Consider the following 57,006-nt stretch of genomic DNA (forward strand, 5'->3'; position numbering starts at 1 on the left):
ACGCGATATTGCGAAGCGAGTAGGGAGCTTGCGCAAGATGCAGATGTACTTGTCCATGAAGCGACTTTCGCAGCAGAAGATGAGCAACAAGCGTATGATTATTTTCATTCTACATCTAAGCAAGCTGCGAGCATTGCACTTCAGGCAAATGCGAAGCGACTAATATTAACTCACATTAGTTCTCGCTATCAAGGAGATACATATAAGGAATTATTGAAAGAGGCTAGAGAGTTGTTTTCTAATACAGAAATAGCGACGGATTTGAAATCATTCCCAGTAGAAAAATGATAATTTTATAAAAAATGGTAACGGCGGGTTACCATTTTTTTTTGTCTAAAAAAATTTAAAAATAAAACTGTTATTATTTTATACTTATACTTGGATGATACAGAAAATTAGGATGGTTTGAATATATAGGATAAAAATACGAAATAATGATTATTTAGAAAAACTGTTATATAAGTCAGATGACATACAAGTGATACAAATAGCAGAAATGGACTTTTATTCAGAACTTTTAAAATTCAACAAAAGTAAGCGTTTTATAAAAAACAAGCTATAATGAGGGCAGATTATAATTTATGATAAGTCACATGTATTTTAGTCATTATCGTAACAAGTGAAGTTGACTAAATCATGAGAGAGTAACATGAGAATTATAATAGGAAAGATATTACTATTATTTGTCATAAGTCTTTTTCACTTTTTAGCTAAACGATATGATTAGCGAGTGTATCTATTGCAAGTTCCTTAGTTGAAGCTTTTTATTAATAAGGTGGTGGAGATTTAATTGGTATACCACTCTTTAAAAGAGTTCAGAACATCAGCAGGTAGTCTAGGTGGAATAGCGGGTGCAAATTTAGTTGCATTAGCAATGGTTATATCACTTGTTTATGCTATGCTTGCAATGGCTTCTGTGTTAAACTTTGGATTGCTACCAGACTTTATTGTGGATTATCTTGTATCATTTTTAAATGAAAATAATGCTAAGATTCTTATGTATTATGATAACTGGTATTATTTCAGGTTATATTGGATTACTTTTATTCAAAAACTATCCAATTCGTATAGCAGAACAAATTCGTGGTACAACTGGAAAAGCGACAGATGTAGCAGCTTAATAGAATAGTAGAATAAATTTTTTTCATAGAGGTTTAGGGGGAGTTATGATGAAGTATCGCTCAGTATTTGATATTATCGGTCCAGTTATGATTGGACCATCAAGTTCACATACAGCAGGCGCGGCAAGAATGGGGCAAGTTGCTCGCCAGCTGTTTCGTCATGAACCAGAAAGAGTAAGCATTTCGTTATATGGATCATTTGCAAAGACGTATCGAGGGCATGGTACGGATGTAGCACTAATCGGTGGAATATTAGGATTTGAAACAGATGACTTACGTATTCCAGAGGCGCTAGAAATAGCAAAAGAGCGCGAAATTGAAGTGGAATTCATTGAAGAAGATGCCAATGCACCTCATCCAAATACAGCGAGAATTCGTTTGTATAAAGGTGAAGATGAAATTGAAGTTGTTGCTTGCTCAATTGGTGGCGGTAAAATTGAAGTTGTAGAATTAAACGGATTCGATCTTCAATTATCAGGCACGAGCCCAGCACTACTTATTGTAAATAACGATCGCTTTGGTGCTATTGCAGCGGTAGCTTCAATCCTTGCGAAACATGAGATTAACATTAGTACGATGAGTGTATCTCGTAAAGAAAAAGGAAGAAGAGCGCTTATGGTCATCGAAACAGATGAATTATTAGCAGATGAAGTAATTGAAGAAATAAAAGCGCAACAAAATATTTGTCAAGTAACTATTATGGAATAATTGCAGGGGGGACACACCATGTTTCGGAACGCAGCGGAACTAGTGGCGCAAGCTAAAGAACAAAATGTAAAAATCGCAGAAATTATGATTCAATGTGAAATGGAAACAAGAAGTATTTCACGTGAAGAAGTAATTGCTGGTATGGAAAAGAACTTAGTAGTGATGGAGCAAGCAGTAGAACGTGGTATTCGCGGCGTGAAATCACCAACTGGTTTAACTGGTGGAGATGCTGTAAAAGTTCAAGCGTATATGAAGAGTGGAAAAGGCTTATCTGGAGATACGATTTTGGATGCAGTAAGCAAAGCTGTTGCAACAAATGAAGTAAACGCAGCGATGGGAATTATTTGTGCAACACCAACAGCAGGGTCTGCTGGAACAGTGCCAGGTGTACTATTTGCACTAAGAGAAAAATTGCAGCCTACACGTGAAGAAATGATTGAATTCTTATTTACAGCAGGAGCTTTCGGTATGGTTGTTGCGAATAACGCTTGTATTTCTGGTGCGGCAGGAGGATGCCAAGCTGAAGTTGGTTCAGCAAGTGGAATGGCGGCTGCAGCTGCAGTTGAGATGGCTGGTGGAACACAAGATCAAGCAGCTACAGCGATGGCAATTTCATTAAAGAACATGCTTGGTTTAGTGTGTGATCCTGTTGCAGGACTTGTAGAAGTACCTTGTGTAAAACGTAATGCAGCAGGAGCTGCAAATGCGATGATCTCAGCAGATTTAGCATTAGCTGGTGTAACGAGTACAATTCCATGTGATGAAGTAATTGAGGCAATGTTTAGAATCGGACAAACGATGCCAGTAGCACTTCGTGAAACAGCAGAAGGTGGACTTGCAGCAACGCCGACTGGTCGTCGCCTGCAAGAAGAGATTTTTGGGAAGAACAATAACTAAGTGTAATTATAGAAAAAGGAGCTCAAATAAACTTGAGCTCCTTTTTCTATTTTTCTTTTGTTAGTTGTTCTAATGTTTTTCCAAGATTATGTGATCGTTTCGTTGCCTGTGTAATACAAGAAACAAGTGCTTGTTGAAATTTATGTTCTTGTAATACTTCAATACCTGCCTCAGTAGTTCCACCAGGAGAAGTAATTTCCTTTCGCAAAATAGAAGGGTGTTTGTCACTTGCTTTTAACATTTCAGCAGCACCAATCATCGTTTGAAGAATAAGTGATTTTGCAATATCTTCTTTTAAACCAATTTTTGTTGCAGCTTCTTCCATAGCTTCCACTACGTAATAAATATAAGCAGGTCCACTTCCGGATAATGCAGTGACAGCATGCATATCTTCTTCCTCTACAACAGAGACGAGACCAATCGTTTCAAATAAAGATGTTGCAGTGTGAATATGTTCCGCTGTTGCATGTTTTGAAGGGGAGATAGCGGTAGCTGATTTTAAAATGGCTGCGGATGTATTTGGCATTGCACGAATAATTGGAACGTCTTTTTGAAGTAGTTTTCTAATTGAGTGAGTAGAAACACCTGCTAGTAATGAAATAATAAGCACGTTATTATTTATGTATTCTTTAAAAGGGGTAAGCGCCTCTGCAACATCCTTTGGTTTCATTGCTAGAAAAAGAATATTTGCATCAGTAAGTAATTCTTTTTTATTATGAGTACCTTTGACACCGTATTTTTTATGTAGCTCTTGTAATCTTGTCTCGTTAGAACGATTACTTACAGTAATTTGTTCACCTTTAACGACATTTGCATGTAACAAGCCACCAATAATAGCTTCGGCAATAGAGCCTGCACCGAGAAAGGAAATGTTTTGAATAGACATGATGTTCCTCCTTTAATTTTGGTTAGAAATTCTTATAAATGTACATACATTCGTTTTTTTATAGGAAACACCTCTTTTTATCTGAAAATAATGACAAATATATATAGAAGTTGTAAACTGAAGAAGTATTCATTTTTGAACCGGAAAGAGACAGGGGGGCTAAGCATGACGGCGATTCACCGAATGGAGATTCCTGTACCATTTGCAGTGGAAACTGTGAATGTGTTTTTAGTTGAGGGGGAGACATTAACATTAATTGATACAGGGACGAATACAGAAGAGGCAAGGAATGCGTTAGAAAGTCAATTAGGTGCATTAGGACATACGATAGAAGATATTGAAACAGTAGTCATTACGCATCATCATGCAGATCATTGTGGACTTTTAAATATATTTTCTGAGAAGACGAATATTATTGGACATCCTTGGAATGAGCCTTGGATCACACAAAATCCAGAATTTTTAAAGCGGTATCATGAATTTTTTAGAGAGACGGCCTTACAGTTTGGTGTGCCAGCGGCATTTTTGAAAGACGAGTCGTTATTGACGACGAGGACACTTAAATATTCTTGTAATAGATCGTTAACGCATACTGTGAGAGAAGGAGATCGTATTGATTCTTTGCCTGGATTTATAGTACTTGAAACACCAGGTCATGCTTCTACTCATATTTCTTTATATAGAGAATCTGATGGAATATTAATTGGTGGAGATGCTCTCATCAGTCATATTTCTTCGAATCCAATACTAGAACCACCATATGAAGGGCAAACAGAACGGGCACGCCCATTACTACAATATAATCAAACATTACAGCGTTTAAGCGAAATGAATATTTCACGCATTTTATCAGGGCATGGGGAAGATGTTCTAAATGTGAAACAACTTATTGAAACGAGATTACAAAAGCAAGAAACACGTGCTTTTAAAGTGCTTGAGTTATTAAAGGAAAAACCAATGACAGCATTTGAAGTATGTGTAAAACTATTTCCGGTATTATATAAAGAACAATTACCACTTACTATTTCAGAAACGGTTGGACAATTGGACTATTTAGCATATAATCAACAAGTGATGATTGATGAATCATCGCAACAATTGATTTATTATGCAAAGTAGGTGACAGCAATGACAGGACGTTTACAAAATAAAGTAATCGTCATTACAGGTGCTTCTAGTGGGATTGGTGAGCAAGTTGCAATGCAAGTTGCAGCACAGGGAGCGACTCCCGTATTAATGGCTCGAACAGAAGAGAAACTACAAGCGTTAGTAGACAAAATTAAAGAAACTTATAATACGCCTTGCTATTATTATGTATTAGATGTAAGTGAAGAGATGGAAGTACAGTCTGTTTTTTCAAAGGTATTACAAGAAGTGGGACGTATTGATATATTAGTAAACAATGCGGGATTTGGTATTTTTAAAACGTTTGAAGATGCGTCAATGGATGAAGTGAAAGATATGTTCCAAGTAAATGTATTTGGATTAGTAGCATGTACGAAAGCGGTACTACCTTATATGGTAAACAAGAACGAAGGACATATTATTAATATTGCTTCCCTTGCCGGAAAAATTGCAACTCCGAAATCAAGTGCGTATGCAGCAACGAAACATGCTGTATTAGGATTTACGAATAGTTTACGCATGGAATTAGCGAATACAGATATTTATGTTACAGCAATTAATCCAGGTCCGATAGATACAAACTTTTTTGAAATAGCGGATCAATCTGGTACCTATGTAAAGAATATGGGACGTTACATGTTAAAACCAACATACGTAGCAGAACAAATCGTAAAGTCGATGCACACGAAAAAACGTGAAGTAAACTTACCGAAGTGGATGGGAATTGGCCCGAAACTTTATGCTTTATTTCCAGGTTTATTTGAACGTGTAGCAGGTAAATCATTAAGTAAAAAATAGGAGATTTCCACATGGAAATCTCCTATTTTTTATTGTTTTCCAGTCACATAATCATAAACAATATCCTCAATCTCCTCGTATAAATCAATTTCAATATTTGAATGAGTCACCGTTTGAATATGTTTCACTAGCATTTCCTGATCTTCTTTTGATATTGGACTGCATTGATATTGCTGAAAACTTTTTATAATCATTTTCTCAATTAATTTTTCGTTCATATTTTTTCCCGCCTGTATGTACGTATGTATTGTTTTATTGTACTTGAAGTGAAATAAAAAAACTGCCATGCACTATTTTTGTATAAAAATCCGGTTGTGTATATTGTTTTTCTAGTAAAATTAAGTTTTTTAAGTTTGTTAAATTTATAAATATTTAATTGACTCTATAAATATACAATATTATAATCATACTTAATTTAAAGAATCGATTTGAGGAGGAACTTATGAAAGTCGCAATTATTGGAGCCACTGGATATGGGGGCATTGAGTTAATTCGTTTATTAGAACAACATCCATATTTTTCTATAGCATCTCTTCATTCTTTTTCACAAGTTGGTGAATGTATAACAAATGTATATCCGCATCTTCGAAATGTCCTCGTTCATACGTTACAAGAAATTGATGTGGAGACAATAGGGAAAGAAGCAGAAATCGTATTTCTAGCAACACCAGCAGGAGTATCGGCGGAGTTAACTCCCAAGTTATTAGCAGAAGGTTTAAAAGTAATTGACCTATCTGGAGACTTTCGTATGATAGATCCTTCGTCATATGAACTGTGGTATAAAAGGCCAGCAGCGAAAGAAGAAATTCTTAGAAAAGCAGTGTATGGGTTAAGTGAATGGAAAAGGACTGAGATTCAAAAGGCAAATTTAATTGCAAACCCAGGATGTTTTGCTACAGCCACATTGCTAGCGATAGCACCGTTAGTACGTAGTAGCAGGATTGAAGAAGATTCGATTATTATTGACGCGAAATCAGGGGTATCAGGAGCAGGTAAAACACCAACAACAATGACTCATTTTCCTGAGCTATACGATAACTTACACATCTATAAAGTAAACCAGCATCAGCACGTTCCAGAGATTGAGCAAATGCTTACAGAATGGAATAGTGAATTACAGCCAATTACATTTAGCACACATTTAATACCGATATCACGAGGAATCATGATTACACTTTATGCAAAAGTAAAACAAAAGATGGAAATAAAGCAACTTCAAAAATTGTATGAAGAAACGTATGAACAATCGCCTTTCATCCGAATTTGTACGCAAGGGAAATTTCCAAGTCCAAAAGAAGTGAGAGGCTCAAATTATTGTGATATTGGCATAGCTTACGATGAAAGAACAGAAAGAGTTACGGTCGTTTCTGTTATAGACAATATGATGAAAGGCGCGGCTGGGCAAGCGATTCAAAATGCAAACATAATAGCGGGACTAGAAGAGACAACAGGTTTACAACATATGCCGCTTTATCTATAAGGGGGACATGATGATTAAAGTAGCGTCTATTACAAAATTAGAAAATGGTTCAATTGTAACGCCGAAAGGCTTTTCGGCAATTGGTACTGCAAATGGTCTGAAAAAGGAGAAAAAGGATTTAGGGGCAATCGTTTGTGACGTACCAGCATCATGTGCCGCTGTGTATACAACGAATCAAATACAAGCAGCCCCTTTGCAAGTAACGAAGGATAGTATAACGGCAGAAGGGAAGTTACAAGCAATTATCGTTAATAGTGGAAATGCAAATGCTTGTACTGGAATGAAAGGATTACAAGACGCATACGAGATGCGCACATTAGGGGCGGAACATTTTGGATTGAAAGAAAATTACGTTGCAGTAGCTTCAACAGGTGTAATTGGTGTTCCGCTGCCGATGGATATAATCCGAAAGGGAGTTGCAACTCTTATACCGACGAAGGAAGAAAGTGAAGCATATTCTTTTTCTGAAGCAATTTTAACGACGGATCTCATAACGAAAGAAACTTGCTATGAAATGATTATTGATGGGAAGAAAGTGACGATTGCGGGTGTTGCAAAAGGTTCAGGGATGATTCATCCGAATATGGCAACGATGCTTAGTTTTATTACGACAGATGCTCATATAGAGCATGACGTATTGCAAACGGCATTATCCCAAATTACGAATCATACATTTAATCAAATTACGGTAGATGGAGATACTTCTACGAATGATATGGTCATCGTTATGGCAAGTGGATTATCAGAAACAAGGCCGATAAATATGGAACATACAGATTGGGAAACTTTCGTATGTGCTTTACAGAAGGTATGTGAAGATTTAGCAAAAAAAATTGCGCAAGATGGTGAAGGCGCTACGAAGTTAATAGAAGTAAATGTGCTAGGAGCTCAAACGAATGAAGAGGCAAAAAAAATTGCAAAGCAAATAGTCGGTTCGAGTCTTGTGAAAACAGCAATACATGGTGAAGACCCAAACTGGGGACGAATTATTAGCGGTATTGGACAAAGTGAAGTAGCTATTAATCCGAATACAATTGACATTACTCTTCAATCTATATTGGTATTAAAAAATAGTGAGCCTCAAACATTTTCTGAAGAAGAAATGAAAGAGAGATTACAAGAAGATGAAATAGTCATTAATGTGTACTTACACTTAGGAGAAGAGACAGGATCAGCTTGGGGCTGTGACTTAAGCTATGAATATGTGAAAATAAACGCTTGTTATCGTACATAAGGAGAGAGAAGATGAGCGAATATATTGTAGTGAAATGCGGCGGTAGTATGTTGAATCAATTAAAAGCTGTGTTTTTTGAATGTATAAAGAAATTGCAACAGAAGTATAAAGTAGTGATTGTTCATGGTGGTGGGCCAGAAATTGATGCCAAATTAAAAGATTGTAACATCAACGTAGAAAAAAGAGATGGATTACGCGTAACACCAAAAGAAGTTATGGATGTTGTTCAAATGGTGCTATGCGGAAGTACGAATAAAAAACTCGTAATGAATTTACAAAAGCATAATTTACTTGCGGTAGGTTGTTCAGGATGTGACGGCAATTTACTTCAAGTTCAACCTGTCAGTGAAGAGATAGGATATGTGGGGGAAGTAAGTTATGTAGAATCAGCCTTATTAAAAGGATTAATAAATATGGAGTATATTCCTGTTATTGCTCCAATCGGGGTAAATGGTAATGAAGTTTATAACATAAATGCGGACAATGCTGCAGCTGGGATTGCGGCTGCGTTAGGGGCAAAAGAGCTTATTTTTATTACGGATGTAGATGGAATATTACATGAAGGGAATTTGGTAAAGGAAACGGATGAATCTGAAATTGCTACTTTTATAGAAACAGGTGTTATTACAGGTGGGATGATTCCGAAAGTACAGGCGGCACTAGCATCATTAAAAATGGGAGTGCAAAAGATAAGTATTGTGAATGGTACAAAAGATTTTACTGAGGTTACGGGAGAGTGTATTGGAACGACGGTAACGAAAGGTGTGAGTATTGCATGACGAGTCATCTTTTTCAAACGTATGGCAGAAGAACTATTGAGTTTGTAAAGGGAACTGGAACGAAAGTTATTGATAATAACGGTAAGGAATATTTAGATTTCACATCAGGAATTGGCGTATGTAATTTAGGACATTGTCACCCTACTGTTCTCAAAGGTGTACAAGAGCAACTTGATGATATATGGCATATATCTAACCTGTTTACAAACAGCTTGCAAGAAGAAGTTGCGTCATTATTAACAGAAAATAGAGAATTAGATTATGTGTTTTTCTGTAATAGTGGGGCAGAGGCAAATGAAGCGGCTTTAAAGTTAGCGCGTAAGCATACTGGAAAATCTCTCGTCGTAACATGCCAGCAGTCTTTTCACGGTAGAACATTTGGAACGATGAGTGCAACGGGCCAAGATAAGGTAAAAGAAGGATTTGGTCCATTACTTCCATCTTTTTTACATATCCCTTTTAACGATATTAAAGCATTAGAGGAAGTAATGAATGAAGAAGTTGCGGCGGTAATGGTAGAAGTTGTTCAAGGAGAGGGAGGAGTAATACCTGCTGATCTATCTTTTTTGAAAGAGATTGAAACATTATGTAATAAGTTCGGTTCCTTATTTATTATAGACGAAGTACAAACGGGGATAGGAAGAACTGGAACACTATTCGCTTATGAACAAGTGGGAATAGAGCCTGATATCGTTACCGTTGCAAAGGCGCTTGGGAATGGGATTCCTGTCGGAGCGATGATTGGCCGGAAAGAGCTCGGAGCGTCGTTTACTGCAGGATCACACGGTTCAACTTTTGGCGGGAATTACATCGCGATGGCTGCAGCGAAAGAAGTATTGCAAGTAAGTGAAAAACCATCGTTTTTAAAAGAAGTACAAGAAAAAGGCGAGTACGTATTAGAGAAGTTGCAAGAGGAATTACAGCATGTCGAATGTATTCAAAATATACGTGGTAAGGGGCTTATGATTGGGATTGAGTGTAAGCATGAAGTTGCAAGTTTTATAGAACAACTAGAAAACGAAGGACTTCTCGTATTACAAGCAGGTCCTAATGTGATAAGACTATTACCGCCACTCATTGTCACGAATGAAGAGTTAGAACAGGCAGTATATATAATAAAAAAAGTAGTTTGTACAAAAAACGTATCAATCATATAAGGGGGAAGTTTCATGTCAACTGTACAAGTACCGAAATTAAATACGAAAGATCTTTTAACACTAGAAGAATTAACGAAAGAAGAAATTATTTCTTTAATTGAGTTCGCTATATATTTAAAAAAGAATAAGCAAGAGCCTTTATTACAAGGCAAAATATTAGGGCTTATTTTTGATAAGCATTCAACTCGTACTCGTGTATCTTTTGAAGCAGGAATGGTACAACTCGGGGGACATGGTATGTTTTTAAGTGGGAAAGAGATGCAAATGGGAAGAGGAGAAAGCGTTTCAGATACTGCGAAAGTATTATCGCAGTATATTGACGGGATCATGATACGTACATTCTCACACGCGGATGTAGAAGAGCTTGCAAAAGAATCGAGTATTCCTGTTATTAACGGTTTAACGGATGATCATCATCCTTGTCAAGCATTGGCAGACCTTATGACGATATACGAAGAAACAAATACATTTAAAGGAATAAAATTGGCTTACGTAGGTGACGGAAATAATGTATGTCATTCATTGTTGCTAGCGAGTGCAAAAGTCGGAATGCATATGACTGTGGCAACGCCTGTAGGGTATGAACCGAATGAAGAGATTGTAAAAAAAGCGTTAGCAATTGCCAAGGAAACAGGAGCTGAAATTGAAGTTTTGCATGATCCTGAATTAGCGGTGAATGAAGCAGATTTCATTTATACTGACGTTTGGATGAGCATGGGGCAAGAGGGAGAAGAAGAGAAGTATACTTTATTTCAACCTTACCAAATCAATAACGAACTTGTTAAGCATGCGAAGCAAACATATCGTTTCTTACACTGTTTACCTGCCCATCGTGAAGAAGAAGTAACAGGAGAAATTATAGATGGACCGCAGTCTATCGTCTTTGAGCAAGCTGGTAATCGATTGCATGCTCAAAAAGCGTTATTAGTGAGTTTATTTAAAAATGTAGAAGAGCCTTCCTAAAAGGGAGGTTTTTTTATATTAAAATGTCGGATGTATATTTGGTTAACCATTTCGATATCATTTATAATAAAAGAGAAAACTAAATTTGTTTTTCAGAGTGTGTAAGGACATACTACATATAAAAATATAGTTAAAGAGATGATGAGGGTGAAAACAACTAAGAAAACATATTCGTTTTTCCAGCGGATGTGGAGAATATTAAAGTTTCAATATTATAAGTTGCTTCGATCGCCAGAAGGCGCAAAGAAAGTATCGTTAGGGTTTGCTATAGGATTCGGCTTAGAAATGTTAGTCATTTATACGGCATCGCTCGTATATGTAATATTTTATCCAATCGTCAGGTTAGCAAAGGGATCTTTTCCTGCGGCAGTTATTGGCAATATTATTGGGAAAATATCGTTTCTCCCAGTATTTTTATTTCCGCTTGCGTATGCGCTAGGAAAAATGATTTATCCATTTCATGTACAGAAAATTCATCATGAACCATTTACGATATCGGACTTGTTTTCAAGTCACATTTTTACGATATTAAAGAGCTTATTACAAAGTGAAGTGTATGTATTAATTGGAATGACGATTTTAGGAGTTGTGTTTGGTCTCATTTCATATTTCGTTGTGCATTATTTATACGAAAAGAACCGTAAGTTACGTTTGAAGAAAAGGAAGAAACGAGTGAGAGAACCACTTGTACAATTATAAACAATGTCACATTCATTTTCTCCTTTGAATATGTTTAAGAAAAAGGAGGAGAGGATAATGTATTATTATTACGTACCTCAAGTATATCCATATGTAAATTATTATCCGGTTTATGATACGAGTAGACAATACGAATTATATCGGCAACAACAATTACAGCAATTATCACAAATACCACAATTACCAACACAACAGCCTACACAGGAAAAAAAACCATATTTAACAACATGGCCATATTCCAATGTATACTATGGTAATTATTACGAATCATAAAGCTGCTTCTATTTAGAAGCAGCTTTATACGTTTGTTTTCAAAATTAAATTTTGAATGGTTTGAAGAGAATGAATGAGCTTTTCGCGCTCTTCCTCAGATAATGTTTGGAAATTTTCTTTTAGTTTGTCTAAAATGAATTGCTGATACTGATTTACTAATAATTTCCCTTCAGCTGTTAGGGAAATTAAAATGACCCGTCGATCTTTTTCGCTATAATGACGCTCTATTAGTTCTTCTTGAATAAGTTTGTTTAATAGAGGTGTCATGTTAGGCCGTGAAATCGCTAGCCGCTTGCCGATTTCGGAAACTGCTAATGTGCCGTTTTCATGCAAAAGCAGTAATACTTGTGTATGTGATGGCGGCATATGTCTTTGAGAAGAAAATTCTCCAGGAAGCATAAATTTGCGATAAAAAAGAGGCACTAGCGAAAGAAGATGATCAACAATACGTTCCCACTCGCGTGATTCCATATAAAGGCCCCCTTCCACTATCATTGTAACAAAAAAGACATGTTATAAAAATAGAATTGTTTTATGGTCGCTTTAATATTTGTAGGATAACACTTGCTTTGTAAATGTATTGGCAATAATTGCATAGCCGTTATCATTTGGGTGTACTTGGTCAAATAATAACTCTTTTTTATCATTCGATATTAATTTGCGAATTGGTAAAACGATAGATGGTTGATTTGCTTTGGAAATGGAATAAACAGATTCATTCCAGCCATCTAAAAACATATCTGCATAACTTGCGATGGAGTCATCGAGTTGTAACGGGTTATAGAGTTCTGAGAGAATGAGTAAAGCGTCCGGATTTTGATCTCGAACTGTCTTTACAATACTTTTTATATCCGCTTCAAAATGGGCTTTTTCTTTATTTAACATTTTTATACCATCTATAACACCAACATCACGATTTAAACGAAATAAATTATTTCCTCCAATATTAATTGTAATTATATTTGCTGCTCTAATTTTTTCCTTTACATCTTCTGATTGAACTTTTTTAGCGAGACGATCTGTTGTAAGACCGTTTACCCCAAGGTTTTCTACTGTAATTGGTTTATGAATTTGTGCTTCTATTTGCTTAGAAGCTAATTCAGCAAATCCACCTTGTGTCGATCCATATCCTTTAGCGAGTGAATCACCTAATACAAGATGATAAAAAGATTCGTTTGTTTGCTTATCAATCCAATTTGGGGCAGATGTTTTTTCTGTTTTTTCTTCAGATTCATTTTGTTTTGTCTCGTCGTTCTTTTCAAAATAAGAATAAGAAATGATCAGAAGGAGGAGACAAACAATTGTTAAGATGACTTTTTTCATAAATTCATCCTCCTTGTAATTGGTAATTGTATCATATTCAGCAGTATTAGCAATGTAAGGGCATATTATATGTTTATGAAAAGTTTATAATAACTTTACAGAAAATTTGTTGAAGTTTGTCAAAAAATATTGACGATAGGAAAGAACTTTATATATGATAATGTCAGATAAGGTGAAACTTTAATGAGTGGGAGCTTTATTTCCTATTAATTAATAGTCTTCATCAATCGGGCGTTTAAGGGGACTACTCGTTAGCGCAGGGTGAAATGAAAATTGTGTCTCTAATAGAAGAAAAAAGGTATGTGGTTAGAGACAGATAGGGATTCATTTCATTATTTCTGGTAATTGTATAAGGGGGATTTTTTGTGAAAAAGTCAAAAAAAATGCTAGCTGGAGCAACTCTTGCTATTGGTGTTATAGCGCCGCAAGTATTGCCAGCAACAGCTCATGCGGATGAGCAAACTAGGGAGAGTACAGTTAACTTACGAATTCTAGAAACATCAGATATTCACGTTAACTTAATGAATTACGATTATTATCAAACGAAAACAGATAATAAAGTAGGTCTCGTACAAACTGCAACACTCGTTAATAAAGCACGTGAAGAAGTGAAAAACTCTGTCCTATTTGATGATGGGGATGCATTACAAGGGACACCGCTTGGAGATTATGTAGCAAATAAAATAAAAGATCAGAAGAATCGTGTGGATCCTAGTTATACACACCCATTATATCGTGTAATGAATTTAATGAAGTATGACGTCATCTCTCTTGGGAATCATGAATTTAACTACGGTTTAGATTATTTAAAGAAAGTGACTAGTAAAACAAAAATTCCGGTTATTAACTCGAATGTCTACAGAGATGACCATGATGGTAATGATGAGAATGACGAGCATTACTTTGATAGACCATATCATATTTTAGAGAAAGAAGTAGTGGATGAAGCAGGCCAAAAACAAATAGTGAAAATTGGTGTAATGGGATTTGTTCCACCACAAATTATGAATTGGGATAAAGCGAATTTAGAAGGACAAGTTAAAGCGAAAGATATAGTTGAAACAGCGAAGAAAATGGTACCAAAAATGAAAGCAGAAGGTGCAGATGTTATCGTTGCACTAGCTCATTCCGGTGTTGATAAAAGTGGATACAACGTTGGTATGGAAAACGCGTCGTATTATTTAACAGAGGTTCCTGGCGTAAATGCAGTATTAATGGGACATTCACATACTGAAGTGAAGGATGTATTTAATGGTGTTCCAGTTGTAATGCCGGGTGTTTTTGGTAGTAACTTAGGTATTATTGATATGCAATTGAAAAAGGTAAACGGAAAATGGGAAGTGCAAAAAGATCAGTCTAAGCCGCAACTTCGTCCGATTGCTGATAGTAAAGGTAATCCATTAGTAGAATCTGATCAAAAATTAGTTAATGAAATTAAAGATGAACATGAAAAGACAATCGAATATGTAAATACACATGTAGGTGAAACGAAAGCACCAATTAATAGTTATTTTTCATTAGTACAAGATGATCCTTCCGTACAAATTGTGACAAATGCGCAAAAATGGTATGTAGAACAAGAACTTAAAAAACCAGAATACGAAAAGATTAAAGATATTCCAGTTTTATCTGCAGGAGCACCATTTAAAGCAGGTGGCCGAAACGGTGCGACATATTATACGGATATTCCAGCTGGAACGTTAGCGATTAAAAACGTTGCAGATTTATACGTGTATCCAAATACGTTATATGCTGTAAAAGTAAATGGGGCACAAGTGAAAGAATGGCTTGAAATGTCTGCAGGTCAGTTTAATCAAATTGATCCAAAGAAAACAGAAGAACAGCCGTTAGTAAATATAGGCTATCCTACATATAACTTCGATATTTTAGATGGCTTAAAATACGAAATTGATGTAACACAACCGGCGAAATACGATAAAGATGGAAAAGTTGTAAATGCAAATGCTAATCGTATTGTAAATATGACATATGAAGGTAAGCTAGTAGCTGACAAGCAAGAGTTCATCGTCGCTACAAATAACTATCGTGGAAGTAGCCAAACGTTCCCAGGTGTAAGTAAAGGGGAAGTTGTATACCAATCACAAGATGAAACACGTCAAATCATTGTGAAGTATATGCAAAAAATAAAAGATATTGATCCAGCAGCTGATCAAAATTGGACATTTAAACCGATTGTTGCAGATAAATTAAATACAACATTTGATTCTTCACCAAATGCACAAAAGTATATAAAGAAAGATGGAAAGATTTCATATGTTGGACCATCTGAAAATGAATTTGCGAAATATGCAATTGATATAACGAAGAAAAATGATGATAAAGAAACTGGTGAAGGAAATCCAACGACACCGCCAACAGGTGGTGGAGAAAATCCAACAACACCGCCAACAGGTAATGGAGAAAACCCAACACCACCAACAGAAGAAGGTAATAATGGTAATGAACCAAAACAAGATGGAAACAATACTGGATCTGGACAAACTACAACAGATGATCAAAATACAAAAGAAACAACAACAACTGTAAGTGAAAATAAAGAAGCTGAAAAAGATGAACGTGATTTACCGAAAACAGGTGCAAGTATTGCTTCTACAATTGGAGCTGGTCTTGCGTTTGTTGGAGCGGGATTACTTATGTTATTTAGAAAAAAGAAAGCGAATAGATAGTAGAGAAATATAAAAAGGATTACCAATTTGGTAATCCTTTTTGTTATATTATGAAACTGGTACTGCTTTTTCTTTTTTCCATGAAAGACCGAATCCAGTAAAGCCGACGATAATGGTTACGACTGGACACGCTAAACAGAAGATTGCGTATGGCAGGTAATCGAATGTTGGAACGCTAAGAACGTTTGTTAAGAATACGCCACTTACACCCCATGGTACGAGTGGATTAATTACTGTACCAGCATCTTCTAATACTCGTGATAAATTACGACGTTCTAAACCGACTTCATCGTATTTATTAGCAAATGCTTGTCCTGTTAAAACGATGGATAAGTACTGCTCACCGAGTAAGAAGTTTACACCAATTGCAGTTGAAGCAGTAGAAATAATTAAGCGTGTACTAGTTTTTACGAAGCTAGAGATAATATTCATCAGCTGCGCTATAATACCCATTCCTTGTAATAATCCTCCCATACAAAGAGCTAGAAAAATAAGAGCAATTGACATCATCATACTTTGCAGGCCACCGCGAGATAATAAGCTATCAATATCTTTGATACCAGTTTTAGAAACGTAACCGTCTTGCATAATTTTAATTAAATCAGCTAAAGAAGTGCTAGGTTTAAAAATAAAGAGAATAATAATCCCTACCACAATTCCTGCAAGTAATGTTGGAACTGCGGGTACCTTTTTAAATGCGAATAGGAACAGTAATAAAATAGGAATCAGTGTAACGATAGAAATCGTTGTATTTTTTTCTAATGTGTTAATAAATGCTGAGAAATCAACGTTTCCATCAGATCCGCTTCCTAAAATGAAAAATGCGATAAAAGCAATAATGAAAGCTGGCACTGTTGTCCAAAGCATGTTACGAATATGTTCAAATAAATCTACACCCGTTACAGCAGGCGCTAAGTTTGTTGTATCAGATAAAGGAGACATTTTATCTCCGAAGAATGCACCAGAAATAATTGCACCAGCAATAAGAGCTGGATCGTATCCAAGGGCAGTACCCATTCCCATAAAGGCAAGTCCTACAGTTGCAGCAGTTGTAAAAGCACTACCGATACTCGTTCCAACAATTGCACAAACAACAAAAACAGTTGGAACGAAAATTTTTGGAGATACAAGTTGGAAGCCGTATACCATTAAAGTCGGAATAGTTCCAGCTGCGATCCAAACGCTAATTAATACGCCTACAAGTAAGAAGATAAATATAGATGGAATACCAGCTGAAATACTACTAATCATCCCTTTCTCCATAGTAGACCAAGAGATTCTCTTCAAGAATCCAAATGCTAATAAAAGAACGATACCAAATAAAATTGGGATGTGTGGTGAAACTTCTAATTGAATAACACTAAAACCAATACAGAAAAAGATAAAAATTGTTAAAAGAACAGACTCAATTTTTGAAACCATTGTTTTCCCCTCCTAAGTAATATGAAATAGCTCTTTTTTATATAAAATTCGCCAATATTGTATATTTCCTTCTAAAATTTAGAATTTTTTGACAAATTACCGGTAATTGTTTGTTCTTCTATATGATACGGAAAAGATTGGATAAAAAAACGTCCCTGCATATAATTATGCAGGGACGAAGAAATCGCGGTACCACCCTAGCTTGTGAAATGAATGTATCACAAAATAAAGGGTCATATGATATGCGCTTATAAAATAAAAAACGCCCCTGCAATATATGCAGGGACGAAAAATTCGCGGTACCACCCTAAATTGTGAAACAGTGTCGTTTCACCACTCTTTAGACATAACGGTCTATAACCGTCTTTCACTACTCCTCACGTTTCGTAAAAGAAGCTCCAGGGGGTAATTCATAATTCGCTCTGTACTGGTTCGCACCGACCACCAGCTCTCTGAAATCAGAAATCGAAATACTACTAAATCCTATCAACGCCGATTCATATGATGTTAGTTAAATTTTTATCATATTTTCATCTTACATGTCAATAAAAATATTAAATGTTTTTTTAGGGAAATAAAGGATAATTGTTTTTAACGCTGTAAAAATGTACGTTATAATGAATTTGAAAGGGGGAGGAAAGAGTGAAGAAAAAAATAATTCTTTTTACCACTTTATTAGTTATTGGAGGAAGTGCTGGAATTTACACAGCTTTTGCGGCTGAATCAGAGCAGTTGAAACAAAAGCAAATACAACAGTCAGAAGTGAAGAAAGTAAAAGAAATAGAAGAGAAGAAATCAATGGAAAAAGCAGCAGAAAAACTAGGAGTTTCTACTGAGGGGAAAACAAAAGAAGAGGTTACGAAAGAAGTAAATACCGCTAGATTTGAGAAGCGTCATGATTTATTAATTGAGCACGCTAAGCAACTTGGAATTGATACAGAGGGGAAAAAAGATGAAGAAATTATTTTAGAAATTGGAAAGATACAGCATGGAAAGTAGAACAACTTATCGTATGATAAGTTGTTCTTTTTTAAGAACTATTTGATTTTAAAATAATTGACAGTCATTCGGATTTAATGTTAACTATATTTATAAACAAGTTAACATTAGGGGTGACAATTGTGACAATAAATAGTAAAACGATTGAAAAATCATCTTATACATATGAAGAATTAGCAGAGAAAAATAAAGCTTACGTATGGCACCCATTTACACAAATGAAAGATTATTTAGAAGAAGATCCTGTCATTATTGAACGTGGAGAGGGAAGAAAACTATACGATGTAAATGGTAATGAATATTGGGATGGTGTTTCATCTATATGGTTAAATGTTCACGGACATCAAGTACCGGAATTAGATGAAGCAATTCGTGAGCAATTAAATAAAATTGCTCATTCTACTATGTTAGGACTTGCTAACGTTCCATCTATTTTATTAGCAGAAAAAATTATTGAGGTTGTACCAGATGGATTGAAGAAGGTATTCTATTCTGATTCAGGTTCTACCGCTGTTGAAATTGCAATTAAGATGGCTTTCCAATATTGGCAGCATAAAGGGAAAACAAAGAAACAAAGATTCGTTACATTAAAAGAAGCATATCACGGTGATACAATTGGAGCTGTTTCGGTAGGAGCAATAGACTTGTTTCACCAAGTGTATAGTTCGCTCTTATTTGATGCGATTAAAATGCCGTATCCATATACATATCGTTCTCCTTACGGAAATAATAAGGAGGAAATTGTAAAAAGCCATTTAGAAGAAATGGAAGAATTGTTGAAAGAAAAGCATGAAGAAGTAGCTGCCATCATTGTAGAGCCATTAATGCAAGGTGCTGGCGGAATGATTACAATGCCAAAAGGATATTTAAAAGGACTGCGCGATTTATGTACAAAGTACAATGTATTATTTATTACAGATGAGGTAGCGACTGGATTTGGGCGTACAGGGAAAATGTTTGCGTGTGAACATGAAAATGTGACGCCAGACATTTTAACTGCTGGGAAAGGTTTAACAGGTGGATATTTACCAATTGCAGTTACGGTAACGACAGATGAAATATATAATGCCTTCTTAGGAGAATATGAAGAACAAAAAACATTTTTCCATGGACATAGCTACACAGGTAATCCGTTAGGGTGTGCCGTAGCAATCGCGAATTTAGAGCTATATGAAAAAACAAATTTAATAGAAGAAGTGGCACATAAAACGGATTATGTGGCAGCGCAATTAGAAAAGCTCTTTGCGTATAAACATGTAGGTGATATTCGTCAGTGCGGATTAATGGTTGGTATTGAGCTTGTGAAGAATAAGGAAACGAAAGAAGCGTTTGACTGGACAGAAAGAGTCGGTGTTCAAGTATGTAAACGCGCAAGAGAGCTGGGTATGATCTTACGACCGCTCGGTAATACGATTGTATTTATGCCACCTCTTGCTTCTACAATTGAGGAGATTGATGATATGTTACGTATTTTGTATAAAGCAATCTCGGATGTTACGGAGGGAGAATAATGAGCGGTTTTTTTATAACAGCAACAGATACTGAAGTGGGGAAAACTGTCGTTGCCGGTGCATTAGCCGGTGTATTTAGAGAATTGGGATATAACATCGGAGTATATAAACCGTTGCAAAGTGGGCATGTTGCATCAAACCCTGAGGGAGATGCGGCAAGGTTAAAAGCATTATCAGGTGTGCCGACACAAGAAAATGAAATTTGCCCTTATTCTATTGAAGAACCACTTGCTCCGAGACTTGCCATGAAAAGAGCTGGAAGAGTAGTAAAGTTAAAAGAAATTACTGATTACTATAATGAACTATTAAAAGAGTTTAATAGCTTATTTGTAGAAGGGGCAGGTGGGCTTGCTGTCCCATATACAGAAGATGCTTTAGTAATTGATTTTGCAAAAGAATTACAGTTGCCTCTTATTGTAGTAGCTCGTCCTACATTAGGAACAGTAAATCATACAGTGTTAACGATTGCTTATGCAAAGGCGCATGGCTTAACCGTAGCGGGTGTCATTTTATCAGGTTGCAAAGAATGTGAAATGGAAAGAGTGCAAGAAAATAAAGAGATGATTGAAGAGCTGAGCGGGGTACCAGTTTTAGGATTATTACCATTCTTTGAAGGTGAGTTTACGAAAGAAGAAGTATTAGAATCTGCAAAAGAACATATTATGATTTCAAAATTAGAGGAGTTTATCCAAAATGAATCAAACGTGGCGGGCGCACCTTCAATGTAAATTACAACAATTACATGAGCAAGGGCAGTATCGTGATTTGCATGTAACAGAGAAGGCAGAAGAGACTTGGCTTATTCGAGATAAAAAAAGGATGTTAAATTTAGCGTCAAATAATTATTTAGGGTTAGCTGGAGATGAAAGGTTAAAAGAAGCTGCTATTGCCTGTACAAAAAGATATGGAACTGGAGCGACTGCCTCTCGTCTCGTTGTAGGAAATCATCCATTATATGAAGAGGTTGAGAGAAGCATATGTGACTGGAAAGGTACTGAAAGGGCTTTAATTGTAAATAGTGGGTATACGGCAAATATAGGTGCCATATCTTCTTTGGCCTCTCGGCACGATATTGTTTTTAGTGACAAGTTAAATCACGCAAGTATTGTTGATGGAATCATATTAAGCGGGGCAGAGCATAAAAGGTATCGTCATAATGATTTGGATCATTTAGAGAAGCTGTTGAAAATGGCTTCGCCTGAAAGCAGAAAATTAATCGTAACAGATACCGTTTTTAGTATGGATGGTGATACTGCGTATTTGAGAGATTTAGTACAGCTGAAAGAGAAATACGGGGCAATCATTATAGTCGATGAAGCACATGCGAGTGGAATATATGGAATCGGCGGAGCTGGGTTATCTCATATAGAAAAAAATCTTGCTCAAAAAATTGATATACATATGGGGACGTTTAGCAAGGCTTTAGGGTGTTATGGTGCGTATTTGACAGGTGATGAAATTTATATAGAGTATTTACAAAATATGATGAGAAGCTTTATTTTTACTACAGCTTTACCACCAAGTACGTTAGGAGCAGTGCAAAAAGCAATTGAAATTGTAAAAGAAGATAACGAAAGAAGAGAGAACCTTATAGCAAACGGAGAATACTTCAGAACTAAATTAAGGGATGCTGGTTTTGATATTGGGAATAGTTCAACTCATATTGTACCGATTGTAGTCGATTCAAATGAACATGCTTTACGATTTAGTAAAAGGTTGCAAGAGGCAGGGATTGCGGCCATTGCAATTCGTCCGCCAACTGTGCCGGTTCATAGTTCTCGAATTCGCTTTGCAGTTACATCGCAACATACAATAGCTGATCTAAAATGGGCTATTGATCGAATTATTCACATTGCGAAAGAAGAGGAGATTTTCGTATGAACGAGCTAAAGATTATTTTTATCCCCGGATGGGGAATGGAAGAGAATATTTGGGATTTAGTACTTCCGTATTTTAAAGGATATCCTGTTCAATGCGTAGATTGGCGTAATGTGAAAGAACGAAGTGAATTTGCGAAACGAATTATAGATGTAGCGCATAACGACAACGTAATTTTAGTTGGATGGTCACTAGGAGCGTTAGCAGCAGTTGAAGCTTATAAAAAGATTCAGGCAAAAGGCATCGTATTAATTGGTGGGACTGCTAAATTTACAAATACGAGCGACTATAGTAATGGATGGAATGCTTTGCATGTAGAACGGCTGAAAAGGAATTTGGCGAGAAGGAAAGAAGATACGCTCAAGCGGTTTTATGAAAATATGTTTACGAAAGATGAGCTAAAAGAGAATAAAAACTTTGAAGACATTGTAGACCGTTTTAAAGGTGATTCTATTCAGTCTTTACAACTAGGTTTGGATTATTTAATAGAAACAGATATGAGAGAAGAACTAAAAGAAATTAAAGTACCTATACTACTTATTCACGGAGAACAGGATGTAATATGCCCATTGTCTGCGGCACGTAGTATGACGGAGAATAGCAGCAGCGAGCTGAAAGTAGTAAGTGAAGCAGGGCATGCATTATGTGTAACGAATTTTGAATATTGTGCAAATGAGATAATTCAATTTGTAGAGGGGATACGACATGATCAACAAAACGTTACTACAAAAACGGTTTAATGGGGCAGCCGTATCTTACGATCGATATGCAAATGTACAAAAAAAGATGGCACATTCATTACTTTCAATCTTAAAGGAACGATATAGTGAAACGGCATCAATACGTATTTTAGAACTGGGATGCGGGACGGGGTATGTAACAGAACAATTATCAAAGTTATTTCCGAAAGCACATATTACAGCAGTTGATTTTGCTGAAAGTATGATTGCGATTGCGCAAACTAGACAAAATGTAAAAAATGTAACGTTTCACTGTGAAGATATTGAGCAATTACGATTAGAAGAATCATATGATGTCATTATTTCAAATGCTACATTTCAATGGTTAAATAATTTACAACAAGTGTTAAGAAATTTATTTCAACATTTGTCTATAGATGGGATATTACTCTTTTCAACGTTTGGACATGAAACATTTCAAGAATTGCATGCTTCGTTCCAACGTGCGAAAGAAGAAAGAAATATAAAAAATGAAACATCGATTGGTCAACGTTTTTATTCAAAAGATCAGTTGCTTCATATATGTAAGATAGAAACAGGGGATGTGCATGTTTCTGAAACATATTACATAGAGAGTTTTACAGAAGTTAAGGAGTTTCTGCATTCTATTCGAAAAGTAGGAGCAACTAATAGCAATGAAGGATCATATTGTCAAAGTCCCTCACTCTTTCGTGCGATGCTACGCATATACGAAAGAGACTTCACGGGAAATGAAGGGATAATGGCAACGTATCATGCTTTATTTATACATATAACAAAAGAGGGGAAGAGATGAAATGAAACAAGTACAAACAAAAAGGGATTGGAAAAAACTTGCATACGACGTAGTGGAAGAGAAAATGATTACGAAAGAAGATGCAATAGCGATATTAGAAGCTGATGATTCAGAAGTTTTAGAAATTATGAATGCAGCTTACATTATTCGCCATCATCACTTTGGTAAGAAAGTAAAATTGAATATGATTATTAATACGAAATCTGGATTATGTCCTGAAGATTGTGGATATTGCTCACAGTCTATTATTTCAGAAGCACCGATTGATAAATATGCATGGTTAACGCAGGAGAAGATTGTAGAAGGGGCACATGAAGCAATACGCCGTAAAGCAGGTACATATTGTATTGTAGCGTCTGGTCGTCGTCCGACGGATAAAGAGGTAAATCACGTAATTGGAGCAGTTAAGGAAATTCGTGAAACGACAGACTTGAAGATTTGTTGTTGTTTAGGTTTCTTAAATGAAGATCAAGCAGGACGTTTAGCGGAAGCAGGCGTGCACCGTTATAACCACAACTTAAATACACATGCAAATAATTACGATAGTATTTGTTCAACTCATACGTATGATGATCGTGTTGATACAGTTCAAAAAGCAAAACAAGCTGGTATTTCACCATGCTCTGGAGCGATTTTTGGCATGGGAGAAACAATTGAAGAGCGTGCTGAAATTGCATTTGAATTACAACGTATAGATGCAGATTCTATCCCTTGTAATTTCCTTGTTGCTGTAAAGGGGACACCTCTTGAAGGGCAAAAAGAGTTAACGCCAGTAGAATGTTTAAAAGTACTTGCAATGATGCGTTTTGTAAACCCAACAAAAGAAATTCGTATTTCAGGAGGACGTGAAATCAATTTACGTTCTGTACAGCCAATCGGTTTATTTGCAGCAAATTCTATTTTTGTCGGGGACTACTTAACGACAGCTGGACAAGAGCCGACTGCGGACTGGGGTATGATTGCAGATTTAGGATTTGAGATTGAAGAATGTGCATTATAAGATAGATGAAAAAGCAAACTTGTAAAAGAGTTTGCTTTTTTGTAAATAAAATGTAATAAATAGTTGTGAACGCTTGATATTATTGGTTTTTGAGCGAAAAAAAGAATTTTTGTGGACGAATTTTCCAAGCCCTAGTTGTACATAGTAAATATGTAATTTATATTGGGTTGGAGGATTTTACATGTACAAATACATATTAGCGATTATGACTTGTTTAATTTTAATAAAAGCAATAAGTTCTGATCCAGTTAAGGCTGCTGAAAATCCTGAACAAAAAGAGATGCAACAAAGAATCGAACAACACTTTCGAACGAAAGCTGAACATTTTGGATTGAAAACGGAAGGAAAAGATTTAAAGGAAGTTAGAAAAGAAATTACTATTATAGAAGAAGCGAAAAAAAGAGAGAATGTATGGAGAACAGCACAAGCTCTTCATATAAAAACAGAAGGAAAAACGATGAATGAATTAATAAAAGATGTACAAAAAAAGGTAAAAAAATAAAAAGAGGCCGCAGCCTCTTTTTTTTATGCCCATTGTTTTGATAAGTGAGCCATTTCAATTGCAGCAACAGCTGATTCATATCCTTTATTACCAGCTTTCGTACCTGCGCGTTCAATCGCTTGTTCAATTGTTTCTGTCGTTAATACGCCGAAAATAACTGGGATGTCCATTTGTAGTGATAAAGACGCAACACCTTTTGCTACTTCATTACAAACGTAATCGTAGTGCGTTGTAGCACCTCGGATTACAGTACCTAATGTAATAACAGCATCATACTTTCCGCTACTAGCCATCTTTTTAGCGATTAAAGGAATTTCAAATGCACCAGGAACCCAAGCAACATCAATATCATTTTCTTCTACACCGTGACGCTTTAATCCGTCTAAAGCGCCGCCAAGTAACTTACTTGTAATAAATTCGTTAAAACGTCCAACAACAACTCCAACTTTTAATCCTGTACCAACTAAATGACCTTCGAATACCATAATAAATCTCTCCTTTAATTATAAGTTTAGTAAGTGTCCTAATTTGTTTACTTTCGTTTGTAAATACGATTTATTCTCTTCTTTTGCCGGCATTTGTAACGGTACACGCTCGACTACTTCTAAATCGTAACCTTGTAAGCCAGCAATTTTTCTTGGGTTATTCGTTAATAATCGTAAGCTTTGTAAACCTAAATCTTTTAATATTTGAGCACCGATACCGTAATCACGAAGATCAGCAGGGAAGCCGAGTTTTTCATTTGCTTCTACAGTATCGAATCCTTCTTCTTGTAATTTATAAGCGCGAAGCTTATTAAGAAGCCCAATGCCTCTTCCTTCTTGTCTCATATAAAGAAGAACACCTTTTCCTTCACGCTCAATTTGAGCAAGTGCTGCATGGAGTTGTGGTCCGCAATCGCAGCGATGTGAACCGAATACATCTCCTGTTAAGCATTCAGAATGAACACGTACAAGTACCGGTTCACCTGTTGAAATATCACCTTTTACAAGTGCGATATGTTCTTTCGTATCTAATGAGTTAGAATAGCCAATTGCGTGGAAAGTACCGAAATCTGTAGGTAATGTAATTTCCACTTCTCTCGTCACAAGTGTTTCATGATGGCGGCGATAAGCAATTAAATCTTCTATTGTAATCATTTTTATATCAAATTGTTTTGCACATTCTATTAAATCAGGTACACGTGCCATCGTGCCGTCCTCATTTATAATCTCGCAAATAACTCCAGCTGGTTCGGCACCGCATAGCTTTGCTAAATCAACAGCAGCTTCTGTATGACCTGCACGACGCAGGACACCGCCTTCTTTCGCAATTAATGGAAAGATATGTCCAGGCCGATTAAAATCAGTGCTTTTTGATGCAGGGTTTAACAATTCTTGTATCGTAGTTGCACGTTCGTGAGCACTAATCCCTGTTGTTGTAGAAACATGGTCAATGCTCACTGTAAACGCAGTATGATGTGAATCTGTATTATGAGATACCATTGGTTCTAATTGTAGACGTTCTGCGTACCCTGCTGTAATCGGTACACAAACGAGACCACGGCCATGTGTAATCATAAAATTAATTGTTTCTGGTGTAATGTACTCTGCTAAAGCAATAAAATCGCCTTCATTTTCTCGGTTTTCATCATCACATACGATAACGACTTTACCTTGTTTTAAATCTTCTAGAGCTTCTTCAATACGATGAAACATTGTGCTTCCCCCTTATAGAAATCCGTTTTCTTGTAAAAAGCTTTCAGTCATTGAACCTACTCGTTTTGTAGGTTTAGTAATAAAGCGTTCGATATATTTACCAATCATGTCACACTCAATGTTTACGATATCTCCGGCATTTTTTTCTCCAATGACAGACTCGCTTACTGTGTGCGGGATGAGTGAAATCGTTATGGAAGATTCGTCTATAGCAAATATCGTTAAACTCGTTCCATCAACAGCAATGGACCCTTTCTGCAAACAATAGCGCAGCAGTTCATCAGAAATTGCTATTTTGTAATAGACGGCATTGTAATGTTGTTTTTTATTTAAAATCGTTCCGATGCCATCAATATGTCCTGAAACGAAATGTCCACCGAATCGTCCGTTTGCAGCCATTGCTCGTTCTAAATTTACTTTAGAGTGCGGTTTAAGCATGCGAAGTGATGTCGACTGCATCGTTTCGGGCATTGCATCAACTGTAAATGAAGTAGTTGTAAAGTTTGTTACAGTTAAGCAAATACCGTTAACCGCGATACTATCACCTAAGTGAACATCTGATAAAATTTTCTTTGCATGAATCGTTAATTTCATCGCTTCTCCACTTTGTTGCATGTTTGCTATCGTTCCTAATTCTTCTACAATTCCTGTAAACATTTCGTCACCTCGTTTTGGGCATTCGCAACGATTTTTATATCATCACCAATTTGTTTCATCTCTTGAATTTTCAAGGAAAGCGCATCTTGTAATTTTGAAAAACCATTTCCTCCAAATAAAGTAGGAGCATCTTTCCCACCAATTAATTTCGGGCTTATATAGGTTACAATTTCATTAAAATTGTTTGTTTTTAAGAAACTTGCATGAATCGATTGGCCACCTTCAACGAATAGAGAAAGAATTTGTTTCTCTCCAAGAAAGGAAAGAAGGTCCTCGATTTCTATATGCTTCGTTTCCATTTGGAATATAGCTATATTTTTAGATTCATAAGAAGATATCTTCTCTTTCTTTACATCCTTACCGACAATAATCCATGTCGGTGCTAAACCATCTGTTATAACATGAGAAGATGGTGGCGTTCGTAAATGGGTATCTAAAACAACGCGAATAGGATGTTTCCCACCATTTGGAATTCTTGTTGTTAAATGAGGATTATCAGCTATAACTGTATTCACTCCAACAAGAATTGCATCATGTGTATGGCGATATTGGTGAACATCAGCACGTGCTTCTTCACCTGTAATCCACTTACTTTCACCAGTTACAGTTGCTGTTTTTCCATCTAAGCTCATCGCTGTTTTGATTGTTACAAAAGGGCGTTTCGTTTTCATGTAGTGAAAAAAGTAGCGATTTAATAAAACTGCTTCTGCTTCAAGAACACCAGTAGTTACTTCAATTCTAGCTTCCTCTAATCTTCTTTTTCCGTTACCAGAAACGAGCGGATTACAATCGAGAGTAGCAATTACAACACGCTTAACTCCTCTTTCGATGAGCAATTCACAGCAAGGTGGTGTTTTTCCAAAGTGGCTACACGGTTCCAGTGTTACATAAACGGTAGCGTCTTTGGCGTTCTGACCAGCCATTTGAAGGGCATGAACTTCTGCGTGTTCTTCACCAGCTCGTAAATGAGCGCCCATACCAACGATGTTTCCATCTTTTACAACAACAGCACCAACCATAGGATTTGGACTTGTTTGTCCTGATGTTCCTTCTGCTAACTGCAGGGCAATCCTCATATATTCTTGATCTGTCATTTTCTTCACCTCTCCAAAAAAAATCAAAAAACCCCAAGGATTTAATATCCTTGGGGTTTGGGAGACGTGATTTCTAGAAATATAGTTTGAATACGAAAGCATAGGAAAGAAACCTAACGATAATTGATATTTCTGCATAAGGAAAAAACCTAGCAAAATATCGAATTTTTAAACGCTAGTTGTCTCTTTTTATTTCAGTATAAAAAATAAGTATAGAAAATTAAACATATATAAAGAATCAAAATGAATCTTTAAAAATATGCATACTGAAATAAAAGTGTATTCACTATATAAAAAACTAGAAACATATCCTTCTCCCATCCAGACTATACTGTCGGCCCTAGAGTTTCACTAGATCCACCGTTTTCGAGTTGAAAACGGGTCACGGACTTAGAAGTTTTCACTTCATCACCGCCGGTTGGGAATTTCACCCGACCCCGAAGGATGCTGTTTGCTCAAATTATAGCACAAAAAAAATAAAAGGCTAGTAAAAAATATTCGAATGTGAAGAATTGTGTGAAAATATATGCAGGCTGGAATGGAAATAAAAGTATTAGAAATGTTGTAAAGAGAAGGGATATAACGGAGTTGCTAAAAAGAAAAAACATGCACAAAAAAATGTGCATGTCACATGTAAAATTATTCTGCCTCTGGTGCTCTAACAACAGACTCGAATTTACCTTTATGCGAAGCGTCGCAATAAGGCATATTTTTTGATAAACCACAACGGCATAAAGAAAATGCCGGTTTTGCTGGGAATGCATTCCCTTGTGAGTCGACTAATTCCACGTCCCCTGTAACGCGAAAAGAGCCATTATCATTTACTTTAATTTGTACTTTTGCCAACGTTATCCCTCCTTCCCAAACGCTTAATTTCATCATATAATCAAGGGAAGTGCTTGGCAATATAAAGTGAAACTTTAATTAGTGGGGGAGGCATCCCCCACTAATTATTAGTTGAACCAATCGGGCTTTTAGGGGCAGTTAATCTCCCACCTAACTTCTTTGTTTCAGCCGAATTTTGAGGTGGGAGTTTTACTGCCCGCAAATAGCGGAGAAAAAAGAGCACTTTGTTTGAGAAAGAAGAGAGTGTTATAATAGTTTTCATAACTGACTAGAGTAAGGTGACGAGAGATGGATAAACAATTACATACATTACGAAACATTGCAAATGAGCGCACGTGGGCATCATTTTTGAATGATAATCATCCATATAGTTTGTTACATTGGTCCATTGCAGGTGTAGGGCAAGAGGCAAAGGATGTTTGGTTACTTCAAGATGAAGTAACATTTCAAACGACAGAATTCCCAACGTTAGATGATGCAATGCAATGGATTTCTGAAAATATGGAACAAGTTACAGACGTTTTAGCGCAATAAAAAACAGGCTTATGCAAGCCTGTTTTTTGTTTCTTTCACATATGTGTTTAAAAATTGATCGACGGCTGCTTCGTACTCTTCTTTATTTTCGTTATAAGAGCAAGCGTGTGCACCGTGTTCTGCAATATAAAGCTGCTTATTATTTTCTTTCGCTTCATATAACGCTTTTGTCATATCAGCTAAAATATAGTCGTCATCTTTACTATGAATAAAGAGAACGGGATTGTTAATGTTTTTTATACAGTCGATTGGTGAAACTTCACGAATTGTATAACCGTCACGAACTTTCAAAAATGCGTTTGCTAAAGGTAATAAAGGCCATTTTGGTAAATGGAATTCAACCTTTAAACGGTGCTGTAATTGTCCGTGAAAATCAGAGAAAGGACAATCTGCAATATAGAAATCAGCACCATCTTCTACAAGTCCTGCGTATTGAAGAAGTGTTGCAGCTCCCATAGATTCACCATGAATACCAAGTGTAATATTGGTGCCAAAACGGTTTTTTAGCCAGTCAACTACGGATTTTAAATCATGTTTTTCATAGTATCCATAGCTTGTTGTTTTTCCGCCAGTTTTACCATGACGACGATGATCGTAAATGAGGACGTTATATCCTCTTTTTAAGAATAAGTTTGCATATTTTACAGAGTTTATTTTATTTACAGTTACACCGTGGCAAAAAACCATAAACTTATTGGTGGAATGACCAGCAGGAATGTAATATCCGTGAAGGTCGTATCCAAATTGTGAAGGGATATGAATTTCTTCTTTATGAAGAGCATCAAAATCCTCTATACGAAAATGTTTTTTCGTTTCTCTTTCGAGTACTTCTTCCTCTGTTTTTTTCTTTAAGTACATCACTTTATTTGTAAAGAAAATCCCAAGGGCAGTTATTGCACCTAGTATAGTAAACAATGCTGCAAAAAAACGTTTCATACTTTACCTCATCCTCCAAATACCGTTACATGTGATACACTTATATTGTATCACAATGATATAAAAGGGGAGAAATAGGAAATGGTGCATATACAAAAAATTACGCCAGCGATGAAAGAAACAATCCGAATGTTCATGTGTGAGAACTGGGGAAGTTCATTGATGGTTTCACGTGGTAAGGGGCATCAATTAGAAGAGTTGCCAGGGTTTGTTGCGCTCTCAGATGACAGAATAATCGGAATTATAACGTATGAAGTGACCAGAAATATGTGCGAAATTGTATCGCTAGATAGCTTTGAAGAAAGAAAGGGGATAGGGACGAAACTTGTGGATTGTGTATTACAAGTTGCAGAAGAAGAACGGTGCAGACAGGTTTGGCTTATTACAACAAATGATAATATGAATGCGTTACGATTTTACCAAAAACGTAATTTTGTAATGACTAATTTATATGTGAATGCGGTAGAGGAGGCACGAAAAATAAAGAAAGAAATTCCATGTATTGGATATGATAATATCCCAATTTTACATGAAATTCAGTTGGAGTATCGTTTAGTGAAATGATGTAACAATTTTCAGAAATATGAGTTATTAATCTTGACGGATAGTTTAATTTAGGTTACCGTAAAATTGTAATCTATTACCATATTAAGGGGTGACGATGTGGCAACTATACGTGATGTTGCAAAATTGGCAGGTGTTTCAGTCGCAACCGTTTCACGAGTTATTAATGAAAAAGGATACGTTCATGAGGACACAGTAAAACAAGTAAAGGAAGCAATTGAAGAATTACGTTATAGGCCAAACAGTGCAGCGAAGCCACTATTTAAAGAGGATTCAACGATAATTGCATTACTTGTAGATAATTTATGTAACCAATCAAACATCACTTTGCTACATTGTATTGAGGAAATAGCATATAAAGAAGGTTATCAAATCATTATTTGTAATATAGAGAATAAAGATAGATACATACATATGCTGAAGCAAAATAACATTGCAGGTGTTATTTTGACAAGAGCAGTTTTTAAAAGTGTAGGAAAAATTCCATTTCCGTTTGTTGTGATCGATGAGCAACAATCACATGGAAATTATTATGAAAGTGGACAGAGAGCTGTTTCTGTATTAAAAGAGAAAGGGTGTCACTTTCTTGCATATTTCGGTGAGGGAGAAGAAAGTGCAGAAATGGAAGATCATATAGCAGGGTTTTTAGACGCTGTTTGGGATGAAGGAATCTCTTATCGAGAAGAATGTGTACAAGGGTATACAAATAAACAATTTATTACATTATTGCAAAACAATCCGTATGTAGATGGAATTGTAGCCTCAAGTGATCAGATTGCTATTGAGTTAATTCGGTCAGCGAGATTTCTAAATATACATATACCAGATAAATTAAAAATTGTTGGACCGAATGGGAGTATAGAGTGTGAATGGATAGGTTCATCACTACCGACAATTGAAAACTATGTCAAAGATAACGGAAAAGTAGCTTTTCAACAATTAAAAGGAAAAATAAAAAAGTAAAAGGTGCGTTTTATACGCACCTTTTTATAATGTAATTGCGGCAATAAAGCCAAATATAAGTAACGGTATATTGTAATGTAGAAAAGTGGGTACACATGTATCCCATATATGATGGTGCTGACCATCAGCATTTAAACCGGATGTTGGTCCAAGGGTACTATCCGATGCTGGAGATCCTGCGTCACCTAGTGCTCCGGCTGTACCGATAATTGCAATTGTGGCCATTGGACTAAATCCAAGCTGAATGCAAAGAGGTACAAAAATGGTTGTTAAGATAGGGATGGTTGAAAAGGATGAACCAATTCCCATCGTAACGAGAAGTCCAATAACGAGCATAAGAAATGCAGCGAGTGGTTTGTTATTTCCGATTATATGTGCACTCGTTTGCACTAGAGATTCAACATGTCCTGTTTTTCGAAGAACAGCGCCGAATCCAGCGGCAGCAATCATAACAAAGCCAATAAAGGACATCATACGCATTCCGCTTGTTAATATCGCATCTGCTTCTTTAAGTGGTAGACTGCCACTAACTGATAAGACGATAATACCTGCTAAAGCACCGAAAATCATTGATTCTGTTGTTAATTGAACAGTTAATGTAGCAATGATAGATAATAACCCGAAAGTAATGCTACGTTTTGTATAGGGAACGATTTCATTTTCGGTAGTATGAATTTGTTCTGTTTCATACGTACGAGGTTTTCGGTACGTAATGAATACCGCTACACATAATCCAATAATCATACCGATTGCTGGAATAGTCATTGCTTTTGGAATAAGTGCGACATCAAATGTAAGACCGCTTTGCGCAGCGTTGGTTTGCAATACGTCATGATAAATTTTTCCGAACCCTGCAGGGATCCACATATAAGGAGTAATCAATCCAAATGTAATAATACATGTGACAAGTCTGCGATCCACTTTCAGCTCAGTTAATACTTTTAAAAGTGCTGGAATTAAGATGGGGATGAAAGCAATGTGAACAGGAATCACATTTTGTGAGAAACAAGCCATCATTAAAATAATGAATAAAATAAGTACCTTAGAATAAACTTGTTTTTTCGTGTCTTGTTCATTGCCAATCCATTTTAATGCAGTTTGAATCATAGCATCTGGAAGTCCTGTTTTGGAAAGGGAAATAGCGAAACCACCAAGCATTGCATAACTTAAAGCGATTGGAGCACTGTTTCCAAGACCAGTTGTAAAAGTGTTAATCGTTTCTGAAATACCGAGTCCGCCGATAAGTCCGCCTGTTAAAGCTCCAACAATGATGGCGACAATGACCTGGACACGTAACAAACTAAGCAATAGCATAATTGCTACTGCGACGAGTACAGCGTTCATAATAAATGTAATCTCCCTAAATTTTTATTCTGTTAAGACAAGTACATATGAAACATTTTGCTATGTTTATACATACTTGCGACATATTATTATAAAATGTTTTCTATGAAATGTAAAAGAGCCTTTTGTGACTAATGCTGAAAAGCTAGCTCTTGTTTAATTGATTGCAAAGAATTGGCGAATAATTCTGGTTCTTCTAGATCAGGAGAATGTGCTGAGTTTGGGAACCAAATCATCTTTTTTATAGGCGCTTCAATAATATCGCAATATTCCTGAACGAGTGCATAAGGAGTTTGATAATCATAGCGACCAGAACAAAAATAAACTGGAATAGATAAACTTGAGATAGAAGAAAAGAAATCGATTGTCAGCATTTCTTCCCATAAAACGCCAGATTTTAAATTTCCTGCGAGAAACTTGAACCAATCTAATAGCGTGTACTCAGGAGAAAAGAAACCTTTTCGTATGAAAGAAAAGGAAGATCCATTTTGGATTGCGCCTCCGAATGTGCCAAGCCACTTTCTTTGAATAATGAGACGTCTCGTATCTAAAAATGGTGGCTTTCCTAATTTTAAAAGGGAAGCTAATGCTTTTTTATGATTATGTTTTTTTGCAGAACGAATTAAATGTTGATATAGCAATTCTTCATTTTGTTTCATATGTACAATTTGCCCAATACCGATGTAAGCCTCAATATACTTTGGATATTGATGTGCTATGTTAAGCCCAATAATACTTCCCCAAGAATGACCAGCGAGAAATAGTTTTTGTTTGTTGAACCTTTTAAGTACATATTGAATCACTTCTTTTGCATCGGAAACGAATTGTTCGATTGTGAAATTTGCTCCGAAATCTTTCAGTGAAAAGGATTTACCAGCCCCGCGCTGATCCCAATTAATAACAATAAATTGCTTCTCTAATTCTTTTTGAAAATGGCGAATAAATCCGATTTGTGCCATCCCAGGTCCGCCGTGACAGCATAATAAAATAGGTTGCTCTACGTTTTGTCCACGCATAAGGAGAGTTTGTTTTCGATTATTAATCATAACGCTTTCTATCGTAGCGATACTGTTAGGAATGAGTTGTTTGTTTTCATTATAGAACTGAGGGGTGTAGCTACGAAAAAGCATATTGAAAACCTCCTTTTGTGAAATCGTATGAATCGCACAGGCTATTCATTTTGCATATACTGTTAGAAAATCATTGTAACATACCATACTAGTGTCATTTCAACACGGGAGGAGGGAAATTGTGACGATTGGAGAAATTATAGATGGTTTAAATAGACGTGAACCCATCGCTATTATAGCAAAACGTCTTGAAATAAGCCCGTATACATTATCGAAGAAATTAAGATTGATTGGATACGAATATGATGGAGAGCAGAAGAAACGTATTTTTGTAGGAGATGGAGAAGAACCACGTCACTTACAACTCCAAGAAGCGACCGCCCTTCAATATGAGAAAACAGATTATCAATTGTTAATTTATGAGCAATTACAAAGCATTTATGAATTATTAAGAAAAAGAGAAGAAGTAATTGTACCAATTATGAGTAAAAGTACAGAGAAGAAGAGACGAACCTTTTCTATTAATACAGAAATATTATCACAATTGGACCTTATATCAGAATCGAAAGGAATTCAAAAATCTAAACTTGTAGAAGAGGCGTTGCACCAATTTTTACAGCAATATGAAGTTGACAAAACATCACATTTTGATAACTAAAGAAAAGGATACTATGTTCATTGGAAGAACGAGTATCCTTTTTATGATGTATATTACGTATAAAATAGAGGATCAGTATAAATCCTTTATGGCGTGAAAAATGAAATTTATTATTAGAGAAACACTTAATTTACTTTTTGAATTCTTCCATCAATAACTGGCTGAATTGGTTCTTTTAATTGTTTTACGTAATCGACTAACGCTTCAAAGTCGTTTGGACCAGTTTCTGCATTTTTACCATTTTTAAATGATACGAATCCGTCACCGCCAGAAGCTAAGAAGGCATTTGCAACTACGCTATACATTTTAGATGGAGATAATTCTTCTCCGTTTGTTAAACGTATATTTGTAACTTTTTCACCGTTTGGTTTATTTGCATCCCACGTATATTGAATACCTGAAATTTGAAGCATTCTTGTTGTTCCTTTTTGCCATTGCTGATTTAAAATATCGCGAATGTCTTGACCTGTTAAATCTACTTTAATTAATTGATTTCCAAAAGGTTGAATGCCGTATAACTCACCCCACGTAATATCACCAGCATCTAAGTCATTACGAATGCCACCAGGATTCATGAGGGCGATTTGAGTTTGCATCGTTTGACGCTGAGCATCGGCAACTAAATTTCCAAGAGTGGACTCACCAGCATCATTTTGTTTACGGTCGATAGGTGCTGTAGATTTTCCGACTACTTCATTTACAAGTGGTGCAATTTTTTCTTTATATTGATCTAGTTTTTTCTTTACTTGTTTATCAGGTTCTACACCTTCATGATACGTTGTAACAACTTCAGCTTTTTTCTTTACAATATCCTTTGTTTTACGATCAATTGTTACATCCACGTCTGAGAAAGCCGTTCCGTATGAATTTGCTTGGACAATTAGTTTATTATTTACTGTACCATTTACATACGTATGACTATGTCCACCGAAAATAACATCAACTTCTGGGTCTGTTTCATTTGCAATTCGAGTAAGATCGCCATTTGTTACCCCAGACTCATCGGTTGTTCCACCGACATGAGCAAGAACGACGATAGATTTAACGCCGAGACGTTTTAATTGTTGTGTTGATTTATTAATTGCTTCTACTTCATCAGTAATTTGTACATTGTTAAGCATCGTAGGCATAACGACATTTGGTGTATCAGTTGTAACAACCCCAATGAATCCTACAGGAACACCATCTACCATTTTTACAGTAAACGGTGGTAAAAATAAGCGGCCAGTTGATTTGTTGTAGAAGTTAGCAGCTACATAGGGGAAGTTAGCCCCTTTGAAATTCCCTGTTTTTTCATGATATCCACCGTAAATGAGGCGTTGCATTTCATCAATACCTTCATCAAATTCATGGTTTCCGATTGTACCGACATCAAATTTTAAGTCATTTAAAAATTCAATTGTCGGTTCATCTTGTAATAATGCTGAAACTGGTGGACTAGCTCCGACGATATCACCAGCATGTACGAGAAGTGTATTAGGGTTTTGTTTTTTACGTTCTTTTAAATAAGTAGCTAAGTAATCAGCGCCACCAGCTTCTTTATTATTGATTTTTTTAACAGTATCTAGTTGTCCATGGAAATCATTAATACCAAGCATTTGTACGTCTATGTAGCGGTTTTGTTCAGTTGGATTCTGAGATGGGGGAGCGGCAAATACGCTTGAAAAAGTAATGGTGCTTAAAACAGCAACGGCAGGAATAATTTTTTTCCACATAATATAATTCTCCTTTTTTTATAATCTGACATCATACGACATAATTTTAATAGATTCATAGGATTATAGCTACACAAAAATTTAGTCTTTTCGAAAAATTAACATATTTACAAAAAGTGAATAATAGAGTGAAGACCTTTTTTTATTGTCGATTTCATCGTGTATCTACTATAATGGAGAAAAAAGTAAAAGGTGAGTAGCATGAAGAAAAAGAAACAAAGACAAATACAAAGACAATCACAAGTGAATCAACCGAAGAAAGAAACACTTACATTAGGCGATCAATTAAATGATTCACTCATGCAACAATTAAAGAGTAAGAAGAAAGAGTTGCAAGTGAGGGAAGAGGAAAAAGAGGCAGCTGAACTGGAAAGAAAGCGCCAAGAACAAAAAGAACGTGAAAAGAATAAATCATTTGAAGAACTGCTAAGTGAAAGTAACCTTACTTGGAAAGACTTTAAATAATAAAAAATGATCAGTGGTATTTCACTGATCATTTTTTGACGAGCTTGTAAGAAAAGGGGAGTTAGAATGAGAAAAATTATCGTTGTTCCACATGAAAACCATTGGAGTGAAAAATTTCAAATGGAGGCTGAAAGATTAAAAACAGCGATGCCAGAAACGGTGAAAATTCATCATATTGGAAGTACGTCAGTGCCCGGACTGGCAGCTAAACCTATTATTGATATGATCATGGAAGTAGAAAATATCGAAAGAGTAGATGGGTGGAATGAACGATTTATAGAGCTTGGTTACATCGTAAAAGGGGAAAATGGTATTTCAAGACGCCGATATTTTATTCATGGAACTGAAGAAAAACGTTCGTATCATTTACACGTGTTTGAAAAAGGAAATCCAGAGATTGTAAGGCATTTAGCGTTTCGTGATTATATGATGGCTCATTGTGAAGAAGCAGAGGCATATGCAACCTTAAAGAGAGAATTAGCCGAAAAGTATACATATGATGGCACGTTATATACGGAAGGGAAAAATGAGTTTGTGCGCAATGTGGATGAAAAAGCGAAAGAATGGAGAGAAAATAACTTAAATGAATGAGTTCACGTTATTTTTTAGCTATATAAAAGTGTTATGTAAACTGTACGTATGTTTTGACTTTTGGGATGAATCTTGTTGAAATAAAGTTGTGGCTTATAAAAAATGTAACAATGAAAGGGAGACGACTGTGCATATTCCAACAACTACACTTCATAATGGCGTGAAAATGCCGATGATTGGTCTAGGCGTATATAAAGCGAAAGAAGGAGACGAAGTAAAGCAAGCAGTAAAAACAGCGTTAGAAGTTGGATACCGTTCGATTGATACAGCAACTGTATATGAAAATGAAAGCGGTGTCGGAGAGGCGATACGTGAATCAGGAATTCCAAGAGAAGATATATTTATAACAACAAAAGTATGGAACGACGATCAAGGATATGAGGAGACACTCGAGGCGTTTGAAAAGAGTTTGAAAAAATTACAAATGGACTATGTAGATTTATATTTAATACATTGGCCGGTAAGAGGGAAGTATGTTGATACGTACCGAGCTTTGGAGAAATTGTATGAAGAAGGTAAAGTGCGCGCGATTGGTGTTTCTAATTTTCATAAACATCATTTAGAACTATTATTACCAAATTGCAAAGTGAAGCCGATGGTAAACCAAGTGGAACTTCATCCGATGTTGACGCAATTTGAGTTGCGCAATTATTGTCAAGATGAGCAAATTCAAATGGAAGCATGGAGTCCGTTAATGAGGGGCGGAGAAGTATTCCAGCATCCAATCATTCAGGCTATTGCTAACAAATATGAAAAAACACCTGCACAAGTTATATTAAGGTGGGATATTCAAAGCGGAATTGTTACAATTCCTAAATCTGTTACACCATCTCGTATTGAAGAAAACTTTACTATTTTTGATTTTGCACTAACTGAAGAAGAGATACGTCAAATTAACACGTTGAATCGTGATTTACATGTAGGAACGAATCCTGATAAATATGATACGTTATAAAAAAGACTGTCTCCTAATACTGGAGACAGTCTTCTGTTTATCGGTAATTCGATATTTTTAACGATGCAAAGCATATGTGTCATATTTAACAATCTTTTGAAGTTGTATATATTCTTCTTTCGTTAAAGGTAACTGTTGGCTAGCTCGTATATTTTCCTGTAATTGTTGAAGCGAGCTTGCACCGGGTATAACAGCTGCAACAGTCTTACTATGTAAGCAATATTGAATAGCTGTTCCTGTTAAAGAGCGTTCTCCAATCGTTTCTTTTACACTCGCTAGAGTTGTATGTAATTCATCGTAAGAATAAGAGAGATAATCCTTTTCCTTTACTCTTTCTATTTTTTTTGCATTGTTGTCAGTTAAAATTCCTTTTGCAAGTGGTCCGCGGGCAATGACGCTAATTTGGTGTTCATTCAGAAGGGGGAACCATTCTTCTGGACGACGATTTAAAAGGCTATATTCCATTAATACACTAACGATGTTTGAGCGTTTTGCATACTCACGAACGACATTTGGGCGTATAGAAGAAATACCGTAATGGCGAATAATACCTTCCTTTTTCAATTCTTCAAAAGCTTCAATTGTTTCATCTATTGGATCTTCAGTCGTTCCGCCATGAAGTTGGTAAAGATCAATATAATCAGTTTGAAGTCTACGTAAACTTTCCTTTACTTCAGTTTTTATGTAAGCTTTAGAAGGATCCCAAGACCAGCCATTTTTTTCTTCTGTCCAACGATTTCCAACTTTCGTTGTAAGAACAATTTGGTCTCTTCTTCCCTTCAAGGCTTTTCCAACAAATTCTTCATTTAATCCGTAATCATATAAATCTGCTGTATCAAAAAAATTAATTCCTAAATCGATTGCTTCATCGATAATACGCATAGCTTCTGTTTCAGATGTACCGAGAGACATACAGCCAAGGCCCATTTCTGTAACAAACAAATCTGAGTTTCCTAATTGACGTTTTTTCATAGGTCAACCTCCTTACCTTTATTGTACGAGAGGGAAAAGAGGTTGACAAACGTTTACTTTTCGTTTCGCATTAACTGCCCGTAAAAGCATGATTAATGTTTCACTTTATTTGCTGTAATCCACTCTTGTACAGTTGTATACTCTTTGCTATATTGCTTTAGCTTATGGCGAATTTGCCATGCTTTTCCGACTAAAGTGACGCGATTTGGTAAAATATAAACTTTCATTTCTATCACGCTCCTTTCAATGTGGTAAAATGTATGAGGAAAGAATAGGAAATAGAACAGGGAGATGAAGTAGTATGAGTAATCTTGCAGAGAGAACAGTAAAAACTGAGCCGATTTTTGATGGTAGAGTTATAAAAGTTCGTGTTGATGATGTAGTATTACCAAATGGAGCAATGAGTAAACGTGAAATTGTAAATCACCCTGGTGCAGTTGCTATTATTGCTATTACTGATGAGGGGAAAATTGTGCTTGTTGAGCAGTATCGTAAAGCGCTTGAAAAGGCGATTATAGAAATTCCAGCTGGTAAGTTAGAACCTGGTGAAAAACCTGAGGTAACAGCAGTTCGTGAATTAGAAGAGGAAACAGGATATGTATGTGAAAATATGGAGCTCATTACTTCTTTTTATACATCTCCAGGATTCGCAGATGAAATTTTATATGTATATAAAGCGACAGGTTTGACAAAAAAAGAAAATAAAGCTGAGTTAGATGAAGATGAGTTTGTGGAATTAATGGAAGTATCGTTAGAAGAAGCGATTACTCTTATGAAAGATCTTCGTATTCATGATGCGAAGACGATGTTTGCAGTACAATATTTACAACTACAAAAATAAACACTCGCCAAAGGCGAGTGTTTTTTAATTGATTTTTGCATATACACGTGCATCACGTAAGCTACCATCTGGTGCTAGGAAATCATTTTCCATTGTACCTTCTAGAATGAATTCTAGACGTTCTGCTAAGCTACATGCATTTATATTTGTTGCATCAGTACGAATTTCAATTCTTCTAGCGCCTAGTTTATCAAAGGCGAACTGAATTGCACCTTTAACAGCTTCGGTCATATAGCCTTGTTTTGTATAGGCACTATGTAGCCAGAAGTGAAGTGAAAACTTTGGAATATCCCAGTTTTCAGGCTTTAGTGTAATTGCTCCGATGAATGTACCAGATACTTTATCGTATAAGTGAAAATCAAGTGTTTCACGAAGTAAAAACTGTCCGTGAGCTTCGCGAACAATTTCTTCAGCACTCTCTTCTGTTTCAGCGTTAATTGGTATCCACGGTACTAAGTCTTCTAGAGAAGCTTGGATTGCTTCATATACTTCTGCACCATCACCTGGAAATGGTTTACGAACTTGCAAGCGTTCAGTTTGAAATAATGTTGGAAAATCTAATAATAATGGTTTCAAGAGAAATCCCTCCTATTCTCTACTTTTTAGTTTAGCAAAGTAGAGCGGAATTTCAATGTTAATTCGTCATACTTTTTTCTTTCTTTCATACATTTTTAATAAGAGTGTGAACGGAGGGAAGAAAAATGTGGCGAAAAAATTGGCAAGACCGTGTAATGTCTCACATACAGGAAAACTCTTCATTATATATATTTAACGCCGTTTTATTATTGATGGGAGTAATATTCGGAGCTATTCTGGTGAATAGTTTACAAATCAATCAAAAACAAGATTTATCATTTTACTTACAACGTTTTTTTGGACAAGTCTCTAAAGGAGAATTTGCCATTGCGGGCGAAATGTTTCGAGAAAGTTACTTTTCGCAATTAAAATACATCGGATTTATTTGGATTTTAGGGATTTCAATTATTGGATTACCACTTATTTTTATTTTATTATTTGTAAAAGGAGTTGTCGTTGGATTTACAGTTGGTTTTTTAGTAAGTCAGCATGGATGGAATGGACTATTATTAGCATTTGTATCTGTTTTGCCACAAAATTTAATTATCATTCCAGTCTTTCTCGTTATGACAACTATTGCTGCAAGTTTTTCTTTACGGATGATTAGGCATCAATTTATTAGAAAAATAACCGAGCCACTATTACCATTATTAATCCGTTATACATGCTTCTTTCTCGTAATTGGAGTGGTGTTAGCACTTGCTTCTAGTGTGGAGGCTTACGCATCACCAGTTTTAATGAAAGAAGTCGTTGAGGCTATTAATAAAAAATAAATACTTTTTGAGAATAATTATCAATTTGTTTTTATTGTTTTTTTCTTTTGACAGAAGCCCTTCTTCTGATATAATGGTGTAAGAGTGGCGAGGAGGGAGTAGTACCGAATGGAAGAAAGAATTGAACGAATTAAGAAGCAATTACATGCAGCGAGCTACAAATTAACACCGCAACGTGAAGCAACAGTTCGTGTGCTGCTAGAAAATGAAGAAGATCATTTAAGCGCAGAAGATGTTTACCTCCTTGTAAAAGAAAAGTCGCCAGAGATCGGATTAGCAACCGTCTATCGAACTTTAGAACTATTATCTGAGTTAAAAGTTGTCGATAAGATTAACTTCGGAGACGGTGTTTCACGCTATGACTTACGCCAAGAAGGTGCGCAGCGTTTCCACCATCATTTGATTTGTACACAATGTGGTGCTGTACAAGAAATACAAGAAGATTTACTTGGTGAAGTGGAAAGGAAAGTAGAACGAGACTGGAGCTTTAAGGTGAAAGATCATCGTTTAACATTCCATGGGATTTGTAAAAATTGTCAAGAAAATGAAACGGATGAAAAATAACCTTTTCCTATTTATCTAGGAAGAGGTTTTTTATTTGAATAAGGTATAAATTGGTGAAAGCTTGGCATATGTTGTAATAACTTATATTTTGGAGGAATTTACAATGCGCCGAGCTTTAAAATTAACTTTTGATGGAATAAAAGTATTTTTATTATTTACAAGTTGTACGATTTTGTTTTATTTCGCTATACTATGGATAAATGAAGAATATGAAAGCTATCATCGTTATGAAAAACCTAAAGAAGAGACTGTAGAAAAAGTATCAGGGAATGAAGAACCGGCAAAGGATGCTTTCGTAAATAGAATGATGTTTTTCTATGAAAATGGGGAGTAGTGTAGAGTGGAAGATCAATTAAAAGATTTTATTCATTATATGGTTGTCGAAAAAGGATTAGCAAAGAATACAGTAGTATCTTATGAACGGGATTTAAAAAGCTACGTAAAGTATTTGCAAAATGTGGAACAGACGAAAACTTTTCATGAAGTGACCCGTTTACATATTGTTAATTTTTTGCAGTATTTAAAAGAGAACGGAAAATCTTCGAAAACATTAGCGCGTCATATCGCATCAATTCGTTCGTTCCACCAATTTTTACTTCGTGAACGAGCGGTAGAACACGATCCATCCGTACATATTGAAACGCCACAAGGGGAACGGAAATTACCAAAAGTATTATCAGTTGATGAAGTAGAGGCGTTACTTCAAACACCAAAAATGACAAGTGCTTTTGGGATTCGTGATAAGGCGATGCTAGAGTTACTGTATGCGACAGGACTTCGTGTTTCAGAATTGATTGCACTCAATTTAGAAGATGTACATTTAACGATGGGATTTGTTCGTTGCATAGGGAAAGGGAATAAAGAAAGAATTATTCCACTAGGAAGTTTAGCAACGGAAGCGATTCAAAAGTATATTGAAAAAGGAAGAAGAGAATTAATGGGGAAAAAAGTAGTAGATGCACTCTTTTTAAACCATCATGGTAATCGTTTATCAAGACAAGGATTTTGGAAAATATTAAAACGATTAGCGAAAGAAGCAAATATTGAAAAAGAGCTTACACCTCATACGTTGCGTCACTCGTTTGCTACGCACTTATTAGAAAATGGAGCAGATTTACGTGCTGTACAAGAAATGCTTGGACATGCAGATATTTCAACGACTCAAATCTATACGCACGTTTCAAAAACTAGATTAAAAGATGTATATAAACAGTTTCATCCGAGAGCATAGTTACTATGCTCTTTTTTCATAGATTAAGAGGGGAAGACCGCTTCACAGAAACTTCACAAACATTTCGTATATTGTTTTCAGCAGAAGACTGGAATATTACAATGTATTTCCTCTATACTAAATAAAGTATAAAGGAGGAAATGATGATGAAAAAACTGATTATAACTTTATTTATCGCGATGCTAGCGTTGGCTGGCTGTAATACAAACAAAGAAGAACCGAAAAAAGAACAGAAACTTGAAGCTGTAAAAGTAGCAGTACAAACAAATCCGAAAGAAATTAAACCAGGTGAAAAAACAGAAGTACAAGCACTTGTTACACAAGGGAAAGAAAAAGTAACGGATGCCGATGATGTAAAGTTTGAAATTTGGAAAGATGGCGACGAAAAACACGAGATGTTAGATGGTAAGCATAAAGGAAAAGGTGTTTATGCAGTAGAGAAAACATTCGAAACGGATGGAGTATACCATATTATCGCTCACACAAATGCACGTGAAATGCACGTTATGCCAGAAGTAAAAGTTGCTGTAGGAAATGCGAAAGTAGAAGATGCAAAAAAAGAAAATAGTGATCACAGTGCAGGACATGGAGATCATAAAAGTGACACAATGATCCATCTTATGGCTGGAGACATAAAGGCAAATGCTGAATCTACAATGAAAGTTCATTTAAAGCAAAAAGAAGAAGCATTAACTGGTGCTGAAGTACAACTAGAGATTTGGAAAGATGGTGTTGAAAAACACGAATTTATTCCAGCGAAAGAAGGAAATAAAGGAGAGTATGAAACGAAACATACTTTCAAAGAGAACGGTGCTTACAAAGTGAAAGTACATGTAAGAAAAGGCGAATTGCATGAACATAAAGAAGAAACAATAGAAGTAAAATAAAAAGTAGCTCTTTAGAGCTACTTTTTATTTTTAATATGAAGAAATAAATCATAAAAAAATTAGCACTTCGTTGCAGAATGGATTACAATAGAAGTGTGAAGAAAATGAGAAATTCTACGAAAATGTATTAAAAAGAAAGCGTAAACATGTTATGATATCAGTATCAGATGTCTGACATCTGACTTAGAAAAAACTAGAAATGTTTTTGAATCGTTTCAAGTAAACGAAATAGGTTAGAAAATGATTTAAAGAAGTACTGTTTGACAATGAGAATTCTTTTTGATAACAGTTTCACTTTATAGCGTTTTGAACATACTACAAGAAGTAGAACTGAACTTATAGGAGGGCGCAGTTATGAATAAATATAAACGTATATTCCTAGTCGTAATGGACTCTGTGGGAATCGGTGAAGCACCAGATGCTGAGCAATTTGGTGATTTAGGATCTGACACAATTGGTCACATTGCTGAACATATGAATGGGTTACAAATGCCTAACATGGTGAAATTAGGTCTTGGTAACATTCGAGAAATGAAAGGTATCTCTAAAGTAGAGAAACCACTTGGATATTACACAAAAATGCAAGAGAAATCTACTGGTAAAGATACAATGACAGGTCACTGGGAAATCATGGGCCTTTACATTGATACACCATTCCAAGTGTTCCCGGAAGGATTCCCGAAAGAATTACTTGATGAATTAGAAGAAAAAACAGGCCGTAAAATTATCGGTAATAAGCCAGCTTCTGGAACTGAGATTCTTGATGAACTTGGTCAAGAGCAAATGGAAACAGGCTCTTTAATCGTTTATACTTCTGCTGATAGCGTATTGCAAATTGCAGCACACGAAGAAGTAGTGCCACTTGATGAGTTATATAAAATCTGTAAAATTGCACGTGAATTAACATTAGATGAGAAATACATGGTAGGTCGTGTTATTGCTCGTCCATTCGTTGGTGAACCTGGAAACTTTACACGTACACCAAACCGTCATGACTATGCATTAAAACCATTCGGCCGTACAGTAATGAATGAATTAAAAGATAGTGACTACGATGTAATTGCTATCGGTAAAATCTCTGATATTTATGATGGTGAAGGGGTAACTGAATCACTTCGTACGAAGTCTAACATGGATGGAATGGATAAGCTTGTAGATACATTAAATATGGACTTTACAGGTCTTAGCTTCTTAAACTTAGTTGACTTTGATGCATTATTCGGCCATCGCCGTGATCCACAAGGATACGGAGAAGCTCTGCAAGAATATGATGCACGTCTTCCAGAAGTATTCGCAAAACTAAAAGAAGATGATCTATTATTAATTACAGCAGACCACGGTAATGATCCAATTCACCCTGGTACTGACCATACACGTGAATATGTACCATTATTGGCATATAGCCCAAGCATGAAAGAAGGCGGACAAGAATTACCACTTCGTCAAACATTTGCTGATATTGGTGCAACAGTAGCAGAAAACTTCGGTGTGAAAATGCCAGAATACGGAACAAGCTTCTTAAACGAGCTAAAGAAATAGGGGGATAAACAAATGAATCGTGAACTTATTACAAAATCAGCTTCATACTTAAAAGAGAAATTTCAAGAGACACCACAAGTAGGACTAATCCTTGGATCAGGACTAGGTGTATTAGCAGACGAAATTGAGAACGCAGTAACAGTACCTTACAGTGAAATCCCTGAATTCCCAGTATCAACTGTAGAAGGCCATGCAGGTCAACTAGTATTTGGTACACTTCAAGGTGTAACAGTAGTAGCAATGCAAGGACGTTTCCACTTCTATGAAGGATACGACATGCAAAAAGTAACATTCCCAGTTCGTGTTATGAAAGAACTAGGTGTAGAAACAGTAGTTGTAACAAACGCAGCTGGTGGTGTAAATACATCATTTGAGCCAGGCGATCTTATGTTAATTTCAGACCACATTAACTTCATGGGTACGAATCCATTAATCGGACCGAATGATTCTGAAATGGGCGTACGTTTCCCTGATATGTCTACATCATATACAGTAGAACTTCGCGAAATGGCGAAACAAGTTGCAGCAGACTTAAATATTAAAGTACAAGAAGGTGTATACGTAGGAATGACAGGTCCTGTATATGAAACACCTGCTGAAATTCGTATGCTTCGTACACTTGGCGGAGATGCAGTTGGTATGTCAACAGTACCTGAAGTAATTGTAGCGCGTCATGCTGGTATGAAAGTGTTAGGTATTTCTTGTATTTCAAATATGGCAGCTGGTATTTTAGATCAACCACTTCACCACGATGAAGTAATTGAAACGACAGAACGTGTTAAAGCTAACTTCTTAGCATTAGTAAAAGCAATCGTAAAACAAATGAAGGGGTGACTTCACAATGAGAATGGTGGACCTAATTGCAAAAAAACGTGACGGACATGCATTAACGACAGAAGAAATTAACTTTATTGTTGAAGGATATACGAATGGTGATATTCCTGATTATCAAGTAAGTTCACTTGCAATGGCAATTTTCTTCCAAGATATGAACGATCAAGAGCGTGCCGATTTAACGATGGCAATGGTAAATAGCGGTGATACAATCGACTTATCAGCTATTGAAGGTGTAAAAGTAGATAAGCATTCAACAGGTGGTGTTGGTGATACAACGACACTTGTATTAGGTCCATTAGTAGCCGCTTTAGATGTACCAGTAGCGAAAATGTCTGGACGCGGTTTAGGACATACTGGTGGTACAATTGATAAATTAGAAGCAGTTCCAGGATTCCATGTGGAAATTGAAAACGATGAATTCATGCGTCTTGTAAATGAAAACAAAATCGCTGTTATCGGTCAAAGTGGTAACTTAACACCTGCTGATAAAAAGCTATATGCACTTCGTGATGTGACAGCAACAGTAAACTCAATTCCGCTTATTGCAAGTTCGATTATGAGTAAAAAAATTGCTGCTGGTGCAGATGCAATTGTTCTTGATGTAAAAACTGGAGCAGGTGCATTTATGAAAACGGATGAAGATGCAAAACGTTTAGCAGAAGCAATGGTACGCATCGGTAATAACGTTGGTCGTAACACGATGGCAGTTATTTCTGATATGAGTCAACCACTCGGTGAAGCTATCGGTAACGCATTAGAAGTTCAAGAAGCAATTGATACATTACAAGGTAAAGGGCCGAAAGATTTAGAAGAGCTATGTTTAACACTTGGAAGTCAAATGGTGTACCTTGCTGGACAAGCTTCATCTTTAGAAGATGCACGTGAAAAGCTAATTGAAGTAATGAACAACGGAAAAGCGCTAGAATCATTTAAAACGTTCTTATCAGCGCAAGGCGGCGACGCATCTGTTGTTGATGACCCTTCTAAATTGCCACAAGCACAATTTAAAATTGAAGTGGAAGCGAAAGAAGACGGATATGTATCAGAAATCGTTGCAGACGAAATCGGAACAGCAGCAATGCTTTTAGGAGCAGGACGTGCAACGAAAGAGTCTGAAATTGATTTAGCAGTTGGTCTAATGCTGCGCAAAAAAGTAGGCGATAGCGTGAAGCAAGGTGAATCTCTCGTTACAATTTACGCAAACCGCGAAAATGTTGAAGATGTAAAAGCGAAAATTTATGAGAACATGAAGATCTCTAAAGAACACGTAGATGCACCAACTTTAGTACACGGTATCGTAACGAAGTAATAAAAAAAAGCTGAGGAGATTTCTCCTTGGCTTTTTTTACTATTTTTTGTTTATAATAATAATGGGTGAAATTATGATTAGAATTTGTGCAGTAACAAAAACAGATGAAGTATTATATGATGTTTCTCTAGAAGAAACAAAGAAAGACCATATTGTATGGTATTGGCTAGATTTATATAAGCCAACGAAAGAAGAGTATACATATATTCTGCAAGACCATTTTAAGTTCCATCCCCTTGCAATTGAAGACTGTATAGAATATGTACAGAGGCCAAAAGTTGATTTTTATGATGGATATAACTTTTTAGTACTTCATGCATTTGGGGAAGATGGACTAGAACCGCACGAAATCGATTTATTTATTAGTGATCGTTATATTGTTTCTTTCCACTTTTCTCATAACAATGCAATCGAAAGAGTATGGAAAACACTTGGAGAAAAGAAGCGTATTAAAAATAGTCCTTTACACGTAGCTCATACAATTATCGACCAAATTGTAGATGACTATTTTGCGCCTGTATATTACATTGAGGATCATTTAAATGCAATTGATGATAATTTAACGGGGGAGACAGCAGGAAGTGTATTAGAAGAGGTATTTGATATACGTACAGATTTATCAAAGCTAAGGCGTACAATTATTCCGATGCGTGATTTATTATATCGTATTTTAAATTCGACTCGTTTTTACGGTATAAGCGATCATGAAATTTACTTTAAAGATATACATGATCATTTGCTTAAACTAACAGAAATGATTGAGGCAAGCCGAGAGTTAACAGCAGATATTCGGGATAGTTATTTTTCATTAAACTCACATCATATGAATAACATTATGAAAACATTAACTGTATTCTCGACTATTTTCATGCCATTAACATTTATTGCGGGAGTATATGGAATGAACTTTACGCATATGCCAGAGCTTGGTGGACAATATAGTTATTTTATTTGTCTACTTATTATGGCACTAATTGGCGGCGGAATGATGGCCTGGTTTTATAAAAAAGGATGGTTTAAGTAAAAAAACACCGAGGATTTCCTCGGTGTTTTTTTTAACCAATAGCATGTAATACAAACATAGCTAAGAATAAGCATGTAATGATATACATAGATGGTGCGACTTCTTTACGCTTTCCAAGAGCAACTTTTAAGATAGGGTAAGCAATAAATCCGAACGCAATGCCATCAGCGATACTATATGTGAGCGGGATCATAACGATAATTAAGAATGCTGGAAATCCTTCTGAAAAGTCATTCAGAGGAATTTGTTGAATGCTTGTAATCATCAGACCGCCAATAATAATTAAGATTGGTGCAATGGCACTATCAGGAATTAATTTGACAAATGGAAGAGCAAACAGTGATGCAAAGAATAGCAACCCAGTAACGATAGACGTCAGACCTGTCTTACCACCTGCAGTAATACCTGCGGCACTTTCTACTGTTGAAACGGTAGGACTTGTGCCAAATAGACCACATGTCATTGCTGAAATTGCATTGGCTTGGTAAGCACGTGGGAATTTACGATCATCTTCTAATAAACCGTGCAGAAGTCCCATGTTCTCAAAGATAAGCACCATGCTTAAAGAGAATGTTGCAATCCAAAATGGTAAGGAAGAAAGTTTCCCAAATGACATAGCTCCAAACACATCACCGTAATTAGCGAATGAGAATGAACTACTTCCCACTTGACTCGTATCCACAAGACCAAATAGCCAGGCGATACCAGTTCCTATTGCAATCGTCCATAAAAAGTTTCCACGTACGTTACGAATAAATAATACAAGTGCAATGATAAGAGTAAGTAATGTCGCAAGAACGACAGGATTACTTAATTTCCCCATTGCCACAGCAGTATTTGGGTTCGAAACGACTAAACCACCTTTTTGCAATCCGATAAACGCTAAAAATAATCCGATGCCGACAGTAATCGCTTCCTTTAATGACTTTGGAATTGATACTGATAGCACGCGAGCGATTGGTGTAAAAGCGGCAATTGCAAAAATAATACCAGAGATAAAGACAGCAGCCAATGCTTCTTGCCAAGTTAGTCCAAGCGTATGCACAGCTGTGTACGTGAAGAATGCATTTACACCCATACCCGGGACAAGAATAGCAGGTGCATTTGCCCAAAATGCCATGAGTAGACATCCGACAAATGAACTAAAAACAGTTGCTAAAATTCCAGCTTCAAGAGGAATGCCAGCATCTGATAAGATTGACGCATTTACAATCATAATATATACGATTGTGAAAAATGACGTAACTCCAGCTAATACTTCTTGTTTTGGTGATGTTTCGTGTAAACCTAATTTAAATGTTCTTTCAAGTATTCCTTTCATGTTAAACCTTCTTTTTCATATCCCTCTCCCACCCGTGATATCTCTTATGTAAGAGCTCACCGTTCTTTATTATATCAGAACATCATGTTTTTACAACAAGTAAAATGATAACGTTTACTTGTAAAGAGAATTCGTTATAAATACGTAAAAATAGCCCGTATGGATGAAATGATTTCTAATTCACCCGATTGAATGGGAGGGGCTGCTTGCGCATGTAAAGTAGCATAAGACGTAACCTCCCGTGGTAATTGGGCAGATTCTTCAACGAATGAGAGGGGAACAGGATTAATATTTAAATTATATGTACTCGCAATAGCACGAGCTTTTTCTACTGCTTGGTGCAGAGCTTGAATGAGAGCTTGCTCATAATATTTATTTGGATGAGATACTCGGAAACGTAAACCTTTTGCTACATTTGCGCCATTTGAAACGGCTATATCATATACTTCCCCAGCTTTTTGTACATTTAAAACGGTAATTTCATACAAATGCTCCACGCGGTATCCTTGTAGCAATGCTTTATCATTTACATATTCGTATTGAGGAGTAATTGTATAAGAAATCGTTTCTATATCTTTATCGGCAATACCAAGCTGTTTAAGTGCATCCAGCAATTGTTTGGATTGCACTGCATTTTCTTCTTGAGCCTGTTTTACATTTTTATCATCTGTTCGAATGCCAAGCGTTAATATAACAACATTCGGTTTTGCTTTGACAACGCCTTCGCCTTGTACAGTAATAGTAGCTTCTTTACCAGTATTAGCTGTGCGTACGTTGTGTAAATAAGGATTCATTCCACCCTGCATTTTCCATCACCATCCTTTTTATATGTATATGTGTGAACAAAAAAGAAATTTATATGAAAAAAGTTACATAAATGAGAATGTTGAGGAAAGAAAGCATGTACAACATAGGTATTTATAGATTATAATATGTGTAAATATGATAAAAAAGGGACGAGGCTATTGAACGAAAAAAGAGAAACACTGATTTTAGATTTATCTGCATCATTTCGAAAAATGATACGTTTATTACAAAATGATATTAATACACGTTTTGCAGAACATATGCCATATAATGAATTTTCTGTATTACGTGCGTTATTTTTAAAGAGTCCACAGATGGCTTCGCAAATTGCGAGTGAAGTAAACGTAACCTCCAGTCATATTACAGCTGTTACAGATCGTCTCGTACGAAAAGGATTAGTAGAAAGAAAACGTTCTAATTCAGATCGTCGAATCGTGTATTTAGAAATTACAGAGCACGGAAGAGAAGTAACTGAAAAACTTGAAGCTGTGCGTAAAGAATATTATAAAGAGAGATTTAAAGGTTGGAGCGACCAAGAAATAGAAATGGTCTTAGAACTATTTGGCCGCGTATTATAATAAATGAGGATAGGAAGCGAAAGCATTCCTATCCTTTTTCTTTTGAATAAAAATATTTTGAAACTCCGATACTTTAATTAAAAGATCGGAGGAAAGATTATGAAATATATTGCTGCACTTACCATTTTATTTGGTGGTTTTTTCTATTTTCAAACATTTACGTACGCAGATACGCCTATCCAAGTGGTACGAAAAGAAGTGAAGTACATTGAAACCGATAATACAGTCTTATATTCGAAATTATGGGTTCGTTCTATGCAAAACGCAGTATTATTCCACCATAGCGATAATATTCGTAATCAGGACACATTACGTAATGTAACAAGTTCATCGCTTGTTAAAGCGAAACAACTATCTTTTCAGAAAGCAGCACTCTATATACCGAGACTATCGCAATACGTATCAAAAATAGGAAAAGAAAATATTCAAGTGTACTACATTGCGATTCACTATAATGTGAAAAAAGAAAATGCATATCAATTAGATGGCATGAACTATTTTCTACAAGTATTTGTGAAAGAGCGTGGGGAATGGAAAATTGCTGAAAGTGTAGTTGCACCGACAGAGCAAATTGTGCAAAATGGTGATGGATTTGGGATGAAAGAAGAGATGGTGTATGGGGATAGGAGAGAGAATGTGAAATAACCTCCTTTAAAAGGAGGTTATTTCACACGCCAAGAAAATTTGAATTTTAATAAGCGAGATAATAGTAGGTAGACTATCGTACTGGTCCCTATAAAACCAATATAATAATTTACGATAGAATGACTTCCGCCCGCTGCCATTCCTCCAAACATTCCAATAAAGGTTACACAACATATCATACATAGTGTTTTAAGCTTCGGATATAATAGAAAGTTTCCGTTTTGTTCATTAGGTGATCTTGTATATAAGTACATTCCTAAAGGTAATAGAATAAGTATATTTACGATTGGACCGATAAGTTTTGTTGCTGAAGGAATATACGTAAAATTAGGTTCATCATGACGTACGCCTTGTTGATCAGTATAAGCACGTTGAGGATCGTAATTAAAATTAATATTGAATCCGCGAACTGGCGCTAAAATACTCACTTTTTCTATTACTGAACCGTAACGATCTACATTTTCCTCCGTATAGACGGGATGATTGGAAATAAGTCCAACCGTATGAATAGAAATAGCCCCGGCAATTAGAGTCGGCAAAATAAAAGGGAATCCAAGTATAGCAACACTGAAAAATCCTTGTGAAATCATATTACCAGCAATTGTTCCTATGCATAATGCAAGTGTATATATAGCAATTAAGATAATAACCATGTATAAGAAGTAAGTATGAAATGGTGAAAATATTTGATACTTATTATGAAAGGTTGTCTTTTTCATAATAGCAAAAAGTCCCCAATTTAGTATAACGATAGCTACAATATTACACACACCAAAAAGCCATTTCGTTATGAAGAGATGTGTTCGTTTAAATGGCATAGACCATAAAATGTCACTTGATTGATTTTGACGTTCCCATCCAATAAGAATACAGGCTAATATAATAAGGAGTCCTCCTTGACCCATAATAGCATCGGGAAGTGAAAGCTGATAATTATATCGGTATATATATTTCCATTCATTATGTTCATGAAAATATTTTAATTGCTCGGCAGCTGCTAAATAGTATTTATATGATAGTACATAAAAACTTACTAACCAAAATAGCCAAACAATATATTTACTTTGTTTGTAGGTATGCACCCATAATGCTTTTTGAAACATAGGATCTCTCCTTTAAAAAACTTTATAGTTTGTAAGACGTGATAATATAAAATAAGTGACGATTCCAAATAAAAAGAATCCAACATAGTAACTAAATAATAAATCAAAACGTTTTAACATTTGCCCACCTATTAATGCAAAATAAAAGGTAGTACCCCACATCCAGAGTGAGTTGTATTTTGGAAAAAGGAAAATTTTCTTATTATGTTCATTAGGTGATCGTGCATAAAGAAACATACCAATTAGTAAGCTGGAAATAGTATAGAAGATAGGAACAAGTATTACTTTTGCAGAGTAGTAACTATGAAAAGTGGGTCCCCTTTGTATTACTTTTCCATGATCTTCATCTGATTGGACAGTAGGGTGGTAATTATAACTAATTGAAAAGTCTAATATAGCGCTTGAAATGTTGGTCTTTTTATTGAATTTATAAATGTTTTCGAAATTCGTATAACTTTTATTCCCCTGTATTGCCTCAGCGTGAGCTGTAAAGAAAAGGAGTAAGAGTGAAAAGATTCCCATTCCCATTATGCAAAAAGTAATGCTGAAGATGCTTTGTGAAATAATACTGCCAGTAAATGTACCTATACATAAAGAGACAGTATAGATAGCGATATATGTGAAAATTGCGTACAGGAAATATCGGTGAAATGGTTCGAAAGATTGATATTCAAAGTGAATCGTAGATTTATAAATAAAATACATAAGACCCCAATTGATTAGAAATGATAGTACAATGAAAAATCCACCGAAAACCCATTTCGATAAGAACATATCACGTCTTTTAAATGGAAATGTCATAAGTGAATCTCCATTTTGATTACTTCGCTCCCAGCCAATTAATATACAGGATAGGATAATTGTAATAATACCTAACCAAAAGCTATTAGAAGAATAAAAAGAATAATGATAGTAGAACTTTTCTTCACCTATTTTTTCTGGATGGAGAAAGAGAGACTGTTGAGTTTCTGCTTCTTGATAGTATTCGAAAGATAAAAAATAAAGTGAACTGAAGAGAAAAAGTAACGCAGCATATTTCCCACGCTTCCAATTCCACATCCACAACGCTTTATGAAACATACTCATCCTCCTCCAGTGTCGTAACGAAGACATCTTCAAGTGACATTGTTAATTCTTCAATAAGTATAGGTTGCTCTTTGTAAAACTTCTCCAGTGTTGTAGCCACATTTCCTTCGATTAAGATTGTATATACTTTTCCTGTTTGATTTAATATTTTAATATTGCTTAAGTTTTCTAGTTTTTGAGGTAATGAACGTTCATAAGCAACTTGTATTTTAGCAAATCGTGATTTTGCATCGTCTAGTGATGTAATAGACGAGATAGTATGGCCTTTTAATATAATAATTGTATCTGCAATTTGTTCTACTTCATCTAAATGGTGGGTGGAGATGAAAATGGTAATCTCTTTTTCTGCAACTTCTCCAACGAGAAACTGTAAAATTTTCCTTTTCACGATAGGATCAAGTCCATTTGTCGGTTCATCTAAAATGATATATTCTGCCTTTGTAGAAACGGCTAAAATGATGGCGAGCAGTGCTTTCATTCCTTTTGAATAACTACGAATTCGTTTATTTGGTAAGTTAAAACGTTCTAACAGTTCATAGAAATGTGTTTCATCAAATGCGGTATAAACTTCTTTATAAAACTTTACGATTTCTTTTATCGTATAGCCGTTCAGTATATTAGTAGAATCAGGAACATATACAATTTTTTGCTTTATTTCAGGAAACTGATGAATGTTTGTATCTTCATATGTAACAGTTCCCTCGTCTGGGTCTAAAATACCGACCATCGTTCGCAATAAAGTTGTTTTCCCCGCACCGTTTCTTCCGAGTAATCCGATGATACTCCCTCTTTGCAATGTGAAAGAAACATCGTCTAAAATTGTTTGATTATCAATTGTTTTCTTCAAGTTTGTCACTTTCAACATCCGTATTCCCTCCAATCTCTTTATAGTATGAATCTATCCAATCATGAATTTTATCTTTCGTAATACCAAGATAAGAGGCTTCTAATAGTAATTGATGAAATTGCTTTTCAACCATAGCGATTTTCCTTTCGTCTAATGTTGGGGTAATCGATTGGGATACAAATGTTCCTTTTCCTCGTAACGTTTCAATAATTCCTTGTCGCTCTAACTCTTGATACGCTTTACTCACTGTATTTGGATTTATAACGAGTAAAGAAGCGAGTTCGCGTACAGAAGGAAGTTTATCACTTGGAGCCAACATGTTTTTCAATACGAGTTCTTTTATATTTTGAACAATTTGTTCCCATATCGGAGTGTTGCTTCTTGGGTCAAGTTGAATATGCAAGAGCAATGTCTCCTTCCTCATATGTATTAAGTGTACTACTGTGTGTAATACAATTAATACAATATAGGGGACGAATGTATTTGTCAACTGAAAATGTTAGAAAAATTTGGTATTAAAAAAGGGTAAATTGGAAAAAATAGGTCTGATATAGAATGGAGGGTTAGTCATGAAGCGAGTTTTTGGAATACTTGTTTGTTTCATGTTATTGCTTTCTGGAACTTCAGTGAGTTTCGCACAATCTGAGAAAACGAAGCAGGAGAAAACAGAAGAAACAACACCGAAGTTAGCGGAACAAGCGTCGTCAGCAATCGTAATTGAGCAAGATACAGGTAAAGTTTTATTTGATAAAAACCCAAATGAAAAATTACCACCTGCTAGTATGACAAAGATTATGACAATGCTTTTAATTATGGAACAAGTTGAAAAAGGAAAATTAAAGCTGACCGATAAAGTTAGAGCGAGCGAACATGCAGCTTCAATGGGTGGATCGCAAATCTTTTTAGAACCTGGGGAAGAGATGACTGTAAATGAGATGTTAAAGGGTATTGCCATTGCATCTGGAAATGACGCATCTGTTGCAGTAGCCGAGCATATCGCAGGTTCAGAAGAAGGATTTG

At 35.9% G+C, this 57,006-nt stretch carries 65 protein-coding genes, 1 riboswitch and 1 other annotated feature (2 of these 67 running past the window's edge); of the genes, 42 read left to right on the forward strand and 23 right to left on the reverse strand.

Annotated elements, in window-relative coordinates; genetic code table 11:
* The 4 genes from rnz to sdaAA form a co-directional block, all read left to right on the forward strand.
* Window positions 1-288, forward strand: partial view of a ribonuclease Z gene (gene rnz / locus AB6801_RS09700; RefSeq protein ID WP_000397453.1) — the end only. 636 nt of this gene lie to the left of the window's left edge; 288 of the gene's 924 nt are visible here — the last part of the coding sequence; the start codon falls outside the window, past its left edge; the stop codon is at window positions 286-288.
* A gap of 556 nt (window positions 289-844) precedes the next feature.
* On the forward strand, window positions 845-1,129 hold the full coding sequence (locus AB6801_RS09705; protein WP_048567782.1) for a hypothetical protein: 285 nt from the start codon (window positions 845-847) through the stop codon (window positions 1,127-1,129).
* Between the two features lie 40 nt (window positions 1,130-1,169).
* Entirely contained in the window at window positions 1,170-1,829 is a 660-nt protein-coding gene (gene sdaAB / locus AB6801_RS09710) for an L-serine ammonia-lyase, iron-sulfur-dependent subunit beta (protein ID WP_000877445.1), read from the forward strand.
* Between the two features lie 18 nt (window positions 1,830-1,847).
* Window positions 1,848-2,726, forward strand: coding sequence for an L-serine ammonia-lyase, iron-sulfur-dependent, subunit alpha (sdaAA, locus tag AB6801_RS09715; protein WP_000489461.1), 879 nt, complete (start codon window positions 1,848-1,850; stop codon window positions 2,724-2,726).
* Between the two features lie 46 nt (window positions 2,727-2,772).
* Here sdaAA and proI read toward each other — a convergent pair whose 3' ends face one another.
* Entirely contained in the window at window positions 2,773-3,612 is an 840-nt protein-coding gene (gene proI, locus AB6801_RS09720) for a pyrroline-5-carboxylate reductase ProI (RefSeq protein WP_000027252.1), read from the reverse strand.
* Between the two features lie 165 nt (window positions 3,613-3,777).
* Between proI and AB6801_RS09725 the strand changes: the two genes are divergently transcribed.
* On the forward strand, window positions 3,778-4,731 hold the full coding sequence (locus AB6801_RS09725) for an MBL fold metallo-hydrolase (RefSeq protein WP_000125118.1): 954 nt from the start codon (window positions 3,778-3,780) through the stop codon (window positions 4,729-4,731).
* Between the two features lie 9 nt (window positions 4,732-4,740).
* A complete protein-coding gene (locus AB6801_RS09730; RefSeq protein ID WP_000147791.1) occupies window positions 4,741-5,535 on the forward strand; it encodes an SDR family NAD(P)-dependent oxidoreductase in 795 nt (264 codons plus the stop codon).
* Between the two features lie 29 nt (window positions 5,536-5,564).
* On the opposite strand, the gene AB6801_RS09735 is transcribed toward AB6801_RS09730, so the two are convergent.
* Complete coding sequence (locus AB6801_RS09735) at window positions 5,565-5,753, reverse strand: YqzH family protein (protein WP_001003222.1); 189 nt, start codon at window positions 5,751-5,753, stop codon at window positions 5,565-5,567.
* 224 nt (window positions 5,754-5,977) lie between these two features.
* Between AB6801_RS09735 and argC the strand changes: the two genes are divergently transcribed.
* The 7 genes from argC to AB6801_RS09770 all read left to right on the forward strand — a co-directional run bounded on the left by argC (window position 5,978) and on the right by AB6801_RS09770 (window position 12,120).
* Window positions 5,978-7,015, forward strand: a complete 1,038-nt coding sequence (gene argC, locus AB6801_RS09740; protein ID WP_000861251.1) for an N-acetyl-gamma-glutamyl-phosphate reductase — start codon at window positions 5,978-5,980, stop codon at window positions 7,013-7,015.
* 10 nt (window positions 7,016-7,025) lie between these two features.
* On the forward strand, window positions 7,026-8,249 hold the full coding sequence (gene argJ / locus AB6801_RS09745; protein ID WP_141524843.1) for a bifunctional glutamate N-acetyltransferase/amino-acid acetyltransferase ArgJ: 1,224 nt from the start codon (window positions 7,026-7,028) through the stop codon (window positions 8,247-8,249).
* Window positions 8,250-8,260: 11 nt separating this feature from the next.
* On the forward strand, window positions 8,261-9,028 hold the full coding sequence (gene argB, locus AB6801_RS09750) for an acetylglutamate kinase (protein WP_098208221.1): 768 nt from the start codon (window positions 8,261-8,263) through the stop codon (window positions 9,026-9,028).
* Complete coding sequence (locus tag AB6801_RS09755) at window positions 9,025-10,185, forward strand: acetylornithine transaminase (RefSeq protein ID WP_000200560.1); 1,161 nt, start codon at window positions 9,025-9,027, stop codon at window positions 10,183-10,185. The genes argB and AB6801_RS09755 overlap by 4 nt, the downstream gene beginning before the upstream one ends.
* Before the next feature lie 12 nt (window positions 10,186-10,197).
* Window positions 10,198-11,148 carry an ornithine carbamoyltransferase gene (gene argF / locus AB6801_RS09760; protein ID WP_000108852.1) on the forward strand — a complete coding sequence of 317 codons (951 nt, stop codon included), beginning with the start codon at window positions 10,198-10,200 and terminating at the stop codon, window positions 11,146-11,148.
* A 138-nt stretch (window positions 11,149-11,286) separates the two neighbouring features.
* A complete protein-coding gene (locus AB6801_RS09765; RefSeq protein WP_002005691.1) occupies window positions 11,287-11,847 on the forward strand; it encodes a DUF2062 domain-containing protein in 561 nt (186 codons plus the stop codon).
* Between the two features lie 57 nt (window positions 11,848-11,904).
* Window positions 11,905-12,120, forward strand: a complete 216-nt coding sequence (locus AB6801_RS09770) for a hypothetical protein (protein ID WP_000291957.1) — start codon at window positions 11,905-11,907, stop codon at window positions 12,118-12,120.
* A 24-nt stretch (window positions 12,121-12,144) separates the two neighbouring features.
* Here AB6801_RS09770 and AB6801_RS09775 read toward each other — a convergent pair whose 3' ends face one another.
* Complete coding sequence (locus AB6801_RS09775; RefSeq protein ID WP_000445819.1) at window positions 12,145-12,591, reverse strand: MarR family winged helix-turn-helix transcriptional regulator; 447 nt, start codon at window positions 12,589-12,591, stop codon at window positions 12,145-12,147.
* Between the two features lie 72 nt (window positions 12,592-12,663).
* Window positions 12,664-13,443 (reverse strand): GDSL-type esterase/lipase family protein, encoded by a 780-nt coding sequence (locus AB6801_RS09780; RefSeq protein WP_000755850.1) that lies wholly within the window; start codon window positions 13,441-13,443, stop codon window positions 12,664-12,666.
* 365 nt (window positions 13,444-13,808) lie between these two features.
* On the opposite strand from AB6801_RS09780, the gene cpdB reads away from it, so the two are divergent.
* On the forward strand, window positions 13,809-16,130 hold the full coding sequence (cpdB, locus tag AB6801_RS09785; RefSeq protein WP_000748617.1) for a bifunctional 2',3'-cyclic-nucleotide 2'-phosphodiesterase/3'-nucleotidase: 2,322 nt from the start codon (window positions 13,809-13,811) through the stop codon (window positions 16,128-16,130).
* 48 nt (window positions 16,131-16,178) lie between these two features.
* Here the strand turns inward: cpdB and nhaC are convergent, their stop codons facing one another.
* Entirely contained in the window at window positions 16,179-17,552 is a 1,374-nt protein-coding gene (gene nhaC / locus AB6801_RS09790) for a Na+/H+ antiporter NhaC (RefSeq protein WP_000253735.1), read from the reverse strand.
* A gap of 278 nt (window positions 17,553-17,830) precedes the next feature.
* Window positions 17,831-18,051: a binding site (T-box leader), on the reverse strand.
* 143 nt (window positions 18,052-18,194) lie between these two features.
* Between nhaC and AB6801_RS09795 the strand changes: the two genes are divergently transcribed.
* The 8 genes from AB6801_RS09795 (at window position 18,195) to AB6801_RS09830 (ending at window position 24,957) form a co-directional block, all read left to right on the forward strand.
* Window positions 18,195-18,551, forward strand: coding sequence for a hypothetical protein (locus AB6801_RS09795; RefSeq protein WP_000726902.1), 357 nt, complete (start codon window positions 18,195-18,197; stop codon window positions 18,549-18,551).
* Between the two features lie 77 nt (window positions 18,552-18,628).
* Window positions 18,629-20,062: an adenosylmethionine--8-amino-7-oxononanoate transaminase gene (bioA, locus tag AB6801_RS09800; protein ID WP_002103558.1), complete on the forward strand. Its 1,434-nt coding sequence runs from the start codon at window positions 18,629-18,631 to the stop codon at window positions 20,060-20,062.
* Window positions 20,062-20,790, forward strand: a complete 729-nt coding sequence (gene bioD / locus AB6801_RS09805) for a dethiobiotin synthase (RefSeq protein WP_000012496.1) — start codon at window positions 20,062-20,064, stop codon at window positions 20,788-20,790. Before bioA ends, bioD begins: the two co-directional genes overlap by 1 nt.
* The gene (gene bioF / locus AB6801_RS09810; RefSeq protein WP_370941066.1) at window positions 20,756-21,943 is read left to right on the forward strand and encodes an 8-amino-7-oxononanoate synthase; all 1,188 of its coding nucleotides are present in this window, start codon (window positions 20,756-20,758) and stop codon (window positions 21,941-21,943) included. Before bioD ends, bioF begins: the two co-directional genes overlap by 35 nt.
* Window positions 21,940-22,680: an alpha/beta fold hydrolase gene (locus tag AB6801_RS09815; RefSeq protein ID WP_001004166.1), complete on the forward strand. Its 741-nt coding sequence runs from the start codon at window positions 21,940-21,942 to the stop codon at window positions 22,678-22,680. The genes bioF and AB6801_RS09815 overlap by 4 nt, the downstream gene beginning before the upstream one ends.
* A complete protein-coding gene (bioC, locus tag AB6801_RS09820; protein ID WP_000608908.1) occupies window positions 22,646-23,455 on the forward strand; it encodes a malonyl-ACP O-methyltransferase BioC in 810 nt (269 codons plus the stop codon). The genes AB6801_RS09815 and bioC overlap by 35 nt, the downstream gene beginning before the upstream one ends.
* A 1-nt stretch (window position 23,456) precedes the next feature.
* Window positions 23,457-24,455 carry a biotin synthase gene (gene bioB, locus AB6801_RS09825; protein WP_000815847.1) on the forward strand — a complete coding sequence of 333 codons (999 nt, stop codon included), beginning with the start codon at window positions 23,457-23,459 and terminating at the stop codon, window positions 24,453-24,455.
* Window positions 24,456-24,636: 181 nt separating this feature from the next.
* A complete protein-coding gene (locus AB6801_RS09830) occupies window positions 24,637-24,957 on the forward strand; it encodes a hypothetical protein (protein WP_000280032.1) in 321 nt (106 codons plus the stop codon).
* A gap of 23 nt (window positions 24,958-24,980) precedes the next feature.
* Here the strand turns inward: AB6801_RS09830 and ribH are convergent, their stop codons facing one another.
* From ribH to AB6801_RS09855, 5 genes are all read right to left on the reverse strand, one after another.
* Complete coding sequence (gene ribH / locus AB6801_RS09835; RefSeq protein ID WP_000230895.1) at window positions 24,981-25,442, reverse strand: 6,7-dimethyl-8-ribityllumazine synthase; 462 nt, start codon at window positions 25,440-25,442, stop codon at window positions 24,981-24,983.
* A gap of 18 nt (window positions 25,443-25,460) precedes the next feature.
* Complete coding sequence (gene ribBA, locus AB6801_RS09840) at window positions 25,461-26,654, reverse strand: bifunctional 3,4-dihydroxy-2-butanone 4-phosphate synthase/GTP cyclohydrolase II (protein ID WP_087967348.1); 1,194 nt, start codon at window positions 26,652-26,654, stop codon at window positions 25,461-25,463.
* 12 nt (window positions 26,655-26,666) lie between these two features.
* Complete coding sequence (ribE, locus tag AB6801_RS09845; RefSeq protein ID WP_098204801.1) at window positions 26,667-27,311, reverse strand: riboflavin synthase subunit alpha; 645 nt, start codon at window positions 27,309-27,311, stop codon at window positions 26,667-26,669.
* Entirely contained in the window at window positions 27,293-28,405 is a 1,113-nt protein-coding gene (ribD, locus tag AB6801_RS09850; protein ID WP_098340817.1) for a bifunctional diaminohydroxyphosphoribosylaminopyrimidine deaminase/5-amino-6-(5-phosphoribosylamino)uracil reductase RibD, read from the reverse strand. Before ribD ends, ribE begins: the two co-directional genes overlap by 19 nt.
* Window positions 28,406-28,710: 305 nt before the next feature.
* Window positions 28,711-28,854, reverse strand: a riboswitch (FMN riboswitch).
* A 190-nt stretch (window positions 28,855-29,044) separates the two neighbouring features.
* Complete coding sequence (locus AB6801_RS09855) at window positions 29,045-29,251, reverse strand: CDGSH iron-sulfur domain-containing protein (RefSeq protein WP_001151579.1); 207 nt, start codon at window positions 29,249-29,251, stop codon at window positions 29,045-29,047.
* A 288-nt stretch (window positions 29,252-29,539) separates the two neighbouring features.
* On the opposite strand from AB6801_RS09855, the gene AB6801_RS09860 reads away from it, so the two are divergent.
* Complete coding sequence (locus AB6801_RS09860; RefSeq protein WP_000360793.1) at window positions 29,540-29,785, forward strand: DUF2552 family protein; 246 nt, start codon at window positions 29,540-29,542, stop codon at window positions 29,783-29,785.
* Window positions 29,786-29,794: 9 nt separating this feature from the next.
* Here the strand turns inward: AB6801_RS09860 and AB6801_RS09865 are convergent, their stop codons facing one another.
* Window positions 29,795-30,721, reverse strand: coding sequence for an alpha/beta hydrolase (locus AB6801_RS09865; RefSeq protein WP_000819234.1), 927 nt, complete (start codon window positions 30,719-30,721; stop codon window positions 29,795-29,797).
* Window positions 30,722-30,802: 81 nt separating this feature from the next.
* Here AB6801_RS09865 and AB6801_RS09870 point away from each other — a divergent pair, with 81 nt between their 5' ends.
* Together AB6801_RS09870 and AB6801_RS09875 are read left to right on the forward strand one after the other, a co-directional pair.
* Window positions 30,803-31,285 (forward strand): GNAT family N-acetyltransferase, encoded by a 483-nt coding sequence (locus AB6801_RS09870; protein WP_000233410.1) that lies wholly within the window; start codon window positions 30,803-30,805, stop codon window positions 31,283-31,285.
* 99 nt (window positions 31,286-31,384) lie between these two features.
* Complete coding sequence (locus AB6801_RS09875) at window positions 31,385-32,248, forward strand: LacI family DNA-binding transcriptional regulator (protein ID WP_000201341.1); 864 nt, start codon at window positions 31,385-31,387, stop codon at window positions 32,246-32,248.
* A gap of 24 nt (window positions 32,249-32,272) precedes the next feature.
* Here AB6801_RS09875 and AB6801_RS09880 read toward each other — a convergent pair whose 3' ends face one another.
* Both AB6801_RS09880 and AB6801_RS09885 read right to left on the reverse strand, forming a co-directional pair.
* Window positions 32,273-33,592 (reverse strand): Na+/H+ antiporter family protein, encoded by a 1,320-nt coding sequence (locus tag AB6801_RS09880; protein WP_000994819.1) that lies wholly within the window; start codon window positions 33,590-33,592, stop codon window positions 32,273-32,275.
* A gap of 131 nt (window positions 33,593-33,723) precedes the next feature.
* On the reverse strand, window positions 33,724-34,722 hold the full coding sequence (locus AB6801_RS09885; RefSeq protein WP_000898967.1) for an alpha/beta fold hydrolase: 999 nt from the start codon (window positions 34,720-34,722) through the stop codon (window positions 33,724-33,726).
* 121 nt (window positions 34,723-34,843) lie between these two features.
* On the opposite strand from AB6801_RS09885, the gene AB6801_RS09890 reads away from it, so the two are divergent.
* Window positions 34,844-35,320, forward strand: coding sequence for a ribbon-helix-helix domain-containing protein (locus AB6801_RS09890; protein WP_000151926.1), 477 nt, complete (start codon window positions 34,844-34,846; stop codon window positions 35,318-35,320).
* Between the two features lie 125 nt (window positions 35,321-35,445).
* On the opposite strand, the gene AB6801_RS09895 is transcribed toward AB6801_RS09890, so the two are convergent.
* Window positions 35,446-37,035 (reverse strand): bifunctional metallophosphatase/5'-nucleotidase, encoded by a 1,590-nt coding sequence (locus AB6801_RS09895; RefSeq protein WP_000265560.1) that lies wholly within the window; start codon window positions 37,033-37,035, stop codon window positions 35,446-35,448.
* A gap of 201 nt (window positions 37,036-37,236) precedes the next feature.
* On the opposite strand from AB6801_RS09895, the gene AB6801_RS09900 reads away from it, so the two are divergent.
* The 3 genes from AB6801_RS09900 (at window position 37,237) to AB6801_RS09910 (ending at window position 39,046) form a co-directional block, all read left to right on the forward strand.
* Complete coding sequence (locus tag AB6801_RS09900) at window positions 37,237-37,500, forward strand: YqkE family protein (RefSeq protein WP_000727548.1); 264 nt, start codon at window positions 37,237-37,239, stop codon at window positions 37,498-37,500.
* 66 nt (window positions 37,501-37,566) lie between these two features.
* A complete protein-coding gene (locus AB6801_RS09905) occupies window positions 37,567-38,091 on the forward strand; it encodes a GrpB family protein (RefSeq protein ID WP_001226445.1) in 525 nt (174 codons plus the stop codon).
* A 127-nt stretch (window positions 38,092-38,218) separates the two neighbouring features.
* Window positions 38,219-39,046 carry an aldo/keto reductase gene (locus tag AB6801_RS09910; protein ID WP_000547991.1) on the forward strand — a complete coding sequence of 276 codons (828 nt, stop codon included), beginning with the start codon at window positions 38,219-38,221 and terminating at the stop codon, window positions 39,044-39,046.
* A gap of 57 nt (window positions 39,047-39,103) precedes the next feature.
* Here AB6801_RS09910 and AB6801_RS09915 read toward each other — a convergent pair whose 3' ends face one another.
* Entirely contained in the window at window positions 39,104-40,018 is a 915-nt protein-coding gene (locus AB6801_RS09915; protein WP_000747227.1) for an aldo/keto reductase, read from the reverse strand.
* A gap of 92 nt (window positions 40,019-40,110) precedes the next feature.
* Window positions 40,111-40,245 carry a Z-ring formation inhibitor MciZ gene (mciZ, locus tag AB6801_RS09920; RefSeq protein ID WP_000870302.1) on the reverse strand — a complete coding sequence of 45 codons (135 nt, stop codon included), beginning with the start codon at window positions 40,243-40,245 and terminating at the stop codon, window positions 40,111-40,113.
* 74 nt (window positions 40,246-40,319) lie between these two features.
* Between mciZ and AB6801_RS09925 the strand changes: the two genes are divergently transcribed.
* A complete protein-coding gene (locus AB6801_RS09925) occupies window positions 40,320-40,859 on the forward strand; it encodes an NUDIX hydrolase (protein WP_000067041.1) in 540 nt (179 codons plus the stop codon).
* A 24-nt stretch (window positions 40,860-40,883) separates the two neighbouring features.
* Here the strand turns inward: AB6801_RS09925 and AB6801_RS09930 are convergent, their stop codons facing one another.
* Entirely contained in the window at window positions 40,884-41,435 is a 552-nt protein-coding gene (locus AB6801_RS09930) for a GNAT family N-acetyltransferase (protein ID WP_000803479.1), read from the reverse strand.
* Between the two features lie 155 nt (window positions 41,436-41,590).
* Between AB6801_RS09930 and spoIIM the strand changes: the two genes are divergently transcribed.
* From spoIIM to corA, 9 genes are all read left to right on the forward strand, one after another.
* A complete protein-coding gene (gene spoIIM, locus AB6801_RS09935; RefSeq protein ID WP_013142149.1) occupies window positions 41,591-42,208 on the forward strand; it encodes a stage II sporulation protein M in 618 nt (205 codons plus the stop codon).
* Window positions 42,209-42,316: 108 nt separating this feature from the next.
* Complete coding sequence (gene fur, locus AB6801_RS09940; RefSeq protein ID WP_000392657.1) at window positions 42,317-42,772, forward strand: ferric iron uptake transcriptional regulator; 456 nt, start codon at window positions 42,317-42,319, stop codon at window positions 42,770-42,772.
* A gap of 103 nt (window positions 42,773-42,875) precedes the next feature.
* The gene (locus AB6801_RS09945; protein WP_001250432.1) at window positions 42,876-43,106 is read left to right on the forward strand and encodes a YqzK family protein; all 231 of its coding nucleotides are present in this window, start codon (window positions 42,876-42,878) and stop codon (window positions 43,104-43,106) included.
* Window positions 43,107-43,112: 6 nt separating this feature from the next.
* Complete coding sequence (xerD, locus tag AB6801_RS09950; protein WP_000390088.1) at window positions 43,113-44,003, forward strand: site-specific tyrosine recombinase XerD; 891 nt, start codon at window positions 43,113-43,115, stop codon at window positions 44,001-44,003.
* Between the two features lie 146 nt (window positions 44,004-44,149).
* Entirely contained in the window at window positions 44,150-44,890 is a 741-nt protein-coding gene (locus AB6801_RS09955) for a FixH family protein (RefSeq protein WP_000733456.1), read from the forward strand.
* 354 nt (window positions 44,891-45,244) lie between these two features.
* On the forward strand, window positions 45,245-46,429 hold the full coding sequence (gene deoB / locus AB6801_RS09960) for a phosphopentomutase (protein ID WP_001046079.1): 1,185 nt from the start codon (window positions 45,245-45,247) through the stop codon (window positions 46,427-46,429).
* Window positions 46,430-46,441: 12 nt separating this feature from the next.
* On the forward strand, window positions 46,442-47,263 hold the full coding sequence (locus AB6801_RS09965) for a purine-nucleoside phosphorylase (RefSeq protein WP_001078446.1): 822 nt from the start codon (window positions 46,442-46,444) through the stop codon (window positions 47,261-47,263).
* Between the two features lie 7 nt (window positions 47,264-47,270).
* Window positions 47,271-48,575, forward strand: a complete 1,305-nt coding sequence (locus AB6801_RS09970; protein ID WP_001243069.1) for a pyrimidine-nucleoside phosphorylase — start codon at window positions 47,271-47,273, stop codon at window positions 48,573-48,575.
* Window positions 48,576-48,636: 61 nt separating this feature from the next.
* Entirely contained in the window at window positions 48,637-49,599 is a 963-nt protein-coding gene (gene corA / locus AB6801_RS09975; RefSeq protein ID WP_002005674.1) for a magnesium/cobalt transporter CorA, read from the forward strand.
* 31 nt (window positions 49,600-49,630) lie between these two features.
* Here corA and AB6801_RS09980 read toward each other — a convergent pair whose 3' ends face one another.
* Together AB6801_RS09980 and AB6801_RS09985 are read right to left on the reverse strand one after the other, a co-directional pair.
* Window positions 49,631-50,920, reverse strand: coding sequence for an NCS2 family permease (locus AB6801_RS09980; protein WP_000676242.1), 1,290 nt, complete (start codon window positions 50,918-50,920; stop codon window positions 49,631-49,633).
* 134 nt (window positions 50,921-51,054) lie between these two features.
* Window positions 51,055-51,726: an SIMPL domain-containing protein gene (locus AB6801_RS09985; protein ID WP_001161448.1), complete on the reverse strand. Its 672-nt coding sequence runs from the start codon at window positions 51,724-51,726 to the stop codon at window positions 51,055-51,057.
* 159 nt (window positions 51,727-51,885) lie between these two features.
* On the opposite strand from AB6801_RS09985, the gene AB6801_RS09990 reads away from it, so the two are divergent.
* Window positions 51,886-52,305: a MarR family winged helix-turn-helix transcriptional regulator gene (locus AB6801_RS09990; RefSeq protein ID WP_001003305.1), complete on the forward strand. Its 420-nt coding sequence runs from the start codon at window positions 51,886-51,888 to the stop codon at window positions 52,303-52,305.
* A 99-nt stretch (window positions 52,306-52,404) separates the two neighbouring features.
* Window positions 52,405-52,950: a hypothetical protein gene (locus AB6801_RS09995; RefSeq protein WP_000873785.1), complete on the forward strand. Its 546-nt coding sequence runs from the start codon at window positions 52,405-52,407 to the stop codon at window positions 52,948-52,950.
* A gap of 17 nt (window positions 52,951-52,967) precedes the next feature.
* Here the strand turns inward: AB6801_RS09995 and AB6801_RS10000 are convergent, their stop codons facing one another.
* From AB6801_RS10000 to AB6801_RS10015, 4 genes are read right to left on the reverse strand one after another with little or no spacing between them, the layout of a single operon-like run.
* Window positions 52,968-54,053, reverse strand: a complete 1,086-nt coding sequence (locus AB6801_RS10000; protein WP_098340819.1) for an acetoin ABC transporter permease — start codon at window positions 54,051-54,053, stop codon at window positions 52,968-52,970.
* Window positions 54,054-54,065: 12 nt separating this feature from the next.
* Entirely contained in the window at window positions 54,066-55,133 is a 1,068-nt protein-coding gene (locus tag AB6801_RS10005; RefSeq protein ID WP_000468528.1) for an ABC transporter permease, read from the reverse strand.
* Window positions 55,123-56,004 carry an ABC transporter ATP-binding protein gene (locus tag AB6801_RS10010; protein WP_000922108.1) on the reverse strand — a complete coding sequence of 294 codons (882 nt, stop codon included), beginning with the start codon at window positions 56,002-56,004 and terminating at the stop codon, window positions 55,123-55,125. The genes AB6801_RS10005 and AB6801_RS10010 overlap by 11 nt, the downstream gene beginning before the upstream one ends.
* Window positions 55,970-56,389: a GntR family transcriptional regulator gene (locus tag AB6801_RS10015; RefSeq protein WP_000548027.1), complete on the reverse strand. Its 420-nt coding sequence runs from the start codon at window positions 56,387-56,389 to the stop codon at window positions 55,970-55,972. The genes AB6801_RS10010 and AB6801_RS10015 overlap by 35 nt, the downstream gene beginning before the upstream one ends.
* A gap of 166 nt (window positions 56,390-56,555) precedes the next feature.
* On the opposite strand from AB6801_RS10015, the gene dacF reads away from it, so the two are divergent.
* On the forward strand, window positions 56,556-57,006 hold the 5' portion of the coding sequence (gene dacF / locus AB6801_RS10020) for a serine-type D-Ala-D-Ala carboxypeptidase DacF (RefSeq protein ID WP_000831998.1). 740 nt of this gene lie beyond the right edge of the window; 451 of the gene's 1,191 nt are visible here — the first part of the coding sequence; its start codon is at window positions 56,556-56,558; its stop codon lies beyond the right edge, outside the window.

It is taken from the genome of Bacillus sp. RCC_6_1 (genome assembly GCF_041360755.1).
GTDB classification, from domain to species: Bacteria; Bacillota; Bacilli; order Bacillales; family Bacillaceae_G; genus Bacillus_A; species Bacillus_A cereus.

Excerpts from the sequence above, each read along its gene's own strand:
- sdaAB (WP_000877445.1), top strand. The coding sequence starts at position 1,170 with ATGAAGTATCGCTCAGTATTTGATATTATCGGTCCAGTTATGATTGGA.
- sdaAA (WP_000489461.1), top strand. The coding sequence starts at position 1,848 with ATGTTTCGGAACGCAGCGGAACTAGTGGCGCAAGCTAAAGAACAAAAT.
- proI (WP_000027252.1), bottom strand. The coding sequence starts at position 3,612 with ATGTCTATTCAAAACATTTCCTTTCTCGGTGCAGGCTCTATTGCCGAA.
- AB6801_RS09725 (WP_000125118.1), top strand. The coding sequence starts at position 3,778 with ATGACGGCGATTCACCGAATGGAGATTCCTGTACCATTTGCAGTGGAA.
- AB6801_RS09730 (WP_000147791.1), top strand. The coding sequence starts at position 4,741 with ATGACAGGACGTTTACAAAATAAAGTAATCGTCATTACAGGTGCTTCT.
- AB6801_RS09735 (WP_001003222.1), bottom strand. The coding sequence starts at position 5,753 with ATGAACGAAAAATTAATTGAGAAAATGATTATAAAAAGTTTTCAGCAA.
- argC (WP_000861251.1), top strand. The coding sequence starts at position 5,978 with ATGAAAGTCGCAATTATTGGAGCCACTGGATATGGGGGCATTGAGTTA.
- argJ (WP_141524843.1), top strand. The coding sequence starts at position 7,026 with ATGATTAAAGTAGCGTCTATTACAAAATTAGAAAATGGTTCAATTGTA.
- argB (WP_098208221.1), top strand. The coding sequence starts at position 8,261 with ATGAGCGAATATATTGTAGTGAAATGCGGCGGTAGTATGTTGAATCAA.
- AB6801_RS09755 (WP_000200560.1), top strand. The coding sequence starts at position 9,025 with ATGACGAGTCATCTTTTTCAAACGTATGGCAGAAGAACTATTGAGTTT.
- argF (WP_000108852.1), top strand. The coding sequence starts at position 10,198 with ATGTCAACTGTACAAGTACCGAAATTAAATACGAAAGATCTTTTAACA.
- AB6801_RS09765 (WP_002005691.1), top strand. The coding sequence starts at position 11,287 with ATGATGAGGGTGAAAACAACTAAGAAAACATATTCGTTTTTCCAGCGG.
- AB6801_RS09770 (WP_000291957.1), top strand. The coding sequence starts at position 11,905 with ATGTATTATTATTACGTACCTCAAGTATATCCATATGTAAATTATTAT.
- AB6801_RS09775 (WP_000445819.1), bottom strand. The coding sequence starts at position 12,591 with ATGGAATCACGCGAGTGGGAACGTATTGTTGATCATCTTCTTTCGCTA.
- AB6801_RS09780 (WP_000755850.1), bottom strand. The coding sequence starts at position 13,443 with ATGAAAAAAGTCATCTTAACAATTGTTTGTCTCCTCCTTCTGATCATT.
- nhaC (WP_000253735.1), bottom strand. The coding sequence starts at position 17,552 with ATGGTTTCAAAAATTGAGTCTGTTCTTTTAACAATTTTTATCTTTTTC.
- bioA (WP_002103558.1), top strand. The coding sequence starts at position 18,629 with ATGTTAACTATATTTATAAACAAGTTAACATTAGGGGTGACAATTGTG.
- bioD (WP_000012496.1), top strand. The coding sequence starts at position 20,062 with ATGAGCGGTTTTTTTATAACAGCAACAGATACTGAAGTGGGGAAAACT.
- bioF (WP_370941066.1), top strand. The coding sequence starts at position 20,756 with ATGAATCAAACGTGGCGGGCGCACCTTCAATGTAAATTACAACAATTA.
- AB6801_RS09815 (WP_001004166.1), top strand. The coding sequence starts at position 21,940 with ATGAACGAGCTAAAGATTATTTTTATCCCCGGATGGGGAATGGAAGAG.
- bioC (WP_000608908.1), top strand. The coding sequence starts at position 22,646 with ATGATCAACAAAACGTTACTACAAAAACGGTTTAATGGGGCAGCCGTA.
- bioB (WP_000815847.1), top strand. The coding sequence starts at position 23,457 with ATGAAACAAGTACAAACAAAAAGGGATTGGAAAAAACTTGCATACGAC.
- AB6801_RS09830 (WP_000280032.1), top strand. The coding sequence starts at position 24,637 with ATGTACAAATACATATTAGCGATTATGACTTGTTTAATTTTAATAAAA.
- ribH (WP_000230895.1), bottom strand. The coding sequence starts at position 25,442 with ATGGTATTCGAAGGTCATTTAGTTGGTACAGGATTAAAAGTTGGAGTT.
- ribBA (WP_087967348.1), bottom strand. The coding sequence starts at position 26,654 with ATGTTTCATCGTATTGAAGAAGCTCTAGAAGATTTAAAACAAGGTAAA.
- ribE (WP_098204801.1), bottom strand. The coding sequence starts at position 27,311 with ATGTTTACAGGAATTGTAGAAGAATTAGGAACGATAGCAAACATGCAA.
- ribD (WP_098340817.1), bottom strand. The coding sequence starts at position 28,405 with ATGACAGATCAAGAATATATGAGGATTGCCCTGCAGTTAGCAGAAGGA.
- AB6801_RS09860 (WP_000360793.1), top strand. The coding sequence starts at position 29,540 with ATGGATAAACAATTACATACATTACGAAACATTGCAAATGAGCGCACG.
- AB6801_RS09865 (WP_000819234.1), bottom strand. The coding sequence starts at position 30,721 with ATGAAACGTTTTTTTGCAGCATTGTTTACTATACTAGGTGCAATAACT.
- AB6801_RS09870 (WP_000233410.1), top strand. The coding sequence starts at position 30,803 with ATGGTGCATATACAAAAAATTACGCCAGCGATGAAAGAAACAATCCGA.
- AB6801_RS09880 (WP_000994819.1), bottom strand. The coding sequence starts at position 33,592 with ATGAACGCTGTACTCGTCGCAGTAGCAATTATGCTATTGCTTAGTTTG.
- AB6801_RS09885 (WP_000898967.1), bottom strand. The coding sequence starts at position 34,722 with ATGCTTTTTCGTAGCTACACCCCTCAGTTCTATAATGAAAACAAACAA.
- AB6801_RS09895 (WP_000265560.1), bottom strand. The coding sequence starts at position 37,035 with ATGTGGAAAAAAATTATTCCTGCCGTTGCTGTTTTAAGCACCATTACT.
- AB6801_RS09900 (WP_000727548.1), top strand. The coding sequence starts at position 37,237 with ATGAAGAAAAAGAAACAAAGACAAATACAAAGACAATCACAAGTGAAT.
- AB6801_RS09905 (WP_001226445.1), top strand. The coding sequence starts at position 37,567 with ATGAGAAAAATTATCGTTGTTCCACATGAAAACCATTGGAGTGAAAAA.
- AB6801_RS09915 (WP_000747227.1), bottom strand. The coding sequence starts at position 40,018 with ATGAAAAAACGTCAATTAGGAAACTCAGATTTGTTTGTTACAGAAATG.
- mciZ (WP_000870302.1), bottom strand. The coding sequence starts at position 40,245 with ATGAAAGTTTATATTTTACCAAATCGCGTCACTTTAGTCGGAAAAGCA.
- AB6801_RS09925 (WP_000067041.1), top strand. The coding sequence starts at position 40,320 with ATGAGTAATCTTGCAGAGAGAACAGTAAAAACTGAGCCGATTTTTGAT.
- spoIIM (WP_013142149.1), top strand. The coding sequence starts at position 41,591 with ATGTCTCACATACAGGAAAACTCTTCATTATATATATTTAACGCCGTT.
- fur (WP_000392657.1), top strand. The coding sequence starts at position 42,317 with ATGGAAGAAAGAATTGAACGAATTAAGAAGCAATTACATGCAGCGAGC.
- AB6801_RS09945 (WP_001250432.1), top strand. The coding sequence starts at position 42,876 with ATGCGCCGAGCTTTAAAATTAACTTTTGATGGAATAAAAGTATTTTTA.
- AB6801_RS09955 (WP_000733456.1), top strand. The coding sequence starts at position 44,150 with ATGAAAAAACTGATTATAACTTTATTTATCGCGATGCTAGCGTTGGCT.
- deoB (WP_001046079.1), top strand. The coding sequence starts at position 45,245 with ATGAATAAATATAAACGTATATTCCTAGTCGTAATGGACTCTGTGGGA.
- AB6801_RS09965 (WP_001078446.1), top strand. The coding sequence starts at position 46,442 with ATGAATCGTGAACTTATTACAAAATCAGCTTCATACTTAAAAGAGAAA.
- AB6801_RS09970 (WP_001243069.1), top strand. The coding sequence starts at position 47,271 with ATGAGAATGGTGGACCTAATTGCAAAAAAACGTGACGGACATGCATTA.
- corA (WP_002005674.1), top strand. The coding sequence starts at position 48,637 with ATGGGTGAAATTATGATTAGAATTTGTGCAGTAACAAAAACAGATGAA.
- AB6801_RS09980 (WP_000676242.1), bottom strand. The coding sequence starts at position 50,920 with ATGAAAGGAATACTTGAAAGAACATTTAAATTAGGTTTACACGAAACA.
- AB6801_RS09985 (WP_001161448.1), bottom strand. The coding sequence starts at position 51,726 with ATGCAGGGTGGAATGAATCCTTATTTACACAACGTACGCACAGCTAAT.
- AB6801_RS09995 (WP_000873785.1), top strand. The coding sequence starts at position 52,405 with ATGAAATATATTGCTGCACTTACCATTTTATTTGGTGGTTTTTTCTAT.
- AB6801_RS10000 (WP_098340819.1), bottom strand. The coding sequence starts at position 54,053 with ATGTTTCAAAAAGCATTATGGGTGCATACCTACAAACAAAGTAAATAT.
- AB6801_RS10005 (WP_000468528.1), bottom strand. The coding sequence starts at position 55,133 with ATGTTTCATAAAGCGTTGTGGATGTGGAATTGGAAGCGTGGGAAATAT.
- AB6801_RS10010 (WP_000922108.1), bottom strand. The coding sequence starts at position 56,004 with ATGTTGAAAGTGACAAACTTGAAGAAAACAATTGATAATCAAACAATT.